This is a genomic window from Arthrobacter sp. YA7-1, from assembly GCF_025960325.1.
Lineage (GTDB): Bacteria > Actinomycetota > Actinomycetes > Actinomycetales > Micrococcaceae > Arthrobacter > Arthrobacter bambusae_A.
In genome coordinates, this window is record NZ_CP110115.1 from 1 (window position 1) to 57,671 (window position 57,671).

Here is a 57,671-nt window from a genome sequence, read left to right on the forward strand (position 1 = left end):
ATGGGTACTGCACCAACCGAGGTCCTGGCCTTTCCAAACATCAGGGCCATCGTCCGCGACAACGGGACCGCCGAGGTCGTCGTCGCGGGTAACTCCCGCGTCGTGCCTCCCGGGGACTCCGTACAGGATCTTCGCAACAATGCCCTGGCCCTGGTCGTGGGCGAGGCGCAGACGCTGCAGCGCCCCGTCCGGGTCCAGATCGAGGATCCCGAAGGACACGGTGAACTCATCGTGCACCCGGACAACAAGATCGAATCCGTCTCCTACGAACCGCGCCCGGCACGCCGCCGGGCAGAGGCCCCGGAAACCACCCCCGAGACCATCGCTCCGACCGTCATTGATACGGTCCCTGTTGCTACTCCTGAACCATCAGCCGCCCCCGCACAGCCCACCGCTGCGGCAGCGGTGAAACGACAGCCGTGGCCGCCCAACCCCGTCGAGACCGAGCCGGCAACCGAGACACCTGAGCTTGCCCATACGGAGGCCCAGCCGTCGGCCGCCGCAGAAGAACCGCAGACCACCGCAACCGTCACGGAAGCGCCACTGACCCGGCGCAGCCTGAAGGAAACCTCGTTCCTGGTCAGCGCCCCGGTCTTGGAACCGGCCACACAGGGCTGGCGCGGAACGCTCACGCGACTCGGATACCGGATGGACCCATCCGCCGAAGAACTCTCCGAGCGGGAGGACATTCGCACGGTCAGCCAGCACTGGCCCGGCCCGCGCACCATCGCGGTGGTGAACCGCAAGGGAGGGGCAAACAAGACACCCACGGTCGTCATGCTCTCGGCCATCCTCGCCCGCTACAGCGGGGCCGCCACCGTCGCCTGGGACAACAACGAATCCCAAGGCACCCTGGGCTGGCGGACGGAAAAGGGTTCCCATGCCCGGAGCGTTCTGGACCTGATCGATTCATCGACCGAACTTCTCTCCCCGGCCACGAACGCGGCCGAAATCGCCAAGTTCGTCCATCACCAGACCGCTGACAAGTTCGACGTTCTGCGCTCGGATGAGAACGAGGAAGGCGATCACGAAGTCACCGCTGAGGAAGTCGATATCGCCCACCAGGTCCTCACCCGCTATTACCGGCTGGTCGTCATGGATTCGGGCAACACAGCCCGGGCAGCGAACTGGCGGCGGATGATCGATCACACCGACCAGCTCGTCGTCCCCGTGACGGCCATCGAGGACCGCGCCGAAGCTGCGCGGCTGACGCTGCAGACGCTGGAATCCCGTGGTGGCCACGACGCGGAACTGGCACGCAACGCCGTCGTGATCGTCTCCGAATCCACCGACGCCAAGCGGAGCATGACCGGGGACGCCCTGAAGCGGGCCAAGGACGAGGCGCAGCGGATCGCGGACGGCTTCGAGCCGTTCGTCCGGGCCGTCGTCCGGATCCCGTACGACCCGGCCCTGGTCAACGGCCCAATCCGCTATGAAGCGCTCCAGCCCGCCACCCGGCGGGCATGGCTGGCCGCAGCGGCCGCCGTCGCCGCCGGCTTCTAAACCACCCACCAACGGACTTTGAAAGGAGGAACCATGCAACAATCCCTGAATCCCTGGATCACCAGCCCCGCCAGCGACAGCGCGGACGAGGAAGCACCGGAGGCGCACCTGCCGCCATCGGCAGTGATCAGTGCGCCCCTGAAGGGAATGGTCGTACCGGACACGGCAGACCGCCTGGCCCGCCGCACCGTCTCTGGCTCTGCAGCGCTGTGGATCACCGGCGCCCACGGGGGAGCCGGTGAAAGCCGAATCGCTGACCTCCTGCCCGGGGCGCGCGTCACCGATCACTGCTGGCCCGTCCTGCAGGACGAAAGCACACCACGGGTGCTGCTGGTCTGCCGGGCAGACATGCGCGGCCTGACCGCTGCCAGGAGCGCACTGACCCAATGGGCATCAGGGGCGGCACCGACACTGGATCTGCTCGGCCTCGCCGTCCTTGCAGACGCGCCGGGGAAGACTCCCAAACCCTTGCGGGACTTCGCCGCCATCGTCGGCGGGGGAGCGCCCCGGCTCTGGACCCTGCCCTGGGTAGAGGCCTGGCGGCACGGGGGTTCCACAACACCGCCGCTACCTCGCGAGTACCACCGATTCATCACCGACGTGGCCGTCCTGGCTACCGGCACCGCACCAGCCACCACCAACTGAAAGGTCTCACCATGAACTCCTTCGTCGTATTTGACGGGAACGTCATCCCGAACCCCACCCCGGTCGTCCCGGCACAGGCCGGCGGGCTGCTCACGATCCTGAACTGGGCCTCCGGTATCGGTCTGGTCCTGGGCGTCCTTGGCGTCATCATCGTCGGTATCGGCATGGTCATCCAGCTCCAGCGCGGCGAGGGCGCACAAGCCATCGGCAAGCTCGGCTGGGTTCTCCTGGGCTGCATCATCATCACCGGTGCCTCCGGCATCGTCCGCGCCTTCGTCTAAACCAGCACCAACAACGGGAGGTTCGCCATGAGCCAGTCAACGAGCACCACCGAAAGCAATCCGTTCACCAAACCCGGTTTCATCATCGCTGCCGCGCTGGTGGTCGCGCTGATAGCAGCAACCGTCGTCATCTTCCTGCTCCCCAAAGGACAGGGCAACGCCCAGGCGGCCCCGTCCCCTGCGGAGTCCGGTAGCTCGGCCACATCCAGTCCCGGCGCCTCGGCTGTGGCTGGGAAGAGCGTCTGCGGACTGCCTGGTAGCAAGGAAACCGCGCTTGGAGCCGCGCCTAAATCCAAGTGGGAGCTGCTCGGATCCACGGCTGTCCCGACGGAGCCGTCAACGGTAGGTCCCGGAACGGTGGGCACGGATGGTCTGAGGTCATGCTTTGCCCAGTCGCCGACGGGAGCTCTCTATGCGACGGCAAACATCTGGGCTTCCTCGTTCAATGGCTATGCAAAACAGGTTTACCTGAGGCTTGCCGCTGACAGCCCCACGCGGGACAAGGCTGTACAAGCCATACAGGAAGGCAAGGACGTCGGCGGGACCTCGCCGAAGGTTCAATTCGCTGGCTTCATCATCCATTCGTACACGCCCACAGCAGCAGTTGTGGAGCTGGCTTTCAAGAGCGCCGATGGCGGATACGGTGCCATCTCAACGTCACTGCTTTGGGAGGGCGGCGACTGGAAACTGGACATGCCAGCCGCAGGCGGGGGCGCAGTGCGACCGATCAGTGACCTGAGCTCGTTCATTCCTTGGGCCGGCGTCTGACATGGCTGATAAAGCATGTGAAGTCTGGGATGTGGCCTGTTGGACCGCACAAGGTGCAAGCAATGTGGCGGCGGGGATCGCAGACGACGCAATCAACAATCTTGCAAAAGCCATCATGGAGGGCATGAGCCAGATGGTGACAACACTGTCTACCTTCTGGGTCTCCATGCCCACCGTGAATCTGGCCAGCCAGGACGGCACCACACCAAGTCCCGTTGTTTCTGCGGTCAATAGCGAATTGCTGCCCTGGACGCTGACGCTGGCGGTCCTCGCCGTGATTCTCGGAGGCATCCGGATGATCTGGGAACAACGCGGAGCACCGCTGAAGGATCTACTGCGTTCCTTGGTCACGCTCACCCTGGTCACTGGCTTGGGTCTGGGTGTCATCTCGATTCTGGTAATCGCGGCCGACGCCTTTTCTGTCGCCGTCATCCAGCGCTCCACGGACGGAAAGGGATTCGCAGAGTCGATGAAAATCCTCGTCATGACCAACCAGACCGGGGTTGGCGTGTTCATCCTCATCGTCCTGGGACTCATCGGATTGATTGCCTCCCTCGTCCAGATCGTCCTCATGGTGGTGCGCAGCGGCATGTTGGTGATCCTTGCGGGCATCCTGCCCACCACGGCCGCGTTCACGAACACGGAGATGGGCAAGCAGTGGTTCCAGAAAGCTGTCGGCTGGACCATTGCCTTCATCCTCTACAAACCCGCCGCGGCCATTGTCTACTCGGTCGCGTTCCTCCTCATGGGAAACAACACCGGGAAGAACGCCTTGACCGGATCCATCACCGGCTTCACGTTGATGGTCGTTGCCCTGTTCGCGTTGCCGGCACTCATGCGGTTCGTAACCCCGATGGTCGGGGCCGTCGCCTCCGGCGGGGGAGCCGGGGCAGGCGCGGCAGTGGGTGCCCTGGCTACAGGTGCCGTGTCCCTTGGCCGGGGCGGCAGCGGCAGAGGCAATGCCGCACCAACGCCGGCGAGCACGCAACCCAACCAGCCAGGCACGCCTCCGAAAGGCAGCAACGGAACACCTGGCCCGAAGGGAAACCGCGGCCAGCCAACGCCAGCCTCGACAAGTCCAGGTGGCCCTGGCGGAGCCACAACAACCGCGGGCACTGCAGGGGCGGCCACGGGAGCGGGCAAGGGAGCAGCAGCTGGTCCCGTAGGAGTCGCCGTCCTTGCAGGAACACAGATAGCCGGCCAGGTTTCACAGGCCGCACAGCAGACCGCGCAGGATTCAACCGGGCATGATTCACCCCAGGAGGGCCCCAGTGGCAGCAATTAATACCGAGTACAAGGAACCGTCCTACGGCAACTGGCGGGTACCGCGCTCAGCCGGTCTGGGGAACCTCGGCGCTATCGGCACCGGAATTGTCATGGCGGGGTTGTTGCTGGGCATCATCAGCTTCGCCATTTGGGGTCTATTCCCGGGCCTGGCTGTCCTGGCCGTGGCCGGGGTCAGCGCCCTGCTGCTCACGGTCAAGGACAAGCACGGCCAGTCCTTTGTGGACCGCTTCGCCACACGGGTCAGCTTCCGGATCTCCAGGTCCTCCGGGACGAATCTCTACCGGTCCGGCCCCCTGGGCGTGACACAGTGGGGCATGTACCAGCTGCCCGGGCTTGCCGCGAAGTCCACCCTGTACGAGTTCACGGACTCCTACAAGCGCCCGTTCGCGCTGCTGCATGTGCCGGCAACCAGCCACTTCACCGTGATCTTCTCCACCGAACCTGACGGCGCCTCACTGGTGGACCCTGAGCAGGTTGATGCGTGGGTGGCGAACTGGGGCGGCTGGCTCGCCGGGCTGGCGGATGAGGCCGGCCTGGACGCCGCGGCCGTGACGGTGGAGACCGCCCCGGATTCCGGGTACCGGCTCCGGAACGAAGTCATGATGAACATCGACCCGGACGCGCCGGCATTTGCCAAGGACATGCTGAGTGAAGTTGTGGATACCTACCCGGAAGGATCGGCCACGGTCCGCGCCTGGGTGTCCCTGACGTTCAACGCCTCCCTCCGTGCGGGATCGAAGAAGCGCACACCGGAAGATGTTGCCCGTGACCTCGCCTCGCGGATCCCGGGGCTCTCGGCCCGGCTGCAATCCACCGGCGCCGGTATCGCCCGGCCGATGTCCGCGCAGGAACTCTGCGAAGTTGTCCGGATCGCCTACGACCCGCCCGCCGCGTTGATCATTGATGAAGCCCATGCCGCCGGCTCTCCGGTGTCCCTGTCATGGGGCGAGGTCGGTCCGACCGCGACCCAGGCAAGCTGGGATACCTACCGGCACGATAGCGCCTTCTCGGCCTCCTGGACCATGACCGGCGCACCCCGAGGGTCCGTGAACTCCTCGGTCCTGTCCAGGCTGCTGGCCCCGCACGGCGACATCGACCGGAAGAGGATTTCACTGCTGTACCGCCCGATGGATTCTGCCCGGGCAGCTGCCGTGGTCGAGCGGGATCAGAACAACGCCAACGTCCGCATCACCTCCGGGACCCGGCCATCCGCGCGTGCCCTGGTTGATGCCCGCTCCGCTGTGCAGACCGCTCAGGAGGAAGCCCAGGGCGCCGGGCTGGTGAACTTCGGGATGGTCGTCACTGCCACCGTGACCGAACGGGAACGACTCGATGATGCCGTCGCCGCTGTGGAGCAGACCTCCGGTACCGCCCGGGTGTTGTTGCGCCGGGCCTACGGCGCGCAGGACACCGCGTTCGCGGCCTCCCTGCCGCTGGGCCTGGTCCTGCCCAAGCACATCCTGCTGCCTTCCGAGATCAGGGAGGCACTCTAATGGCCCGAACGAAAGGCAACTTCGCAGATTGGGCTGCTACGCTGCGCAAGCCGGTGACGGTCAAGCAGTCGGCCGTCGCCCGCGTACGGGGCGCCAGGATCCGCGAGCTGGCTCCCGGCTCGCGTGGGTGGGGCGGCCGCGGGGGAGGGGCCGCGGCACTGGTCCCGTCCGTGACGGAGTACCGGGGAACAACGGTTCAGGTCTGCGGGCTGTGGCCGTTCTCTTCCGGTGCGTCCTCGCCCATGATCGGCGTCCCGCTCGGACGCCACGAGGAAACCCAGGCCACGGTCTGCTGTGACCCGATCAGCTGGTTCCAGCGGGCACAGCTCATTTCCAACCCCTCGGCGTTCATTCTGGGCAAGCCCGGTCTGGGGAAGTCCACCCTGGTCCGGCGCATGTTCCTGGGGCTCTCCGCCCAGGGCGTCTACCCCCTGGTCCTGGGGGACCTGAAGGGCGAACACATCAAGGCCGTCAAGGCTCTCGGCGGGCAGATCATTTCCCTGGGCCGCGGCGTGGGCTACCTGAACATTCTTGATCCCGGCCAGGCCGTCGAGGTCGCCCAGCTCCTTCAGGCCAACGGCCACCACGAAGCCGCCACCCGGGTCCGGGCCGACGCCCACGGCCGGCGCCTGAACATGGTCGTCTCCCTGATCACGATCAGCCGGAACAACCCGCCCACGGACCAGGAGCAGACGATCCTGGACCGGGCACTGCGGGTCCTCGATGACCGGTTCGAGGGCGTCCCGGTCCTGAAGGACCTTCTGGACGTGATCATCTCCGCTCCGGATGAGCTGCGCCAGGTCGCCCTGGACCGCGGTGACATGACCGTCTACCTGCAGGAAACCCGGGCGCTGGAGGCAACCCTGCTGGGCCTGACCGGGGGAGGGAAGCTGGGGGAAATCTTCTCCCGGCAGACCACCAACCCCATGAAACGTGACCGGGCCGTGGTCTTCGACGTCTCCAGCATCGACGAGACAGAGACGGACCTGCAGGCCGCCGTGCTGCTCGCGTGTTGGTCCTACGGCTTCGGCACGGTCAACGTCGCCAACGCCCTGGCAGACGCCGGGCTGGAGCCGCGCCGGAACTACTTCGTGGTCCTGGATGAGCTGTGGCGGGCGCTGCGCGCGGGTAAGGGCATAGTGGACCGGGTGGACGCCCTGACCCGTTTGAACCGCTCTGTGGGCGTCGGGCAGATCATGATTTCCCACACCATGTCCGACCTGCTGGCGCTGCCGGCGGAAGAGGACCGGATGAAGGCCCGCGGCTTCGTGGAGCGTTCTGGCATGGTGATCTGCGGCGGTCTGCCCGCTTCGGAGATGCCGCTGCTGACCTCCGCCATTCCGTTGTCCCGGCAGGAGCAGCAGAAACTCATCGGGTGGCAGGACCCGCCCGCATGGGACTCACGCGGGGTCGACGTCGAACCCCCGGGCCGGGGGAAGTTCCTGATCAAGGTCGGCGGCCGCCCGGGAATCCCCGTCCGGATCGGGCTCACCTCGATCGAGCAGGACGAGGGATTGAACGACACCAACACCCGATGGAGCAAACCCGCCGAGTCGCTCATGGAGGCCGCCTCTCCGCAGCTGCCCGTGGACGGGGGGACACCGTGAGTGCACCGAACCGCAAAGGAATGGGCCTCGGAGATGCGCTGCTGGTCTGGTTGGCCATCGGCTTGATCGTCGTCTTTGGCGGCGGGACCTACGCCGCCGTGCATCTGGGCTCCTGGATGGCCGGCATCGCCGCACCCCCGGCCCAGCCCATTGATCTGATCGCCGGGCTCATCAAGGGCCGGGTGCCCTGGCCCGTCCAGTCCACCGTTGCCGCCGCCCTCATGGCCGGCATGGTCCTGGTCCTGGCCATCGTCGTGCTGCTGGCCTGGAAGAAGGGCGCGTCCAAGCGTGCCCGGGTCGATAAGGCCGCCCGGTACCTGGGGCGAGGGAAATCCCTGGCCGCGTTCTCCGAGAAAGGCGCCCAAGCCACGGCCGAGCGCCTCGGCGTGAAAGACGCCCCGGGCATCGTGGTCGGCAAGGTGGTCTCCACCGGCCAGCCGTTCATCCAGTCCTGGGAAGACCTCAGCATCGACATCTGGGGGCCACGGACAGGTAAGTCGACCTCACGGGTCATGCCCGCGATCCTGGACGCACCCGGCGCTGTGGTCTCGACCTCGAACAAACGCGACGTCGTGGACGGCACCCGCGGCGTCCGGATCCTGACCGCTCCGGTGTGGGTGTTCGATCCTCAGAAGATCGCCCAGGAAGAACCGGACTGGTGGTGGAACCCGCTCTCCTACGTTACGGACGAAGAGAAGGCCTACAAACTCACCCAGCACTTCGCCGCCGGCTCCCGGCTCCCCGGATCCAAACCGGATGCCTACTTCGACCCCAAAGCCGAAGACATCCTCTCCTCGTACTTCCTCGCGGCCGCGCTGGGGGAGCTGCCGATCACCCAGGTGTATCTGTGGGTGACGGAGCAGGTCAGCCAGGAACCCATCGAAATCCTCAAAGACCACGACTACGAGCTGCAATACAAGGGCCTGGAGTCCACCCTGAAGCTGGCCGACAAGCAGCGCGACGGGATCTTCGGCACCGCCGAAAAGATGATCCAATGCCTCAAGAGCAGGAACACGCTGCGCTGGGTCGCCCCCGCCCGCGGCGCGACGGTGGCCACGGATCCCCGCCGCCGGTTCAACCCGCACGCCTTCGCCGCCTCCCGGGAGACGATCTACATCCTCTCCAAGGAAGGGCCCGGCTCGGCCGCGCCACTGACCACGGCCCTGACCGTGGCCATCGCCGAGGCCATGGAGGAACGGGCCGAACGCAGCGGCGGCCGCCTGCCCAAACCTGCACTGTTCGCCCTCGATGAGCTGGCCAACGTCGTCCGCTGGGCCGGGCTGCCGGACCAGTTCAGCCACTACGGCTCCAAGGGCCTGATCGTCATGGCCATCCTGCAGTCCTGGTCCCAGGGCGTCGAACTCTGGGGGGAGGCGAACATGCGTAAAATCTTCTCAGCCGCGAACGTCAAGGTCTACGGCGGGGGAGTGGCCGAAGAAGGCTTCCTCCGGGCACTCTCGGACCTGATCGGGGACTACAGCTACACCAATGTCTCCGTCTCCTCCGGCAAGTCCGGGTCCAGCCGCTCCCGCCAAGAGGGCAAGGAACGCATTTTCGATGTCTCCAACCTCGCGGAGCTGGACCGCGGCCGCGCCGTCGTCCTCGCCTCCGGTGCGCCGGCCACGCTGGTCCGGACCATGCCCTGGTACACCGGCCGGCACAAAGACGCCGTCGAGGCGTCCATCAAGAAGCACAGCCCCCGACCCGAAGAAGAGGATGTCCCGGTTTCTGCTGCGCCGGTCGCTAATCCCTGGGTCACGGGATAGGAGGTTCTGAGATGACTACCGACATCGGCCGCTTCAGCTCAAGCGACACAGAAACACGTGTGGAGACCCCGGCAGGAGAGCAGAAGCCAGCTGAACTGGTCTACGGCTCAGCCGAAGAGTTCCTGCACGAGCAGTTACTGCCAACGTACGTCCGCGACGTCGACGGCCGCGCCGCGAAATGGTGCATCGAGTGGTACTTCCACCCCGAAGCCGTCTCCCGCGTAGAGGCACTGTGGCGGGCCTGGGAACACCTCAGACTGGACGGAGCGACCGGCATCAGCGTCTGGTTCAAGGACCACGCGGACCACCACATGAGCGTGATGCTCGACCCGCGCGGCCCGTTCTACAAATGCGATATGCAAAAACACCGCGACCCCGAACACCTCGAACCCAAGAAGGCGCCGGAGGGCTGGTTCCCCAACGTGCGGACGCAGGGAACCTAGCGAAACCACCTCGCACGGGATGAGAGCGGGGAAACGCAATGGTCCCGGTTCTCCATAGCCCGGACGTACTTCGTCAAGGGGACGGGGCTGTGCAGGGCTTTAATGGCAGTTGTGGCTTTGAGTACGATGCTGCCCTTCTTTTCTCAGCTTTAGAGCATGTCGAATTCTGAGACGAGCTCCGCCCGGCCCTCTTCGAGCCGATACGCGACGCCGATCACGGCTGTGGAGGAATTGTCCACGGCGGTGGAGATCACTTGTGAACTTTCCAGGAGCCGGGCCGCGGTCTGTCTGGCGTGTTCAACGACCATGTCGTTGATGTCCGTCTTGTCCTCGCGCAGCGAGGTCAGCACCGAAGGGGTGATCCGTTCGACGAGGTCGCGGATGAAACCCGGGGGCATCTGCCCGGTTTCCACCGCATTTTTGGTGGCCGTGACGGCACCGCAGTTGTCATGTCCGAGGACGACGATCAACGGGACGTTCAGCACCGATACGCCGTATTCGAGCGATCCCAGAACGGCGTCGTCGATCACATGCCCGGCTGTGCGCACCACGAAGGCGTCGCCGAGGCCGAGGTCGAAAATGATCTCCGCAGCCAGCCGGGAGTCCGAGCATCCGAAGATGACCGCAAAGGGGTTTTGTGAGTTCACCAACGCGCTGCGCCGGGAGGCGTCCTGGTTCGGGTGCAGCGTCTCTCCGGAGACGAAACGGTTGTTGCCGGCGAGCAGACGCTGCCATGCTTCGGCTGGGCTGATTTGGTTGGTCACCTCCCTTACTTTACCGGGGCGTCCCGGTTTCATGGCCTGGCGGGGTACTTTGGTGGCCGGCTCGACGGCCACGCCGTCCGGGCCGGACATGGACTCGCGCTGTCTTCTCGTGACCGAAGCCCGAACGAGGCAATCAATAATGTGGGGCCGTTTCCGTCAAGTCGGCCTTTTGGGCAGGGGAGGTAGACCTTGCCGCCGGTTTCGCGGAATTCGGCGGATTTAGTGTTCATTCCTGCGATGGCTTCCTGCTCGGACATGCCTCCGAGCTGGTCGCGGATGTCCTGGAGAGCCGCATGGAGCAGAACTTGGGTCCGCACATGGAGGAGAAGTGTGCCGTCTTGGCCGGTTCTGCCGGCAGGGTCTCGTCGTGGAAAGCCTCGGCCGTTTGCGGGTCCAGGGAGAGGGCGAACTGGTCCCGCCAGCGGAATTCGAACCGGGCCTTGGACAGGGCGTCGTCGCGTTCGTGCGCGCCGGAGTGGCCTTTGGCGAGGTCGGCGGCGTGGGCGGCGATCTTGTAGGTGATGACTCCGGTTTTGACGTCGTCTTTGTTCGGCAGCCCGAGGTGTTCTTTGGGCGTGACGTAGCAGAGCATCGCGGTGCCGTACCGGGCGATCTCGGTGGCGCCGATGGCTGAGGTGATGTGGTCATAGCCCGATGCGATGTCTGTGACCAGCGGGCCGAGGGTGTAGAAGGGGGCGCCGTCGCAGAGTTCCTGCTGGCGTTCGTTTTCCCGGACGAGGTGGAAGGGGATGGGGTGGCTTGCGAAAAAGTGAAATATCCAACGCTAGTGCCCCGTAGTGCGCGGTTGGGTGGATATGGGTCTAGAGGCGGAGTGTTATTTCGGGGGTGGAGGCGCGTGAGCAGCACAGGGCGATGCTTGTGTTTGATGCTTTTTCTGCTGGGGTCTGGAAGTCGTCTCTGTGGTCGGGGGTGCCGGCCAGGACGGGGGTGAGGCAGGTCCCGCATAGTCCTTGGTTGCAGGAGAGTTCGATGGGTACGCCGTGCTCGAGAAGGGTTTCGGCGATGGTTTTTCCGCCCGGGACGGGGTAGAGCTTTCCGGTGCTGCTGAGCCGTACGGCGAAGGTTTGCCCGGGTGGGCCGGGAAGCGGGTTCGGTTCCGGGGTGAACCGCTCGGAATGGAGCCGTTGGGGGTCGATCCCTGTTGTTGCGGCGTGTTTCCTGGTGGTGTCGATGAATCCGTCTGGTCCGCAGATGTAGAAGCGGGTGCCCGCCGGGTGGCCGGTGATGACGTCAGGGATGGCTGCCCGGGCGGTGCGTTCCGGGTGGGGAAGATGAAACGTTGTGAATTCGGCGGCCGGCCGCGTTTTGATGTAATCGGCCAGCACCATCCGTTCCGCGCTTGAGGCGAAGCAGTGCAGCTCGAAGTCCTGTCCTTGGCTTGAGAGTGTTTCGGCCATGGCCAGAAGCGGTGTCACTCCGATTCCACCGGCCAATAGAAGGGTCTTGGGGGCCGGTTCAAGGGGGAAATGGTTGCGGGGGGTCGAGATCTGGACGTTGTCACCGGCTTGCAGGGTGTTGTGGATGTGTGTTGAGCCGCCGCGGCCTTCGGGGGCGGCCTGCACGCAGATGAGGTAGCGGTGGGTTTCCCCGGGCGGGTTGCAGAGCGAATATTGCCGGATGTATCCGCCCAGGTGCAGGTCGATGTGGGCTCCGGCCTGTGCTGCGGGGAGCCCGGCCTCGGCCGCCGGCCCCTTGGCCCACCATCTTCGGGTCGGTGCCGGCGGGCGTAGTTCGATGAGCACGGCGTTCTCCGAGGCGGCACTGATCGCGTGCACGCGGGCTGTGAGGGTGTTCCGTGGTCTGTGCAGTGTGGTCATTGGGCTGTTTCTATCCAAAATTGACCAGGGGAAGGAAGAGCGCCGCCATGCCTGTTGCCATCAGAAGGTTCCATGCTGCATCGGCGGTGGCGCGGAGCCCGGGCCCGGTTCGACGGTGCGGTGATGTTGCACCGGCCAGGGTTGAGCCGAGGTAGAACAACGCGGCAATGCCGAACCCGGCGGCGCAGGCGGCGGACAGGACGGAGGCCCATAACGGAGTAGCCATGGCAGAGGCCATGGAGTGGGCCGGCATGTCCATCCCCGGCATGGACGCCATGGGGCCCGTGCCGGGTGTGTTCCCGGTTCCGGAAGTGGCGGCACGCATGGCCGCGGCCATGGCGACCATCGCCGCCATCATTGCGCCGTGGAACGCCAGCGTTCCCCTGCCCCCGTGGTGGCTGTCGAGGGCCCTGTCGGACCGCTGCCGGGTGGGGTGGGCGGCAAAGAGGTAGATGAACCAGAGCGCGGCCAGGGAAAAGACTGCCATCTGGGGTACCAGGAGCAGGCTCATGCCCCATGGCCAGATCATCGCTGCCATGGCGGCCGCCATGAGGGCATGTGCGCCGTGACTGATGCGTTCGTGCACGGCTGATGGTTTCACGGTCCGGAACAGGGAATACGCGCCCGTGAGGATGAAGATTGCACAGAGCAGCCATTGGGCAACGGGGTTGGTGATCATCGGAGGCTCCAAGGGTGGGAGGGTGTGGCAGCCGGTCCGGCTGCCACACCGGGCTAGTTGGTGTTGAGAAGGCGGCGCAGGGCCGGGACCCGCCGGATGACCAGTGCGTCGATCAGGAGGATGATGACCAGGGAGATGCCGAAGACGGGCAGTGCGACCGCGAGCACTGCCAGCACTGCAGCGAGTCCCCAGGAGGAGTAAACGGGCATGCGTCCCTTGGGCGCGGCGATGCCTGTCTGGCCTTTCCTGCGCCGCCACCACATGACGGGGGCGGAAGCGCACAGAAAGAGCACCGCGAGGCAGAAGGCTGTTGACGCGGTCGAGCTCAGGGCGCCGAAACGGCGGCCTTCATGGATCGCGATACCTTGGGAGACGGCCTGCGCGACGGGGCTGTAGTCGTTGTAGGCGTAGGTGGTGATCACCTTGCCGGTGTATTGGTCCACATGGGCTGCGGCTTCCTTGGATACGTCCGTGTAGGCGGGGTTTGCGCTGTCATGCCATTGGTCGCCCAACACGCTGTAGACCCCCGTTGGCCCCTCCGGGAACGCGATGAAGTATGGCTGGGGGATCCCCGCGGCCGCGGCGGCGGTGACCGCAGCATCGACGCCGACCTTGCCGTCGGCGCCCACGGCGGTCTTCGGAACGGTGTCCTGGCTGATGGCCCAGCCGGGGGCGTTGGTTGTTCCGTCGCTCTTGGCCAGGGTCTTCCCGAGGGTCGATGTGGCGCCGGGGTCATTGCCCCACAGGCTCAGGCCGTGTCCGGCTGCCCACGATTGGACGCTCGAGCCCCATACCTGTGTCCAGGGCAGGCCGGAGACGACCAGGAAGAGGATTCCCAGCCCGGCCAGGGCCCCGGCCCAGGCGTGCGTGGTGGAGAGCCGGGCACCCCGCGCTTTACGGAGCACCCGTTGGCGGCGTGCCTTCCAACCCTTGAAGAACAGGTAGTAGCCGCTGACGGCCATGACGATCGCCCAGCACGCGGCCAGTTCCATGGCGATGCCGCCGAAGGCGGTCGAGGTGAAGTTCTTGTGCCAGGCGCTGGCATAGTTCGAGGGCAGGTCCAGCGGGGCCAGGTCACCGGTGACCTGGCCGGTGTAGGGGTTGACGTAGACGTTCCGGAGCCCGCCGCCGACGGTGGTCGCGAAAATCGTCGCGGTGCCCTCCGTCCCGTCGGTGAGTGAGGCGATGGTCCGGGTGGGGAACGCGGCTTCGACGGCGGCTTCCTGCTGCGAGAGCGGAAGGCGGTGCGCCCCGGGCGGGACGTCCACGACGATGACGCCCGGATGGAAAATCGGGTCAATCTGGGCCTTGTAAAGCATCACCAGCCCCGAGAGAGACAGGACGAACAGGGCCGGAATCACCAGCAGGGACGCGTAGAAATGCCAGCGCCAGAAAGCGGCGAACCAGTTGCGGTTGCGTGTTCCGGGCAGACGTGTGGCCGGAACAGCCGCATCCGCCTGGACCGGTGGATGCGGATCAGTGACGAGGGAAGGCAAAGGATCTCCTGGAAGGCGGGCAATGATTCACGTAGACTCTACAAGATGTAGAGCATGAACTCTACAAGTTGTAGAGTTCATGTTCCGGTTGCCGGCTGCCGCGGGCTCCTGGGGGGCCGGTGGGCGGTGGTGGCCAACGGTAGAATCTTGCGTGGAGGTATGGATGTCTGAACGACGGATGCGGGGTGAACTTGAGGCCTCGGTGATGCGCATTTTGTGGGATTCGGCGGTGCCGCTGAGCGTCCGCGATATACAGGGTGGCTTTGGTGCCGGCCCGGGACCGGCGGTGACGACCTTGTTGACGGTTTTGGAACGGCTGCGGCTCAAGGGGCAGGTCAGGCGCGGGGAGGCAGTGGGGGGCGTGCGGTACTACAGCGCCGCCGAGTCGGAGTCCGGGATTGTCTCCCGGGCGATGCTCAATGCGCTGACGGAGAGCAGTGACCGGGCCGCGGCACTGCTGAATTTTGCCGGCGATCTGGGCGAGGACGACGTGGACCTGCTTCGCAGGGCGCTGGGCAGGCGGGGCCGGGCAGAGGGGAACCGCGGCGAATGATCGGCGTGCTGGGCCTGCTGTGCTATTGCGCGGCGACAGTGCTGCTGGCGCCGGTGGTGCTGATGGCCGGTGCCTGGCAGGTCCGTCGCCCCAGGCTGGCGCTGGGGCTGTGGCATGGCGTGTTCGCCAGCGGTCTGGTAGCGGCAGGCGCGAGTTTGGCCTGGTCTGTCCTGGAGGGAGTGCGCGTCAATTTCAGCACGCCCGCGGCCGGCACGCCCTGGATCTTGCCGACCGTGCTCGTGCTCACGGGCTGGATCAGCCTGGGTGTTGTCGGCGCCGTTGCTGCCTTGGTGCTCCAACGGGCGGAATCGATTCTGATCGTGGACAGGCAGTCCCATGGCACGGTGGCGGCGTTGCTGGAGCTTGCCGCCGTCCGGACCACCCTGGTGGGCCGGACCCGGGTGAGCTTTGTCAGCGTTGAGGAGCCCGTGGCGTTCGCGGCCCCGGGGCTGAACACGATCATCATCTCGACTGTTCTCGAAGAGGTCCTGGACCCGGCGGAGCTGAGGGCGGTCATCGAACACGAACGCACCCATTTGCTCCAGCGCCACGGGCTGGTCAAACGCCTGGCCCGGCTCAACAGTGCCTGTCTTCCGGGAGTTCTGTGTGCGCGCCGTTTCGAGCGGGCCACCAATACGCTCCTTGAATTGATTGCCGATGACCGGGCGGCCCGTGTTTGCGGGCACCGGGCCGTGTCTGCGGCGCTGGCCAAGCTTGCCGTGATCCGTGAGCGTGAATCCATGCTCCTGCGCGCAGAGCGCCTCGCGGCCCGCAGCGGCCTGGGCTCCGGGCGCCGCGGTGTGGCTGCGGCCGGCCTCACCACCCGCAGCGACGGGATCATCCGCACGGACTGACCGGGGTATCCCCGCCCCGCCCGGCGGAGCTTCCTGCTAGCCCGTGCGGGTTTGCTCGCGGACGGGCTCAAAATTGCGCAGGCGCAGGCTGTTGGAAATGACCAGCATCGAGGACAGGGCCATAGCCGCCGCCGCGATCAACGGGTTGAGCAGGCCGCACGCGGCGATGGGGATGGCTGCGACGTTGTAGCCGAAGGCCCAGATCAGGTTGATCCGGATGGTCCGCAGGGTCCTGCGCGAGAGCAGCACCGCGTCGGTGACGGTCTGAAGGTCGTCCCGGACCAGGATAATATCGGCGGATTTCATGGCAATGTCCGTGCCCCGCACCATGGCCATGCCCAGGTTCGCGGTGGCCAGGGCCGCGGCGTCGTTGACGCCGTCGCCCACCATGGCCACCCGGCGGCCCTGGGCCTGCAGCCGTGCAATCGCGGCGCTCTTTTGAGCCGGAAGAACCTCTGCATACACTTCATCGACCCCGATCCGGCGGGCTACCGCGGACGCCGGGCCATGGGCATCGCCGCTAAGAAGCACCGTGCGCAGGCCGAGCTGCTTCAGCGAACGAATCGTCGCGGCCGCCGAGGTCTTCACCGTGTCCGAGCACGCAAAGATTCCGGCCGGCCGGCCATCAACGGCGACAAGGACCACCGTTGCCCCCTCTGAGTGAAGGACCGCTATCCGGGAATCAACGGCGCCGGGCACCTCGATGCCGCGGGCATGGAGGAGATTGGGGCTTCCGACGAGGACCGCGGCCCCGTTGATCAGGGCGCCGGCGCCAAGCCCCGGCATGGTTTCAAAACTGCTGACCGGTGGCAGCACCGCGCCTTCCAGCGTGGCCGCCTCGGTGATGGCCCGGCCCAGGGCGTGTTCGGACCCGGATTCCACAGCCGCGGCCAGGGCGAGCAGTTCCCGGCGGGAATAGCCGTCCAGTGGCTCCACGGCCGTGACCTGAATCGTTCCGGTGGTCACGGTGCCGGTCTTGTCAAAGACGACGGTATCGATGACTCCGCTTGCCTCCAGGGCATCCTGGCCTTTGATCAGGATACCCAGCTGCCCGCCACGGCCCACCCCGACCATCAGCGCCGTGGGTGTGGCCAGGCCCAGCGAGCAGGGGCACGCGATGATCAGCACCGCTATCCCGGCGCCGAACGCGTCACGCGGTTCGGCGCCGCTCAGGAACCAGACCAGCATCACGGCCGCGGCAATGCCGATGACGAGTGGAATGAAGATCCCCGCGACCTTGTCCGCCAGCGCCTGGACCGAGGCTTTGCGGTGCTGGGCCTGTTCGGCGATCGCCGCCATTTGCGCCAGCTGGGTGTGGGTTCCGACGGATTCGGCGAGCACCTCGATCCTGCCGCCGATGTTCACGGTGCCGCCGATGACCTGATCGCCGGGACCGGCCTGGGCCGGAAGCGATTCGCCCGTCATCGAGCTGGTGTCGATCGACGTCGTGCCTGCGCTGATGCTGCCGTCCGCGGCGATCCGCTCGCCCGGCAGGACCACAAACGTGTCCCCGGCCCGGAGCTGGCCGATCGGAAGCAAAACCTCGGCCCCGGCACGGCGCACGCGCACCTCTTTGGTGGAGAGACGGCCCAGGGCGTTCAGCACATCCCCGGCCCGTCGGCGCGAGCGTGCCTCGAAATAGCGGCCGCCGAGCTGGAACGTGATCATCCCGGCGGCCACGTCCAGGTAGATCGAGTCCGCGCCCTGGGGTGTCACGCCGAACCCGAGCCAGTACCCGGGGCCGGCGGAGGAGCCGAAGATCAGGGTGAACACTGCCCAGCCAAAGGACGCGATGCTGCCCAAGGAGACCAGGGTGTCCATGCTCAGACTGGCCTGCCTGAACCCCCGCACGGTGGCTTGGTGGAACGGCAAGGCAGCCCAGGTCACGATCGGCACGGCCAGCAAAACGCACAACAGCTGCCAGTGCGGAAACCTCCACCCCGGGACCAGGGCCAGCATGATCGTCAGGTCGCACAACGGAACGCTCAGGATGGCCGAGACTGCCAGGCGGCGCCGGAGCGAGGAGATCCGGATGGCGGTCGCGCGCGCCGTCCACTCGTCATCGTCCGGCACCCGGACCCTGGCCGTGTAGCCGGCGTGCTTCACCGCCAGGACCGCGGCGTCGGCAACGCCGGGGGCGTCGCTGTGGACGATGGCGCGTTCGGTCGCGTAGTTCACGGTCGCCGCGATACCGTCGACCTTGTTGAGTTTGCGCTCGATCCGTGCCGCGCACGCCGCGCAACTCATGCCCCCGATCTCCAGCTCGACCCAGTTTTCCTCGCCGGGTGTCAACGTTTCAACGCTCATCGGGCAGCCTCCCTGGGCCGTGGTGGAAGTTTTGACGCTCGGAAAGGGATGCGAGCATGTCGTTGTACGCGGAAAAACTTTCATCCATTCCTGCATCCAGATGCCGGTCGATCCGGCGGGAACGGCGTTTGTCCTGGGCGGACCACTGGCCCAGCAACGCCAGCACCACCACCAAAAGCGGGATCTCCCCCGCGGCCCAGGCGATCCCGCCGCCGAGGTACTGGTCCGCATGCAGGTCCGTTAGCCAGGGCCGGCCCAGGTAGAGGTAGAACTGCTCGGCGATGATGGCGTTGCTGCTCATGACGGCGACGCCAAAGAAGGCATGGAACGGCATCGCGGCCAGCACCATGCCCAGTTTCGCGATGTGCGGCAGGGGCCGGGGCGGCATGTCCACGCCGATGACAAGGCTGTAGAACAGGTAACCGACCACCAGAAGATGGAGGTTGAACAGCTGGTGCGCCCAGTGGTAGCGCATCGCCTGTTCGAACAACGGGGTGAAATACAGGACGTAGTAGGAACTGACAAACTCGATGAAAACCCACAACGGGTTGTACAGGTGGCGGAAGAGCGGCCAATGCAGGAACGCATTGATCCACTCATGGGCGCCCGCCGGGCCGGAGCCCCTGCTTGCCCTGGTGGCCCGAAGAGCCAGGGTCACCGGGCCGCCCATGACCAGCAGCACCGGGCACAACATGTTCAGGCTCATGTGCAGGATCATGTGCAGGCTAAAGGCGGCATCCGCGTACTGGCCCAGACCCGAAGACGTGGTGCATACCACGGCGAACCAGCCAAGTACCCAGCTCACGGTCCGCCCCCACGCCCACTTATCACCGCGGCGGCGCAGACGGATCACCCCCGCCAGGTACACGGCAACGGCCGCGGCGGAAATCACCGCGAAAAGAGTGTTCAGGCGCCAGTCAAAGGCAAGCACCGCGAGGGCAGGAGCGGCCGAGACGTCATAGCCGAAGAACAGCTCCATGATGGAGGAAGGCACGAAAAACTGGGGCGGGGGGATCCTTGTCATCGCCACGTTGACCCCGACGAAAAGGGCCATCAGCAGAGCTGCCCTGAGCACATAGCGGCCAAGCCCCGGCCCGGGGCGGGTCCGGGCGCGACCGGGCCTGCTCCACGCCAAAAGGTTCAGCCCCAGCGCCGCCAGCAAGCCCGCTTCCGCCAGGAAACACCAGCCCGTCGGAGTCGAAAGCGGCGCGGTTCCGTCAAGTTCGAACCAGGCAACAACCAGCACCGCGCCCAGGCTGACCGGCCAGCAGACCGCGCAGACACGCCGATACCGCCTCACGGTGGCAGCAGAAGGCCTGTGACCGCCCAACAAACGAAACAACAGGACCGCCGTCGTTCCAAAAAACACCGCCGTCGCCGGCACACCGAACATGGTTGCGTCCCCGCCGAAATCGTGGTTCGGCCCCACCAGCACCTGGGTGACCAGAAACGGTGCCAGCAGGGCCGCGAACCCCAGGCCCAGGCTGAACACCGCGACCGCCCACGACCGCGAAAAGTTCGACGTGATGACGATGACGGCGACCAAAACGGCCGAGACAATCCACGCACCCGGCAGATACGAGGCCTGGACCAGGTAACCCAAGGCGCCCGGTGCCAGGGCTTGCAGGAGCGGGTATCCGTTGGCATCAGCGCCGTCCACGGCAATGAGGAGAACCGAGGCCAGCAGCCACACCGTCGAGCTGACCCGCACCATCCGCAACTCGCTCCACGGGTCCAACAGGAGCCGCTCAGAGCCCGCCCGGACCCGGAGGAACGCGGCGTGGAAGAGCGCTCCCACACACACCGTGGCCGCCAACTGGACCACCACCCATAAACCCGTACTCGCGACCGCCGTCAGGACGCCGGGATAGTCCCGGGACAGCTCGGCATACCCGCGCCGGCCCATGCCGACCGCCGTGCCCACCGCAACCCCCGACGCAATGAGTCCAAGGAGCCACGGAACCGCGCGCCCGGACAGCTTGCCGGAGGAAAAAGGGACCGAAGGGGAAGGCAAAACGGTCTCCGGCAATCGCGTGCTCACACAGGTCTCCACTTCACTATCCGGCCGTTGCAACCCCCATTGAACGTTTGCGGCGGGGACCCGCCCGACACAAAAAGATATTCTACATCAAGTAGAGCACGTGGGCTTGGCCCAGAGCCCCGCAGGGATTCCTCCCGGCGCCCCCCGGCACTGTTGCCGACGGCGAACCAGTGTCACGTGGTGGTTTAGAGAAGCCCGACCTGGGTCATCAGCTCGGTGACTTTCTCGCTGTTGAGCTTGGCCGGGTCTACCGAAGGAGCTTGGAGATCCTTCAGGGGTACGAGCTTGGGGTTGGCCGGCACGTCGGAGCCAACGGTGTATTCAAAGGAGACGCCGTTCTGGAGGACCTGCTGGCCCACTTTGCCCGTAATGAACTTTAGGAACTGCTGGGCCTGGGCCTGCTTTTTGCTGGACGCCAGGACGGCGCCTCCGGAGACGCTGACGAACGCGCCCGGGTCCTGGTTTTTGAAGTAGTGGAGCTCGACGTTCTTGCTGTTTTCGCCGGTCTTGGCCTGGTCCACGAAGGAGTAGTAGTGGTACAGCACGCCTGCGTCGACTTCGCCGGAGTTCACGGCCGCGAGCACCGGGGTGTCGTCCTTGTAGGACTTGAAGTTGCTTTTGGCCGCTTCCAGCCACTTCTGGGTTGCGTCTTCTCCCTTGAGGGCAAGCATGGCGCTGACGATGGCCTGGAAATCCGCGCCGCCAGTGGACGCGCCGATGCGTCCCTTCCATGACGGGTCCGCGAGGTCCATCAAGGACTTGGGGAGCTGGTCGGTGGTGAGCTTGTTCTTGTTGTAGGCAAGCACAGTAGAGCGGGCCGCGACGCCGGTCCAGTCTCCGGTGGAGGGCCGGTACTGGGCCGGAACCTGCGCCAGGGTTGCCTGGTCGACCGGGGCGAGCAAGCCTGCACCTGCCACACGGACCATGGCCGGGGAGTTTTCCGTGAGGAAGACGTCCGCGGGCGAGTTCTTGCCTTCCTCACTGAGCTGGTTGCTCATTTCAAGGTCGTCACCGTTGCGGATCCTGACCTTGATTCCCGTTTCCTTCGTGAAGGCGTCCACCCATGCGCCGGTGAGGTTCTCGTGCTGGGCGTTGTAGACGACGATGCCGTCGTCGCCGGATGCCGCACCGGAGCCGCCGGTGGCGGTTCCGGTGGGTGAGCCGGTGCACGCCGAAAGTGCCAGCAGCGTGGCCGTCGCGGCGGCGAGGGCCGTTGCGGGTTTGATGCCGAATTTCATGGGGGCCTTTCGAAAGGCTCCGGTCTCGGACCGGAGTGGTGGGGGTGGATGTCCGGGGATGATCCGGCGCTTCGGGGGTGTGCAGGACCCGGGCTCGCGCGTTTTTTAGGTGAACAGGCCCTGTCCGAGGAAGCCGTTGTTGTCTTTGACGCCGGGCAGGCCGATGAAGTAGCCGCCGCCGAAAGGCTGGATGTAGTCCGTCATGGGTTCGTTGATCAGCCGGGTCTGGGCGGCTTCGAACTGGGTTTGGATGTTCTGCTGGTAGCTGGCGAAGATGAGCCCGGCCTGCATGTTGCCGTTCAGGTCAATGCCGAGGTCGTAGTTGTAGCCGCGGCGCAGGAACCGTGAGCTGTCCGTGTCCGGGGTGCGGGGGTTGGCCAGACGGATGTGGGCATCCAGCGGGATGGTTTCGCCCTTGGGGTCGTTGGCGTAATCGGGCTTGTCGTTTTCGTTCACCGCGCCCAGCGGGGCCCCGCTGGCGCGGTGCCGGCCGATCATGGTGTCCTGTTCGTCCAGGCCGACGCGGTCCCAGAACTCGACAAGCATCCTGATCAGGCGCACCACGATGAAGGTTCCACCCAGTGCCCAGTCCGGTTGGCCGGAGTCATTGCCGATCCAGACCAGCGGTTCCTGCGGTGCCGGGTTGACGATGCCGTCCTTGTAGCCGAACAGGTTCCTGGGCGCGCCGGAGGGCCTGGGTGCTGATTGGAATCCGTTGATCTTCCATTGCAGCTGCATGGCCCCGCGGGTGGCCTTGGTGATGTCCCGCAGCGCGTAGTGGATCATGTCCGTCGAGTCCGCGCAGAGCTGAAGGAGCAGGTCCCCGCCCATCCAGGCCTGATCCGGGGCATCGTTGGGGAAGATTTTCATCTCCGTGAGCCCTTTGGGTTTCTTGCCGGCCAGCCCGTAGGCGGCATTGTCGAAGACGCTCGATGCCAGGCCGACGGTCATGGTGAAGGAACACGGCGGAACATCCTCTCCGAGGATTCCTGAATTCACGGGCGGGCCTCCGCTCACAGGGGGCAGCTCCGTGGAGAGCACCGGCGCATCCGCACGCTGTCCGGCGGCCAGGTGCGTTCCCTTCGTGGAGAGGGTCTGCAGCAGGGCCTTGAGTTCTTCCCGGTCCTTGGCCAGGACCCGGAACGCTGCGAAGCAGGCGTGCTGCTGCTGGGAGGCGGGCCGGTAGATGCCCGCCTGGTTGATGCCATGAAAATCAACAGCTGTCTCTTCCGGAGCCGGAACGGGATCCGCGGGGCCGGTCCGGGACGCCGTGGACACGGCCACGGCCGTCAGGGCGGCGGCCGCCGTTCCTGTTCCGGCGCCAAGAAGGAAGGACCGCCGTCGCAAACCGGAGTGGGGCCCGGTGGCGGTCTCCGGCGTCGTTGTCCCGGTCTGGGGCAGGTTTTGCTTGTTTTTTCTCATTGTTTCTCAGTCTTCGGTGGCGAACATGGCAGGGACGTAGGCCAGGGTTTCCAGGGCGCGGCCGATGGCGCCGTTAACGGGCTGGCGCAAGGACAGCGGCACCGTCCTGTAATCGGGCCAGCGGCCGTTCGTCCTGGTGGCGTTCAAGGCGGCGTCCAGGGAGTCCAGTTCCGCCGCAATGGTGGCGGTGTATCCGCGCTTTTGCCCGTCGATGAGCGTGCTCAGCAGTGTCAGCACCACCCGCGTGCCCGAGACATCGGCCGAGGTCAGGGCCAGGGACATCCCGGAGCCTTGATCGTTGTTTCCGCTCAGGTTGTCCCTGAGCGAGTCCTCCAGGATTTCGTGGCAGCGAAGGGGCATGTCCGACGGCGCGACAGTGAGCTCCGGCAACTTCGCAACCAGCTTGCCGACATTCGTGCCGAGTTCCCCCAGCACGGGCATCAACTCCGCCGGCCCCTGCCCGTGGTACAGGCCGTATTCCACCCGGTGCAGACCCGTGAACCCGGGATCGGACGGCCCCGCGGCAAACCCGGACGGCAGAGCATTGATGGCCGCTCCGAGGTCACCGAAGCTTCCGTAGGCGGCGCCGACTTCCTGCCACGTCAGCTGGGCGGCCAGCCATTGCTCCCGCGCCGCCTCCAGGTCATTGTTACCGACGGAGGCCTTCAGGGTCAGGATCTGGGTTCCCAGGTCGGCAAGTTTGGCGCCGACATAGGCCTGGTAGGAGGCCAGGGCTTCATCCATGGTCCCGGCAGGAACAGGCGGGGAGAGCGTAGCGGTCGCGGGCATAAGGGGTCCTTCGGCAGAACAAGACTGGGATAGGTAAGGCGAACCTAAGAATAATAACAGCACGTCGATGTTGCTTAATTGGGAAGCCCCGGAGACGGACTGTTACGACACGTGCCCACCGCCCACGGCCGCCACGCCGGTCCGTGGTTGCTCACGCCCCGACCCCACGACCCACTACGTGCCCGCACAGATGGCCATGGCAAAAGAGGAAACGCTTGCCCCGGAATACCTCAAAAACACCGGCTCGGGCCTGTTCGCGTTTCCCCCGGGAACCAGCGAGGGTGGCCTTATCGGCGATGGGCTCTTCGCGTGAAAACCCCCGTCACCGAACCAGGTGGCGGCAGCGCATTCGACAGTGCTGTCGTGACTGAACCCAACGGCACGAAACTCGGTGAGGACGGCAAAAAGCGGGCCTGGCCAACCGGCCTGCCCCGCTGAAGATGGTGCTTCTTGGACTACTGTGCTCGACGGTGTGGCTATCCTCAGTGCTGATCGGCGGCTTCCTCGACTGCGGGACAGACATCCACCGTATCGCCCTCGCGGCCCATATCCTCGCACTCGTGCTGTCTTTCGGAGCCGTGCTGATGCTCGACTGGGTGGGCCTGCTGTGGCTCCTTGGCCGCCGGGACGTCTACGAGACCCGGCGCCTCGAATCCGCCGCGCAACCGCTGATCTGGGGCGGACTGGCCCTCCTGCTCGTCTCCGGGGCGATGATGCGCCCGGATCTGTCCAGCCCGCTGTCACAGATCAAACTTCTGTGCGTTCAGCGGCCTGGCTCTGGCGCAAACCATGAAACAACTGCATCAACTGCCGCCGGGAACACTGTTCACGAAGATGGCCGCACGGCTGCGTGCACGGCTGATCATCGCGTTCTGCATCTCCCAAACCTGCTGGTGGACCAGTGTCCTGGTGGGGTTGCTCAACAGCACCCTTCGGCGCTGGGGAGACGAATAAAACAACCCAGAATGGATTGCTGCATCATTCAAATCGTGGTTGCAACACCTGCTGCCAGTCAGCGGCGAGTTGCCTGCAGAAGGCCCGCCAGGAATCGGCAGGGCCTTCTGTCCTCATGGGAGCGCCCAGTCCATGGTTGCCTGAAATCGGGAATCGCGGGAGTCGTTCGAAGTCACGAAGGGCGCAGGGCAAGCAGGACCTACCAAAGGACAACGGGCCCGCTTTGTTCAGAAGTTTCAGGCCTATCTGTGTGCGTAGGTGAGGCAGTCCGCGTTATCGGCACCGGGACCGACGTGCACTTCAGTTGCCTGGCACATCAGGTGGTCGTTATGGGTGCATTCGGAACGCTGGCACGCCCCGACGTCGGCCAGGACCTTGGGCAGGCCGCCATGGATGCCGGTGTCGATGAAAGTGGCGCAGGAGGCATGGTCTTCAGTTCCTCCGACGGTGATTGCGGCGGCATTGCAGGCGGAGTGGTCATTGAAGGAGCAGTTGCTAACGCTGCAGTCCGCGACGTGCGTTGTCATAGGAAGATCCTCCGTGCTTCGGCTGCCCTGGTCGGGCGGCTTCCTGTGCCCCACGTTAAGCCGGTCCGGCGCAATCAAAAAGACCCAATTGTGTGACCTAATCTCCCTGTTCTTGCGGGGCGCAGCCTCCTCACAGTGCGTCCGTGGCGAACGACTGGAGGTTGGAGGGGCAAGCCCGTCGGAATGGCAGGCATGACCAAACATGATGGGCCCTCAGGATCAGGTGCAGAATGGGGGCCGCCGTCATGAAATCGGCGCAGATGACTTCGGAGCACGACACGACATCCGGGAAGGCCCCCTGGAGTGTCTTGAGAACGATCGTTCGCAAGACACTTCAAGGCGTCTTCGCAGAGTGGCGGAATCACGCGGCCAGTTTTGTAACGCTTCCCGCGTACGCGCCTACGTAACGTCCAACCCGGTTGGTGATACGTTTCGGGGATGCGAATCGGATACGGGCGTGTCTCAACACGCGATCAGCACCCCGAAGCCCAACACGACGCCCTGCGTGCGGCCGGCTGCGAGCAGATCTTCCTCGACACGGCATCCGGGAAGCTCGCACGCAGGCCCGAACTCGACAAAGCGCTGCTCTCGGCCAACCGGGCCGGTGATCAGCTTGTCGTCACCAAACTCGACCGGCTCGGGCGATCGCTGGAACACCTCATCGAGCTCTCCAACACGCTGCAGGAGCGCGGCGTTGACCTGGTGGTCCTTGACCAGGGCATCGACACGTCCACCGCCATCGGCCGGATGTTCTTTCAGATCCTCGGCTCGATCGCCGAATTTGAACACGCACTGATGTCCGAACGGACCCGCGACGGCCTCGCTGCCGCCCGCGCCCGGGGCCGGGCCGGCGGTCAGAAACCAAAACTCGGCCCCCGACAGGTCAAGCTTGCCCGCGAAATGTATGAAGAAAAAGGCCCCGACGGGAAACGTGCTCACACGGTTGAACACATCGCCCGTGAATTTGGCGTCACCCGGCCCACCATCTACCGGCACCTCGCGAAACCATGAACGGTGGGCGTTGCTCGCCAAAGCAGAACGACGGCATGTCCGGCAGGCACGGCCGTTGAGTAGATAAGGACTTCTGAAATGGCTCTACGTTCCTTGCTCACGCCTGCGGAGCGTGACCAGATCCTGGCAATGCCCACTGGAACAGAGGACCTTGCAGCCCGTTACACGCTCAGTGACTCGGATATGTCGTTGATCCGGCAACGACGCGGAGAAGCGAACAGACTGGGCTTTGCCGTCCAGATGTCTCTGCTGCGACACCCGGGAATCGCGCTGGCCGAAGACACCCAAGTGCCCCCGGAAGTCGTTTCCTGGCTGGCATCCCATCTGGCCGTTTCGCCCGAGGCCTGGGGCGAGTATGGAACACGTGAGGAAACGCGGCAGGAACACGGAAGGGAGATCCGCGCGTACCTGGGCATGTCAGCGTTCGGAATTGCAGACTTCCGCCAGCTCATCGAGCACGTGAGCGACGTCGCTGCACAAACAGACAACGGCCTGCTCCTGGTCGAAAGCGCGAGAGATTTCCTGCAGGCAAAGAAGATCGCTCTGCCTGGGGTCAGGATCATTGAAAGAGCCTGCGCACAGGCCCTGACGCGGGCGAACCGGCGAATCTACGCCACGCTCTCCAGCCACCTCTCGGTAGAGCACCGGAAACGCCTGGATGGGTTGTTGCTCCGCCGCCCCGATAGTTCATTGACCGAAATCGGGTGGCTGCGGCAGGCGCCGCTGCGCCCGAACGCGCGTGCGATGCGCGAGCACATCGACCGGCTCACTACCTGGCGGGCCCTGGATCTTCCGTGGGCAGCGGCCCGGTTGGTTCACCGGAACAGGCTGCTAAAGCTTGCCCGTGAGGGTTCTTCCATGACCGCCGCCGATCTGTCCAAGTTTGAACCCGCGCGCCGGTGCGCGACTCTCTTTGCCATGGCCACCGAAAGCATGGCAACGGTCACCGACGAAATCATCGATCTGCACGACCGCATCATCGGCCGGCTCATCCGGACCGCGCAGAACAAGCAAAACCAGCACACCCTGGCGTCCCGCTCCACCGTGGCAGCCATGATGCGCATTCACTCCAGGCTCGGTGATGCCCTCTTCGCGGCCAAGGAAAATGGTGAAGATCCCTTCGCCGCGATTGAAACAGCTATCGGCTGGGAATCCCTGGCCGAAAGCGTCGCTCAGGCCAAGGAAATGACCCGGCCGGCCTTCGACGATCACCTCGCACTCGTCAGCGCCCACTTCACCACGCTGCGCCGCTACACGCCGGCGTTTCTTGCCGTTCTTGATCTCCACGCCGCGCCCGCAGCGCAGGACCTGCTGGCCGCGATCAACGTCATCCGCGCCCTGAACACCTCTGGCGCCAGAAGGATCCCCGACGATGCGCCGGTCTCGTTCATCCGGCCCCGGTGGAAGCCGCTGGTCTCCACCGAGGCCGGCCTGGACCGGGGCTTCTACGAGTTCTGTGCCCTCACGGAACTCAGGAATGCGCTGCGGTCCGGAGACATGTGGGTCACCGGATCACGTCAGTTCCGCGATTTCGATGACTACCTTCTTGCCAGGGCTGACTTCACCGGTATGAAGGACGCCGGGAAGCTGCCGCTGGTTACGACCAATGGAAGCGCCCGATACCTCCAGGACCGGCTTGCCCTCCTTCAGGAGCGGCTGAAGGAAGTCAACGATCTCGCCGCCCGCGATGAACTCCCCGGGGTACTGGTCACCGATAAAGGGGTGAAAATCACCCCGCTCGAGACGATCGTCCCAGCGCATGCGCAACCACTGATCGACCAGGCCAGCGCCATGTTCCCGCGGATCCGGATCACCGACCTGCTGATGGAAGTGGATACATGGACCGGATTCACCCGCCACTTCACCAGCCTGAAATCCGGCCAGCCTTCCAAGGACAGGCAACTCCTGCTCACCGCTGTCCTTGCTGACGGAATCAACCTGGGACTGACCAAGATGGCCGAGTCGTGCACCGGCGTCACCTACGCCCAGCTGGACCGCCACCAGGCAGCGTACATCCGGGATGAAACATACAGCGCCGCGCTGGCGGAACTGGTGAACACCCAGCACCGTCACCCCTTCGCCGCGCAATGGGGCGACGGGACCACCTCGTCTTCTGACGGGCAGCGATTCCGGGCCGGCAGCAAAGCCGAATCCACCGGGCATGTGAACCCCAAATACGGTGCCGAGCCGGGCCGGCTGATCTACACGCACGTCTCGGACCAGTACTCGCCCTTCCACAGTAAACTCGTCAACGTTGGTGACCGGGACGCGACCTACGTCCTGGACGGGCTGCTCTATCACGAGTCCGACCTGGCGATCCAGGAGCACTACACCGACACGGCCGGATTCACCGACCATCTCTTCGCCCTCATGCACCTGCTCGGCTACCGGTTCGCGCCACGGATCCGCAACATCGGCGACACCCGCCTCTACACACCCACCAACGATCCAGGACTCTCTGGCTTGGCGCCGCTGATCGGCGGGACGATCAACACGACAACGATTGGCCTGCACTGGGACGAGATCCTACGCCTTGCAACGTCCATCAAAACCGGCACCGTGACTGCCTCTTTGATGATGCGAAAGCTCGGCGCCTACCCCCGCCAGAACGGGCTCGCCCTCGCCCTACGGGAACTGGGCAGAATGGAACGGACCCTCTTCCTTCTGGACTGGCTCCAGGACCCCAGCCTGCGCCGCAAAGTCACCGCCGGCCTGAACAAGGGCGAGGCCCGGAACACCCTCGCCCGGGCCGTGTTTTTCAACCGGCTCGGCGAAATCCGTGACCGCTCCTTCGAGCAGCAGCGCTACCGCGCCAGCGGGCTGAACCTTCTCACCGCAGCCATCGTTCTCTGGAACACCGTCTACCTCGACCGCACCGTCTCCACCCTGACCAGCAACGGCAGTGACATCGACCCGGACCTCCTGCGGTTCCTCTCACCCCTGGGCTGGGAACACATCAACCTCACCGGCAACTACACCTGGCCGCGCGCCAACCACATCAAACCCGGCAAATACAGGCCACTACGTCGCTCGGCAAAACCTTAGCGTCGGATATTTCACTTTTTCACAAGCCTCCCCGGGATGTGCCCGGGTCCTTCGACCATGACCTGCACGTCGTAAGTCCAGGCCCGTTTGGTCAGTTCGGCAAGGGTGTCTCGTCGAAGTGAGTGTAGCGGAAGCTCTCCTGGTGGTGCGCGAGGCACCAGCCTGCCATGATGGACCCGCCGCGGAAGATGATGCCGGTGACCCGGTTTGCGGGCAGCGGCACGTCAGCGCACCACCGTGCGGTGGCCGGCATCCAGGCGCCGGGTCCAGCCGCGTGAGTCGAGATATTCGAGCAGCGGTACCGCGACCCGTCGTGTTGTGCCGAGGGCCTGGCGTGCCTGACTGGTGGTGAAGGGCTGCTCCAAGCGGGCCAGCTCACGCATGGCCATAGCGGGCGCTGTCGGCAGTAGCACCACCCCGCCGCCCAACCGCAGCAAGCGCCCTGTGCGCTCTGCGGCAGCCAGCTCCCGGACTCCCAAGCCCAGCGCTGCCATCTCGTCGGCTTCCGGGGCATGAAACGCGTCTGCGGTAAACCGGCGCTCCAGCTCGGCCACCGCCGTCCCGACGGCGCCAATCATGCCCTGGCTGCCTGGCAGACGGACGTGTCCGCCGTCAGCTTCCAGCTGTGCGCCGTCGATGACGTGGCGCAGCAACCTTTCATCGGGCAGGGCGAGCAGGCCTGCGGCCGCCCCCATCGACAGCCCGGGAGCCAGCGGGTCCCGCTGCTGCAGCTCCTCGACGGCGGCACGCAAACGCTGCTGCCAGGCCTCGAGGACGGGAGCGTGCACCCACCATTCACCCAGCACCCGGAGGCCCGGCAGCGGGTCCGGGTCCTGGCCGGACAGCAGCCCGAGCCGGTTCAGATGGTCGGCCTGGACCGCCCCGCGGGCTGCCACTTCTCCCAGCAGATCACCGGCGGGATCCATACCAGCGAGCCGATGCGCCCAGTTGGCGCCGTCGCCGCGCCGCAGGAGCGGTGGCGGGTCGGCGTCGAGGATGCGGGCGCCGCCCAGCACGGAGTGCCGCCCCGGGTCACGCAGCACCAGGCGGTCGCCGAGGACCAAAGGCAGGCGCCTGTCGAGGACCAGCCGGGCGTGGTCCGCGCCGAATGGCCGAAGCCTGGCCGGCACCGAAGCGGTTCCCACATGCACCATGAGTTGCTCCGGCACGTCCGTATAGGCCACGCCTGAGCTGCGGTGAATGCCGAGGACGCCGGTGGAAGGCCACGCGTCCGGGGTCACCAGGGCATCACCCCGGCGGATCTCGGCGGCGGGGACGTCCCGAAGGTTCAACGCCACCCGGCTGACCGGCTCCACCGAGTCGCGGGCTGTGTCGCAGCTCTGCAGGCCGCGGATAACCACCGGCCGGGAATTGTCGTGGCCGATAAGCTCCATCCGGTCTCCCCGGGCGAGCGTTCCGGCCGCCAGCGTCCCGGTGACCACCGTTCCCGACCCTGTGATGGTGAAGGACCGGTCCACCCACAACCGGACGCGCCCGGTGGTGATGGGTGCAGGGACCCGGGCCAGGACGTCGTCGAGGGCGGCGCGCAGCTCGGGCAGGCCGGTTCCGTCGATGGCCGACACGGCGACGGCCGGAGCGGCCCGCAGCCCCGTTCCGGCCAGCTCTGCGCGGGTTCTGGCGAGTACGTCCGCGAGCCGCTGCTCCGAGGCCCGGTCCGCCCGGCTCAACACGACCACACCGTGCTCGATGCCGAGGGCGAGGACGGCGTCGCGGTGATCGCTGGACTGCGCCTGCCACCCCTCGTCCGCGGCGACGACGAAGCAGACGACGGGCGCCGGACCGATTCCCGCCAGCATGTTGCCGAGGAAGCGTTCGTGGCCGGGGACGTCAACGAAAGCTACGTCCTGTCCGGAGGGCAAGGTAGTCCAGGCATAGCCGAGGTCGATGGTCAAGCCGCGGCGCCGTTCCTCCTCCCACCGGTCCGGCTCCATGCCGGTCAGGGCGCGGACCAGGGTGCTTTTGCCGGAATCGACGTGCCCGGCTGTGGCGATGACGTGCACTGTTCAGCCCGCCCTGCCCGCATCGGCAACCGTCAGGGCTGCCCGGGCCTGCCGTACAGCGTGGAGAATCCGTTCATCGTCCGCAGCGGGCACGCAGCGCAAGTCGATGAGGCAGGCACCGTCGTGGACGCGCGGCAGCACGGCCGGATCGCCCGTGCGCAAAGGGCGGGCGAGGCGTTCCGGGAGCCGCAGTGCCCACCCTGGCAAAGGAACTCCGGGGGCGCCGCCGCCACCCACCCGGCCGTCATGGGCCACCACGGGCACGTAGAGGGCCTCGGCAAGCGTGTCGGTGCGCCGCCGCAATTCGTCGGCGTCGGCGTGCAGGGTCTGGAGGACCGGAGGTGGTCCCCCGGCAAGCGTCGCCTCCAGTGCGGCGAGGGCAAGTTTGTCGGCGCGGACCGCACGTGCCAGCGGGTGGCGGGCCAACCGCGCGATTATTTCCTTGCTGCCCAGCAACAAGCCCGCCTGGGGGCCGCCCAGCAGCTTGTCACCGCTGGCGATGACGACGTCGGCCCCGCCTACCAGCGCGGAGGTTACATCCGGTTCGTCAGGCAGGAGGGGGTCCGGTGCCAGCAGCCCGCTGCCGAGGTCGGCCACGAGCGGGACGCCGTGGGACACGGTCAGGGGGCTCAGTTCGTGCAGCGGCACGGCCGACGTGAAGCCGTCGACCCGGAAGTTGCTCGGGTGGACCTTGAGCACACACCCGGTTTGCGGTCCCAACGCGCCAGCGTAGTCGTGCAGGTGGGTGCGGTTGGTCGTGCCGACCTCGCGGAGCGTCGCGCCGGTCGATTCGATCAGGTCGGTCAACCGGAAGCCGGCACCGATCTCGACCAGTTCGCCGCGGCTGATGACTACCTCCCGGCCGGAGGCTAAGGCGGTCGTGGCCAGGACCAGTGCGGCCGCGCCGTTGTTGACCACCAGCGCGTCCTCGGCGGCGGGGCAGGCGGCGAGCAGTGCGGCCCGGGCGCCGGCTCCCCTGCGTGAGCGGGTCCCGTCGACGAGGTCCAGCTCCAAGTCGACGTAGCCGCTGGCGGTGACAAGGGCGTCCACCGCGGCATCGGAGAGCGGAGCCCGCCCAAGGTTGGTATGGACAACGACGCCGGTGGCGTTCAGGACCGCGTGCAGCGTTGTGGCCCGCCGTGCGGACAGGGCAGCCGCCAGTGCCTGCTCGACCAGCCCGGGCGGAAGCTCACCGCGCCGCGCCCGCTCCTGCGCCTGCCTGACGAGGTCGCGGATGACCCGCTCACTGAGCCGGGTCCTGGACTCGCGGACGGCTGGCAGCGCCAGGAGATCATTGGTCCGGGGAATCAAGCGCCGGGGGTCAAAGTGGTCCACAGCCCTCCTCCGGTGCCGGCGGTCATGCTTGAAGTTGGCGGTGGCGGACGGGAATCGAACCCGCCAGGCCGAGATGCTCGGCCGCACCGGTTTTGAAGACCGGGGGGCCCACCAGGACCCGGACGCCACCGCGCATCAATATAGCAGGGTTGCCTTGGGAGGTACGCTAGGCGGGTGAATGAGGCTCAGACGTCAGTCCGGCAGCTCAGAGACGGCAGCGACGGGACATTTAGGCTTACCGACTTTGCCCACGGCGGGGGGTGCGCCTGCAAGATTCCTCCCGGCGAACTCGAAGATGCCGTCAGGGGCCTCATCGGCCAGCCCGGCCCGGAGGTGCTCGTGGGCCTTGACAGCGGCGACGACGCAGCCGCCGTTTTGGTGCGCGATGATCTGGCTGTCCTCACCACCGCCGACTTCTTCACTCCCGTCGTCAACGATGCGTTTGACTGGGGCCGCATTGCGGCGGCCAACGCCCTCTCGGACATCTACGCCATGGGCGGCCGGCCCGTCACGGCCATCAACCTTGTCGGCTGGCCGCGGGGGGTCCTGCCGATGGAGCTCATGACGGAGGTGCTCCGCGGCGGGCTGAGCGTGGCAACCCAGGCCGGGTGCCCGGTGCTGGGCGGCCACTCCATTGACGACCCGGAACCGAAGTACGGCATGGCGGTCACCGGCGTCGCCCCTCCGGACCGGCTGCTGCGCAACGACGCCGCCCGGCCCGGTCTGCCCATCACGCTGACCAAGCCGATCGGCGTCGGGCTCCTCAACAACCGCCACAAACAGACCGGCGAAGTCTTCGCCGAGGCGGTCGAGACGATGGCCAGCCTCAACCGCGACGCCTCCGACGCCGCGGTGGCCGCCGGCGTCAAGGCGGCAACCGACGTGACCGGCTTCGGCCTTCTGGGGCACCTTTTCAAGATGGTCCGCGCCTCGGAAGTGGGCGCCGTCATCGACTTCAGCGCGGTCCCCCTGGTCGACGGCGCCCGGGAGGCGCTGCGCGATGGCTTCGTCTCCGGCGGGACCCGGCGCAACCTCGACTGGGTCCGGCCCCACCTCAGCGCCACCGCCGGCATTACCGAGGACAATCTCTTGCTGCTGGCTGACGCCCAGACCTCCGGCGGCCTGCTGGTGGTCGGCGAGCTGCCCGGCTATCCCGTTATTGGCCACACCACGGCCGGCCGGGGCATCCAGATCCGCTAGGGCGGGGACGGCCGGTCAGCTGCCGGTAGTGATCGCGTCGCCGGTGATGCCGGCGGCACGGCGGGCCGCGAGCCGGTTCTTTTGCGGTTCGATGGTGTACCGGGGGTCCTTGGCCGAGGCGAGGCCGGCCTCGAACACCCCAAAGCGGGTCAGGGCCGACGCCGCCAACAAGGCCACCCCCGAAGCCGCCGCCACCACGCGGTTGCGTCCTGCCAGGAGTGTCCCCAGTCCCCCGGCCAGGGCAAGCCGCTCGCTCCATTTCAGCATGGCGCCGGCTTTGCCCTGATGCAGGGGCTCCGCTGCCACCGGATCCATCCGACGCTCCATCACCTTCATCGCAACCACATCGCCCACGACGCCGAGTACCGCGAGTTTCCGCGCGGGGGCGGCTTCGCGCACCGGTGTGGTGATCATGGCGAGACCGCCGGACGCGAGGCTGGCGGAGCTCACGAACACGAACGGCAGTTCCTCGTGGGCAGCGTGCCACGTCGGGGTCGCGGTGTCGCCGAGGAGCACTGCCGTGTAGGCCGCCAGCGGTCCGGCGAACAGCGCGGCCTCGAAGCCGGCCGGACCCTCGACCGCCCGCAGCACGGTCCGCAACGGACCCAGCGGCAACCGGTCACCGGTCATCCGGTCGATCTCCGCCACCGCGGCGACCCCGGTCCCGGCGCTGAAAGCGCTGAGAATCCATGACCCGACGCTCATCGGCGAGGTCACCTTGAACGTCCGCAGCATGTTCAGGAAACGTTCCGGCCTGCCGAGATCCTTTACCAGGGCAACCGCGCCGAGGCCCACCGCGGCCAGGGCACTCAACCGGGCATTCCGGCGCAGCACCGGCCGCCCCGTCAACTGGCCGCCGAGACCGAGCAGAGCCGACCCGCCCGCGACCCCGCCCAGGAACAGGTAGATGGCGACGTCGTCGCCCCAGGGAGCCGGTTTGACGACCGGACGGCCGTAGTACGAAGTGAACTCCGGCTCAGGCACCATCGGCATTTCCCGCGAGCCATCACTATTGTCACGGCGGCGGCCGGTGCCGCGTTTGCCGCCCGGCCGACGGCGCCGGGCGGGCTCTGCCGGCCGGAAACTATCGAACTCTGAAAGTGTCACTCCCGCCCTCCCAGGAAAGCCACCGCTGCGGCAACGGCCATGCCCGCTACCGCCAGGCCGGCCCGCTGGTACATCCTGGGCAGGTCGGCGGTGGGGACCCGCGGATCCGGTGGGAGTCCGTAAACCTCGGGCTCATCGAGCAGGAGGAAGACCGAGCCGGTTCCGCCGACGCCGTCGTTTTCGTTGGCACCGTAAAGCCGCGCCTCGGTCATGCCCTGCGCATGCAGGTCGGCGACGCGTTCCCGGGCCGCCTCCACCATGTCATCGTGGTCGCCGAACTTGATGGACGTCGTCGGGCAGGCCTTGGCGCAGGCGGGCGTCTCGTCGGCCACCAGACGGTCGTAGCAGAGGGTGCACTTCTGGGCGACGCCCGCGTTGGGAACGGCGGGGTGACCGGCGTGCTGGTCCTCCCGGCTGGTGGCGACCTTCACCGTGCCGTTGCTGCGCCGCTCGATCACGCCGAAGGGGCACCCGGCCACACAGGTTCCGCAGCCGTTGCAGACGTCGTCCTGGACCACCACGGTGCCGAACTCGGTGCGGAACAGCGCTCCGGTGGGGCAGACGTCGAGGCATCCGGCGTGGGTGCAGTGCTTGCAGACATCGGAGGACATCAGCCAGCGGAAGTCCGCCGTGTCCGGCGGGGTGGTATCCGCCCCCGCAAGGTCCGTCCCAGCAGCCCCTGCCGGGGCGGGAGGGCCGATGCGCGGCATGCCAAGGCTCACCAGCGCGCGGCCGGACTCCCGCGCCTCAACAATCCGCTCCTGGCCCTGTTCGATGAACGCTACATGCCGCCAGGTGCTGGCACCCAGTGCTCCGGTGTTGTCGTAGGAGGATCCGAGGAGTTCCAGGTTTCCGTCCTGCGGGTTGTGGTTCCACTCCTTGCAGGCGACCTCGCAGGCCTTGCAGCCGATGCAGATGGAAGTGTCGGTAAAAAACCCCTTGCGCGGATGGCTGTGCTCCCAGTGGGCATCGGCGGTGGGGTCGGTCGGTCCGGCCAGCTGGCCCATCTAGTCCTCCAACGTCGGGTCGGTGTCCGGAAAGCCGCCATCAGGCGCCGGCTGTCCGGGCGGGGCAAAGTGTGCCGCGGTCGGCGCAGCAGCGGTCACGGCGCCTCCCCGTCGGGGCGCGCATCCCTGCCCGAGCCGGGGTCGACTCCTTCCGCCTCAGGATCGGTCACCGCGCGGTTCCCGGTCTCGGGCGTCAGCTCGGCGCGCACCTGGTACTCCGCGACCAGGGCAAGCAACTCCGGACCGCGCGGCCGGCGGCCCGGGCGGATGTCACAGGAGGCGACTTTCGATTCCTGGATCTGGACGTTGGGGTCAAGGGTCACGCCCAGCAGGTCGTTGGCCGCGTCGCCGCTAACGACGGCGCTGCTCCCGACGCCCCAGTGGTAGGGCAGCCCGATCTGGTGCACGGTGTGGCCGCCGACTTTCAGCGGTGTCATCCGTTCCGTGACCAAGACCTTCGCCTCGATGGCGGAGCGGGCCGAAATGATGGTCGCCCACCCGTAGGGCTCCAGTCCGCGCTCGGCGGCCAGTTCAGGCGAGACCTCGCAGAACATTTCCGGCTGCAGCTCCGACAGGTACGGCAGCCAGCGGCTCATACCGCCCGCCGTATGGTGCTCGGTGAGCCGGTACGTGGTGAAAACGAACGGGTAGACGTCCGCTCCGGGGGTGCCGGCGCTTGGCGCGCTGAGATTGTCTTTCCGGGGATACGTCAGTCGGGCGGGATTCTGCTGCTGTGGGTAGAGCCCGTTGGCGACGGGTGATTCCTGGGCCTCGTAGTGGGTGGGCAAGGGCCCGTCCGTGAGTCCCTTGGGCGCGAACAGCCAGCCCTTGCCGTCGGCCTGCATGATGAACGGGTCGTCTCCGCTAAGGGCTGCCGGACCACCGAGCGAGGGGTCAGGCCTAGTGCCAGGCGCGAGGTTGAGCGGGAAGTCGGGCACGTCGTCGCCGATCCATTTGCCTTGTTCCTCATCCCACCAGATGTACTTCTTCCGCTCGCTCCACGGCTTGCCGGCCGGGTCGGCCGACGCCCGGTTGTAGAGGATCCGACGGTTGGCAGGCCAGGCCCAGCCCCATTCCGGGGCCGCGGGTCCCTGCGCATGGCCCGGTTTTCGGTTGGCGGCATGGTTGATGCCGTCGGCGTACACACCGGTGTAGATCCAGCAGCCCGCCGATGTGGAACCGTCGGCGCGCAGCTCGGTATACGCGGAGAGGGGCTTGCCGGCATCCGGGCCCGCTAGGTGGCGGCCGTTGATCTCCGCAAGCACCGCCTCGGGATCCGGATCGCCGTGTTCGTCGGTGGGATAGTCCCACGTCAGATCCAGCAGCGGACGGTCGCGCTCATCCTCGGAACCGGCCAGCTTCTCCCGGATCCTCTGGCCCAGTTCGAAGAAGAACTGCAGCTCGCTTTGGCACTCCCCGGGCGGTGCCACCGCCTGGTGCCGCCACTGCAGGAGCCGCTGCGTCTGCGTGAACGACCCGGCCTTCTCCACGTGGGTTGCTGCAGGCAGGAAGAACACCTCCGTCTCAATGTCCTCCGTGCGCAGTTCCCCGGACTCGATCTCCGGGCCGTCCTTCCACCAAGTGGCCGATTCGATCATGTTCAGGTCACGCACCACTAGCCACTTCAGATGCGACATGCCAAGCCGTTGCATCCGGCCGTTGGACGAGCCCACGGCAGGATTCTGCCCGAGCAGGAAGTATCCCTCCACCTCGTCCTCGAGCATGCTCATCACCGTCTCGTAGGTGCCGTGCGCTCCGGTCAGCCTCGGGAGGTAGTTATAGGCCCAGTCGTTCTCCGCGTTCGCGGCGTCACCCCACCACGCCTTCAGCAGGCTGATGGTGTAAGAATCGGCATCCGCCCAAAAGCCCTTCTGCTTCTTCGACGCGTTGGCGTCCAGGTACTCCTGCAGCGTGTCGTGGCGGCCGGCACTTGGCATTGGCAGGTAGCCGGGCAGCAGGTTGAACAGGGTCGGAATGTCCGTGGACCCCTGGATGCTGGCATGGCCGCGCAGGGCCATGATGCCGCCGCCGGGACGTCCCACGTTCCCCAGCAGCAGCTGCAGGATGGCCGCAGCCCGAATAAACTGCGCCCCCAGGGAATGCTGGGTCCAGCCAACGGCGTAGGCGAAACAGGTGGTCCGGTCGCGTCCGGAGTTTTCCGTGATGGTCTTGGCCAGGTATTCGAAGTCGGCGACGCTGATGCCGCACATGTCCCGGACCATTTCCCGGGTGTACCGCGCGTAGTGCCGCTTCACGATCTGGAAGACGGTCCGGGGGTCCTGAAGCGTGTCGTCCCGCTGCACTTCCGCATGCTCCAGGGGCGGACCGCCGCTGCCGAAGAGGTCGCCGGCAGCGCGGGCGCCGGCATCGGCGCCGTGTTCCGGTCCCGCAGGTTCACCAATGGTGCCGCCCTCTTCTTCCGCGTAGGACCACGACGACGGGTCGTAGGCGCCCGTTTTCGGGTCAAACCCGGAGAACAGGCCGCCCAGGTCCTCGGCGTCCCGGTAGTCCGCGTGCACCAGTGTGGCGGCGTTTGTGTACGCGCTGACGTACTCCTTGAACCAGAGGTCGTTGCCGATGACGTAGTTGATGAGGGCACCCAGCAGCACGACATCGGAACCGGCCCGCACGGGAATGTGCTTGTCAGCTACCGCCGAGGTCCGCGTAAACCTGGGGTCGATGTGGATGACCTTCGCACCGCGCGCCTTGGCCTCCGCCACCCACTGGTATCCCACGGGGTGGCATTCGGCCATGTTGGAACCCTGGATAACGATGCAGTCGGCGTTGGCCATGTCCTGCAGTGATTGCGTTGCACCACCGCGTCCAAACGAGGCTCCCAAACTGGGAACCGTAGAAGAGTGTCAAATACGGGCCTGGTTCTCGATCTGCACAGCCCCGGCTGCCGTGAAGAGCTTCTTGATCAGGTAGTTCTCTTCGTTGTCCAGGGTCGCCCCGCCCAAGGAAGCGATGCCCATGGTGCGCCGCAACAGGCGCCCCTTGTCGTCTTCCTGCTGCCAGGTCCGGCGGCGGGTCTCGATGAACCGGTCCGCCACCATGTCCACGGCGGTCGCCAGGTCCAGACGCTGCCACTCGGTGGAGCGCGGGGCACGGTACAAGACCTTCGTCTGCCGGCCCGGAGAATTGACCAGCTGCTCACTGGCGGAGCCCTTCGGGCACAACCGGCCGCGAGAGATGGGCGAATCAGGATCGCCTTCGATCTGGACGACTTTCTCGTCTTTGACGTAGACCCGCTGACCACACCCGACGGCGCAGTACGGGCACACACTCTGCACTACGCGGTCCGCGGTCGCCGTCCTCGGGACGATGGCCTGGGTCTTGGCCGAGGTGACCGACGGACCACGGCCCAGCAGGTCGCCCGTACTGAACTGCCGGACGACCGGCCACTGAAGAAAACTGCGCCGCGCCATGGCAGGAGCATATCCCAAACGAAGGACCCAGCGGCAGAGAACGCGAGAAACCTCCGCGGAGGCTGCAATGGCGATTTCTCCCCGCAGCGGCAGCATGGCTGTATCTTCAACTATTTCAGTCGAAGTAACAGGGCATCCCCGCAGGCACCAGCCACCGCCGGATCACCTCATCTTTTCGGACTACACAGACCCACTTTCCCCGAAAAGACAGGGATTCCCGGTTTAAACGGCCGACAGCACCCCGATCAGCATCAGTGGATCAAGGCTCAGCGGTACCCCGGTCGACGGCCGGCATCCTGAAATTCATCCGATTCTTCGGCCGTGGAACCGACGAGGGAATCGACACGTCAAGAGACCACGCCGCCAAGCTTCGGCCGGACAAAACGCCAGGTCCAGGGGGACGATAGGGCTGCGGAGGATCCCCGCCAGGGTCCCAATCACGCGGTGGATACCGCGGAGGATACGGCTTTTCCTGTTCGTTGCCGCAAGAGGGACGGCTGCCCCGGCCATCGTCCAGTTGGCGTGTCCGGCGCCGCCGAGAACACCCAGCGCGCCGGCAATGCCCACAGCGATAAGGTAGCGGACCGCGTGCACCCGCACGGCCCGGGCACTATCCGCCGTCATCGCCTCCGGCGCCGGGGCGGAGGACCAAATCCGGTTACGAACCCATCCTGAAACCCCGACCACGCCGGAAAAAGCTGCAGAGGCAGCGCAAATGCCTACCGCCAGCCAGAACGGGATCGTTGTCGGCACCGACGCGCACGCGCCGAGAGCGAAGATCGCATAGAACGGTCCGGAAAATAAGATTTGTGCTTGGCCGATAGTCGGCCCGCGCCGGACTAAGCCGATCTTCGACCAAGGGAACGAGTGCATCGAGGTGAACGTTTCGGTGTCGTCAGAGTGACGAGCTTCAACGACCGTAAGGAATGAGAACCACCAAGTGGCAACCGACTATGACGAAGTCCGTTCCGACGTCAGGGAATCCCAAGACCGTTCCCTGGAGGCTCTGCAGTCCGCCGCCGCCCCGGATGCCCGCAGCGTCGTCAGCGAACTCGACGAAGCTGATGCCCTCGATGAGGGCCTCACGCCAGGCGGAGAATTTATCTCCGAAGAGCTGGTCGTCCAAGTAGTTCCTCAAGCGGAAGACGAGTTCACCTGCTACTCCTGTTTCCTGGTTCGGCACCGGTCCCAACTCGCTCGTGAAAGCGACGGACACGCATACTGCATCGAGTGCGAGGGCGAAGACAGTCCCCTTTAAGGCCTGCGCGTGGTTGTGCTTGGGGGCACGCTCAGCTTTCCCAGCAAACCTCAAGGCGGCCCGGGGAAGATCTTCGTGGAGCTTCGGTCAACCGCTATTTGACCGGGGCTTCGCCCGTTCCGGGAGCCGGACGCTGGCGAAATACCGTCTTTCGTGGGTGCTTTCCCAATTTGCTCACTGTCGTGTCGGTAGTCCAGAGCGCTTTTGACCACGGGAGTATCCTTGCGGACTCAGGAGGCGGGGTTCTTGCGGAGGTACTCTCGCAGCCCAGGAATGGCGTAATTAACCTTTCCGTGCCCGGTTGATTCGATGAGTCCTGCATCGATGAGGCGGTTCCTGTATTTCGCAACCAGGGTTGGTCGGGAGCCGGTTCGGTGAATGATGTCCGCGGTCGTCGACGGCCCGTCATCGGTGGACATTGCATGGAGGAATTCGCGGTCCTTGGCTGAGGCGGTTGCGAGGGCTGCTTCGATGACGACGCGTTCGTTGCGCCGGATGCCGGCGGCGATCGCTCTGTCGACTGCGTCGGGGGAGAGCGGGCCGTTTTCCTTCTCAGCTTCACGCCAGAGGAAGTAGCCGATGAGTTGGATCAGGAAGGGGTAGCCGCCCGTGGCAGCTGCTGCCTTCTGGATCTGTTCTGGCGGGATACTGATGTCAGCGGCGGCGAACGTGCCGGTGTAGGACTTCTCGACGTCGCGCACGGCCGGGGCATGCAAGTCGATTTTGTCGGCCCTTCGAAGGAATGTCGCTACACCTTCGTTCAGCAGGTCTGATACCGCTGAGGGCAATCCCGCGAAGATCAACGCGATGGGCAGCCGATCCTGGATGAAGTGCTGAACGTTGGCAGCAAGCTGGGCAAGCTCGGCGCGGTCAGCTGCGTGAATCTCATCCACCGTGATCAGCAGGCCCGTGCCATGTTCGTTCAGGAGCGCCAGCAGAGCTTCTCCCAGTTCCCGCCAGTCGACCTGGCGTTCGGGTGTCAGCTGCGAGGTGATGCTGAAGCCGGCGATCGATAATCCTGTGATGCGGCGGCGCGATTCGGGCTGGTCGGACAGTTCCTGAGCCAATCTGCGCATCTTCTCCCCAATGCGGCCCATGAACGCAGTGGTGGCAGTCTCGGCGATGACGGCCCATCCGTGTTCGCGGGCAACGTCGTGGGCTGCGCCGAGCATTACGGTCTTGCCGATGCCTCGGGCGCCGGTGAAGATGGACAGCAAGCCTGGCGCGCCCGAGCCAAGTTCCAACCCGTACTCGAATTCGTCTAGGAGCCCGGAACGGCCGATGACTTCGGGTGGTGTGGCGCCGGCTGTGGGTCGAAACGGGTTGTCCGTGGTGGGCACGCTATTTCCTCCAAGAAACAAGTGAGCCGAGGTGAATTTGGTTAATTTGGGTACCAGGGTGAATTGGGTGAATAACCAACATACTAACCCACCTGTTTTTCTTTGGGTGTTGATGCGCGACACATTCGATCCGTTCCTCGGCGCAGAGAATCGCCATACCGGTTGTCCCCCGTGCACACCGCAGGAGGGATGTAGCGCTTGAGCCGCTGCCCGACGTCAGCAGAACCGCCCAGCGGCCAACCAGCTTGGAGGTGGTCAAATACTTGGCGTCAGGCATCCAGGGAGTAATTCGTCCCGCTCTCAGGGGTTCGAAAACGCTCGCCTCACGCGCCCGGGCACTGTGACCGTCTAAGACTGGGAACCGCCCCAGATCGAGGCTCAGGAACAAGTCAGTAGCACCGAGTGTCCGGTCTCAATTTAGTTGGCCACGCTGACATGGGAAAAGGCCAGATAAATTGAGACAGACCGGGTCGGATTCGTCTCAATTTAGTTGGCCATTCCGTATAGAACGCCGGCCACCTTGTCCCACAGGGGTGAGTTCCGGGGCGGCGGTATTGAGGCCCAGCGCCGCTGAGCGGCGTGCCGTGGCCGGCTGGCCATCTCCCGACCTCAGCGCACCAGCAGGATCCATGGTGGCCACATTAACTGAGACAAACCCCAGAAACCCGTACGTGGCCAAGTAAGTTGCGAAACTGGCCAACTAAATTGAGACAGGACACCGAGGCCTGGATCCTTAGGTGGCCAGATCGACTGAGATTCCGGTTTTAGTTGAAGATTCAACCAATATACTTTACATAAGGCAGGTTATCGGCTAAAAAGTAGGACGAGTTCAAACAGATGAGAGAACCCGTCCATATGCGTATTGCCTTGTTTTCGCAGGTCAGGCTTATCTTTGCAATGGGCACGTACGTAACGTGTTGTGCCGTGGCTTGTCCGTAGTCATGCGGACTAGCGGCGTAATCTCTCATTAGATGAGAGATTCTTGCGTAGAGTTTGGTCCGTGAATATTGAAGCCGGACGGATTCCGGCCTTTCTGACCAACGCGAATGTCGGGCTGCTGCGTGCTGAGGATCGCGTCTTTGAAGCGATGTTGGATGGCTGGCGTGCCCAACTGCTGGCCCGTGGCCTCTCGACGTCGTACATCAAGAGCTCATGCGGGACCGTTCAGCGCTTTCAGGAGCACGCGAACCAATATCCGTGGACCTGGTCGGCCCATCATGTGGATGAGTTCCTGGCCGACCGTCGCAGCTCCGACAAAGGTCTGGCGCTGTCGACGCTGCGTGCCAATTCCGGGGCCATCAGGGCGTTCTGCTCGTATCTGACCGACGGCCGCTACGGGTGGGCAGCCTTCTGCGAACGGGTGTTTGCGGACATCCCGGTGCAGGTCGTGTTCGAGTGGAACTCACCGCGCCACACCACCGACGATGCCATGCCTGCACGCCGCCGGGCGTTCACCAAGGCCGAACTCCAGACGTTCTTCGATGCCGCCGATGACCTGGTCGACACCGAATTCGCCAAGGGTTCAAAGCGCTGGCTTCCTGCGCTGCGAGACTCGACGGCGTTCAAGGTCGCCTATGCCTACGGGCTGAGGCGGCGCGAGCTGGCGATGCTCGAGTATGTCGATTTCGGGCCCAACCCTCACGTTGAGGCGTTCGGCCGGTTCGGAGCGGTCCAGGTGCGCTGGGCCAAGGGAACCAAGGGCTCAGGGCCCCGTCGCAGGACAGTACTGACGGTCCCCGAGTTCGACTGGGTGGTAGGGCTCCTGGAGTACTGGCTCTCCCCTGACGGCCGTAAACGTTTCCCAACGGCTGACCGGTCCGCCAGCCTGTGGCCCTCTGAACGCTCGGGTTCCACGGTTTACCGCAACTTCGACCGCTCCTTTCAACGCTTGCGGAAAAACGCCGGGCTCCCGGAGGAACTGACCCTGCACACGCTGCGGCACTCATACGTAACGCATCTGATCGAGGCCGGCTACGACCCTCTGTTCGTCCAGCAACAGGTCGGGCACAGCTACTCCTCCACCACAGCCCTCTATACTTCCGTGTCGGCGGACTTCAAACAGAAGACCATCCAAAAAATGATCGCCCAGCGGCTACGCGGTGGCGGCACTGACGAGGGGAACGGCCATGGCTGAACAGCGACGGATCGGCTACCGCTGGAACCTTCGGCAACTGATGGCCCACAGAAATCTCTGGAAAACCACGGAGCTTCTCCCCCTACTCAAAGCGCGTGGAATCAACCTCTCCAACGCCCAGGTCCACCGGCTCGTCACCGGAACACCCGAACGCATCCCTGCCCAGACCTTCGCGGCCCTCTGCGACATCCTGGAATGCACACCCAACGACCTGTTCGAACCCTACGTGCAGATGCGCGCCGCCAAGACCGCCAATGCACCCAAGAAGCCGGAAGACCTGGGGATCCATCCCGGTGCGCCGATTGCACGCCGGATCCGCCTCCTGCCACCGGAAGAAGATGCCTAAACCACGAAAAGCCAGCGACCCCGCAACATGGCCCGAAGCATGCGGGCGCTGCGCCGAACACCATCAAATCGCGGTCCGCTGGCCAGACGGCGGAATCTGCGTCTATTGCTACCAGCAGGCCAAAAGAACGCGCGGCACTTGTGCCTGCGGCCACGAGGGCGTCCTGCCTGGCCGCGTCGAAACTATGCCGGCGTGCCGAAAGTGCTCCGGGGTCAGTCTCAACGTTGACTGCATCGGGTGCGGCAACGAAGACGAGCTTCACTCCGGCAACCGGTGCTGGGCATGCATTCTCTCGATCACTGTCGACCGGCTCCTCAGCCCACCAGACAACCAGGCGCCCTCCCCCGCTCTCCAGGCAATCGCCATGGCCCTGAAGTCTATGAAGCGGGCCAACAGCGGCCTGACCTGGATCCGGCAACCGCACGTCACCGCGTTCCTCCAACAACTGGCGTCCGCGCCTGTGATCACACACGCTCGCCTCGACGAACTCCCGGCATCCCGCACCCGCGAATACGTCCGCGGCCTCCTCGTCGAACACAATGCATTGCCACGCCGCGATGAACTCAGCGCGAGGTTTAGCGATTGGTCCGAGCAGGCACTCGAGCGGATCACCACCCAGAACCATCGCGACATCACCCGGCGCTACATCCGCTGGCATCACCAGCGCCGTATGAACCAGATGGACGAAGTCACTCAAGGCACGTTCCTCCGGGCCAAGCAATCGGTCACCGTCGCCATCGACCTGCTGAACTGGCTCACCGAGCACGACACTGAACTCGAGTACGTGAATCAAGCGCACTTAGACCGGTGGCAGGCGGAAGGCCCAACGACGCGAGGCATCGCCTCACGCTTCCTCGACTGGGCAACCAAAACCAGCCTCATCGACCCTTCATTGAAGTTGCAGCCTCACCGCCGCGGCACGAGCCCCCGGCTCGACGCCGCGAGGCAATCAGAAATCGTGCACAGCCTGAGCCACACGACCGACATGAACCCCCGGGATCGCGCAGCAGCCATCCTCGTCATGGTCTTCGGCCAGCAGGTCTCCGACATCGTCGAACTGACGTGGGACAACGTCACCGTGACAGCGGAACTCGTTACCATCACCTTCGGAACCGTCGAGATCGCTCTCACCTCGCCGCTCGATGAGCCGTGGCGCGAACTGGCGGCCACCCCGACCCATGATCAAACAGCAGCTCACCCCAACAGCAACTGGGTGTTCCGCGGCGGCGTCCCCGGCCGGCACATTCAGGCCTCGACCCTCACCCAGCGACTCAGCACCGTTTTCAGCAGTCGGGCGGCCCGGCTCGGAACACTGCACGAACTCACCAAACTCGCCCCCGTAGCCATCATCGCCGAAGCTCTTGGCTACGCACCGGCCACGATTGATCGCCATGCTCTGGCATCGTCGGCCAACTACATGGAGTACATGTCGGCCCTTTCGTCGCACGCGTCAAGCTAGCCAGCCTGACAAGCAAGCCAGACCTGGGAATTCCACCAGCATTTGCTTAGCGACTGACCCTCGCTTATGGACAGACAACAAGTGATAACGCACAGTTGGATAACCATCGACCTGCGGACATGCCTACTTGGGGGACAACAATGAGTCATGAGGATTCGGAAGCCGAGGCCGGGTGGGCGAAAGCCGAGAAAATAGCCACAGGCATTACCGACCACGGGATGGCGAGAGCATTGAGGACCTACTACTTGGTCTTGTTCCCCGTAGGAGCCTTGCTCCTGATCGGCCTTGGCTTCATCGTGTCTGCACTTGCACTTCAAATCGGCTTCGACGATTGGATTGGACCTCTTGGTGTTGGCGTTTCCGCCGCGTCGCTGGGAGCTTTCATAGGTGGGTTCGTCTATGCCAGGAAAAGAGTAAACCCGCTGGTGCAGCCCCAGCGACAAAGTGCAGCGATTTGGTTGGAAAAGCCTGAACGCAAGAACGTGAGTGATCAGATATTCGGGAAAGTTCCTCCCAGGCCTGAGCACCTACCCGCCGTTCGAGGAATCGCTGCACAGACCAGACAGGCTCTTGCCCTGCAGCTTCTGCTGGCGCCTGGATACATACTCATGTGCGCAGCGCAGTTGCTGCTCAACGTCCGCCAAGGCCTCGAGGGTATTTCGTGGATCTGGCCCGTCCTGACCGCACTCTTCGCGGCGCTCTTCACTTTTTCCATCTGGCAGTTCAAAAGATCCGGGCACTTCCTGGACATCACATCAGCGCAGAACCAGCCGAAGAGCCCAAGCTAACTCCCGGAAGAACCTCGAGCGTTTCAACTCGTCCCACATCAACACGTCCCGCTGCCAGTCGTCGGGCTAGTTGGTGGCCTGATATCAGGCTATAATTCCAGTATGAGAACGGTACCGCTCAGCGAAGCCAAGGACAAGCTGTCCGCCCTCGTGGAGGAAGCAGACACGACGCACGAGATCATCCAGATCACCCGGCACGGGCACCCGTCAGCGGTGCTGATGTCCGCCGATGACCTGGAATCCCTGCAGGAAACCATCCACTGGCTCTCACAGCCCGGCATCCGCGAAGACCTCGACCAGGCGAGGCGCGACATTGTCGACGGTAAGACGACCAGTGGCGCAGACCTCCGCCGTGAGTTCGGGCTGCCGCCGCGGTGACCGGCGCGGAATCCACCGGGCCATCGCCATGGAACGTTGAGGTCACCAGCCCGGCGCTGAGGGGCTTCCGGCGACTGCCTGAGAAGGCCGCGGCAGCGATCGTCGAATTCGTGACGGGCGCACTGGCCAGGAACCCCCACCGGCTGAGCAAGCCCCTCACGAACGGACTCCTCGGACTCCGCACCGCACGGCGCGGCGACTACAGGGTGCTGTTCACCCTGGACATCGAAGAACACATCCTGTACGTCCACCGCATCGAACATCGCTCCGACGTCTACAAGCCGCGTTAGCCGAACTCCACAGGGGAAAGATGCGCCATGGGGGGGGCCTCTCCCCCAAGCTCAGGCCCACGAAACGTCCAAAAGTGGACCGAAGGAGCGCCATGGGATGTTCCTGTGCGCCGGGTGCGGCACATCATGTGGCAGCGGCACTTCCTCGAAAGTGGGGTAGCCGCTCCGCCACCGCTTGTTGAGGACGGCAATGTCATCACCGTACTGTTCTCTGAGAACCCCAGGCCAAAGAGCGCGGTGCTCATCCGTAGCGAAGGCATCCCCCCAAGGATTGTCCGGAGGATTCATGGCTCGTTCCAAATGATCCATTGGCCGAGAGCAGGATGCCTGGAGTAACGCTCGACGCACGCCGAGATGTAGTCCTCCATCGCACCGCGGAAAGCCGGGTCCAGCGTCAACGTCTGGGAGTGAAGGGCCGACCCCGTACCGAGCCACCACGGGCCTGAATTCGCTGTAAGAGTTGCCTTGATTTTGATCCCGTGCCCGGCTGCGGCATCAAAGACGTTGTCAAAGAGCTCAAAGTCCCAATGGTCCGGCGACTGACTCTGGATCCAGGGCCACATCAGGAACACGCGAAGTTGGCCGAATCCGACTTCGGCGGCCCGGTCCACAAGTGTCAGGACCTCGTCCCTTGGGAGGTCGCGTTCGAGCCAAAAGGAACCCGCCCCATGACCTAACCCGCAAGACCGGTCAGGCGTCGACCACCCAGCGCATCCAGGCGCCTGACCATGGTCAAAAATACTTGCCGCCACCGGTCAGCCCATTGCAGCGAATGGTCAAAGCAACCTGCAGCCAGTGGTCAGTTTCAAGTTGCAGTTGACAAGGGTCCGAAACCCGTTTCCTGGACGCCCTCGGCGCCACTCTTAGATGCCAATCTGACGAGGGTTTTCCCTCTGGCGGATGCACAGTTGGGGTGAAGCATGATGGATCTTGTGAATCCCGGCGGGTTTCGTTTCCCGCGGGACTTGTTGTTTCCGCTCGATGAATCACGTCGCGCCAGTATTCGACCGGGCCTGAACGGGCAGTTTATTTCTTGGGTTTCGTGCGCCTCTTTTGTACCGGGGGGACGTCCAGGTGCGGGACGGCTCGCAGCATGAACCGGTCAAAGTGTGGCACCGTGAAGCCCGCGTAGCCGTGGGCGGGCGTATAGAGCAGGCCCATGTTGATGAGTTCGGATCGTGTCGGGGCCAGCTGGGTGGACTCGCGTCCCATGACGGCGGCGACGTCGGCGGCCTTTTGGGAGTCGGGGCCCAGCTGTGCCATGGCGCGCATGTAGGCAATCTGCAGCTGGGTGGCCCTGTCGAGCCGGACGCGGAAGAACGAGGAATCAAGTTTTGCCTCGTAGGCGTCCTTTGCATCCTCAACATCTTCCAAGGTGATGGAGACGCCGTCCGCGACTGCCCACACCTGGTAGCCGAGTTCCTGCACGAAGTATGGATAGCCTTCCGTGAGGTCGAACGCGCGGACAAGTGCATCGTCCTCGAAGTGCACATGTTCGATGTGCGCCGGCTCGGCCAGTGCTTTCTTGGCATCTTCAAAATCCAGGGATCCGAGTTTCGGGAACTTGAAGAGCCGCTCGGCGTAGGATTTTGCGTCCCCGGCAAGCTCGGCGATCTGGGGCAGCCCCGCACCGACAAAGGTCACCGGGAGTTTTCTCTGCACCGATTTGTGGATCGCCTGGATGACGGCTTCGAGTTGTGTTTGGCTCAGGAACTGGACCTCGTCGAACAGCAGCACCAGGCCGGTCCCGTGTTCCCTGGCGGCTTCGCCTATCGAAACCAGGACGTCCGTCAGGTCCAGGGTAAGACTGCCGTGATCGGCAAATCCTTCGGCGGCGTCGACATCGAGTGACAGGGTCGGGATACCCGAGGAAGGATCGATGGAGAGGCTGAAGGACTGCAGGACCTGGGCAGCCTTCCGTGCTTTGTCTCCCCACTTGGCCCGTGGTGAAATCTGGTAGAGCGCGGCCCGCAGCTGAGAGTAGATAGTCCTGCGGAAGTGGTCGTCATCGTGTTTGCTGGCCTCGAGCTCCAGCACCTTCCATTTGAACTCTTCTGCTATCTGACGGAACTCCCCCAGCAACACGGTTTTGCCCACGCCGCGAAGGCCGGTGACGATCATGGATTGATTGGTGCGGCCCTTGTCGAGCCTGCGCAGGAGGATCCGGAAGTCCTCAAGGAGATCGTCACGGCCGATGACAATCTCCGGCGTCGCACCCGCGTTCGGGGTGTAGGGGTTGTTCACTGGGTCCATGTCACGAAGCTTACAAGATTTATTTCACTTTATTGGTCTCTAATAAAGGGTGTATTTTGCAATAAAGTAGTCCGGGGACGGGCCCGAAGCTCACCCGATGCTGCGCGGCGTGACTTCACTGCGTCCCCGGAGTCCCGACAGAACTCGTTCGTCGTTCAACGCGGATCGAAGCTGCTTTTCGCACCCCACTCCCGATGGGATACGCCGACCCTGCCGGTGTTGCATGGATCACATTTGGTCTATGGTTGTCCGGGTGCCACAGCGTCGTGGCCCCCGACATGGAGCGGAGAAAATTTTCGTGACAGACAAGCTTCGGGTGCTGGTCGGGGTGGACCTTGACTGCGCAAAGGCCCAGATTGCCGCGCAGGGTCACGTGACATCCAAAAGCGTCCACAGCCTGTACGCAGTGATGAAGCGCGCCAACTCGCTCACCCAAGGCATGACCCTGGAGCTTGATATGACCCGGGCCCGGATCGAACCCGACGCGTGGGAAGAACTCCGGGCTGTTCGAGGTCCCACCATCTGCCGGCCCGCCTCGATCCGTCCCAGTCCGACTACAGGCTGAGCATCCTCGCCCCTGAGGCCGCGGCCCCGGCAGCGACGGCTGCCCAGGCAGACTGACCGGCACCAACCAACTCCCAGCATCAGGGCAAAAAATCCGCGATGGACCGCCGGCTACTGCGCCTTAAGGAAATGGATGCCCTACCCTTCGCATTCGCTGCAGTACGAGTGGCCGTTGCTTTCGCGTGCGAGTTGGGACCGGTGCCGGACAAGGAAACAGGAATAGCAGGTGAACTCGTCCGCGGCCTGGGGAATGACCTGAACGATGAGCTCCTCGGCGACGATCTCTCCCCCGGGTGTCAGCCCCTCATCGAGGGCATCCGCTTCGTCCAGTTCAGTGACAACGCTGCGGGCATCGGGGGCATTCGCAGACTGCAGGGCCTCCAGGGAGCGGTCCTGTGATTCCTTGACGTCGGAACGGACTTCGTCGTAATCGGTTGCCACTTTGGGTGCTTCTCATTTCTGACGTTTTTGCGGTGTTCTTTCTGACGAAACAGCAACGTACACCAATGCACCGTTGTTCCCATGTCAACGGACCAGAGGACCTCGGGCGGGACTATTCAGCGCACCAGGCCGGTACATTCCCCCCGTTACCCAGTGCCAGAGCAATACGCCGCCAGCTAGATAGTGCAACTCCCCCACAGGAGCTGCCTGATGGCAGCCCCCCGTTACACGGTTGCGCTGTGCCTACCGGCTGAGGCCGTTCTTACCTCGTTCAGCCCCTACTGCTGCCCCGGTGCGGGACTTCCGGGCTTTGGCTGCGCCCTTGCCCATGGTCACCGCGGCGCTGGGGTGTGTGCCCTCACTGCGGGCCGCGGCGAGGCGGCCCCGAATCTGAGTTTCGCTGGCGCCGGTATTTGTCAGGGTCTCGGCAAACTTTTCGTGGTGTTCGGCCGAGCCGTAGCCCGCGGCCGACGTGCTCTCCGCTTTCAGGCCCTGGTCTTTGAGCCGGCTGCTGTCGTTGCCGGTGACGCGGTTTTCGATCTCTCGCCCGCCGCCTTCCATGCGGGCAAAGAGCTCTTTCTCGGCACGTTCGTACCGCTGTTCCACGGTCATCCATGGGGAGCCTTGGAATCCGCCTTCGGCCAGAAGCTTTGCTTCGTGCATGTCCTTGGCTGCTTTCACGAACTCGGGGTCCTTGAAATGGGAGTCGCCGGCACCGTTGACGTTCGTCGTGGTCTCTTTCCGCAGTTGGTCAAGGTCGGGGCCATTGACGCCGTCGTTGCCGATGAGAAACAGGCGCTCCCTGATTTCAGCGTCGGCCGCCGCAGTTGCCTTGGGGGTTTTAGCGTTGTGAGCCCGCTGCAATGCCTGTGCCAGTTCGGGGTTGGCGAGGTACTCGACGGGAACCTGGTGGCGTTCCATTTCCGGTGCCAGCTTCCCGGCCTGGGCGCGGAGTTCTTCCGCCCGGGCAGCCACGAGAAGGCCCATGGCCTTCTCCTGGTCGGCGGCCGCCTTGCGCTGGGCCTCCTGACTGCGGGCCATCGCATCCAACCGCGCCTTCCAGGTCGCGATGGTCTCGATCCCTGACTCCAGATACGCGGCTTCAGAGCCGACGTCATTTGTGTCGATGCCATACCGAGCCAGAACCTCGGCGCGGATTTTTTCCGACGCTGCCAGGGCTGTCGGGTCGTGGTCCTTCCAACCCTCGGCTACGGCGTGCGCGGTGGCGATATCGCCCGGCTGTGCCTTGTCCCACCATTGCTCTTTTTCTACGGGTGCCAGCGCCGCGCGGGCTGCACTGCGTTCGGCGGCGAGGCGTGCCCGGGCTTCGTGCGCTGCCTGGGTGTCCTGGTGTTCCTGTTGCCGCTGGGATTCCTGGCGTCGGCGTGCCAGTGTCTCGGCAATGCGTGAGGCGATCATCAGCGACTGCCGCAGACCGCCGTCCAGGACGTCATCCATTCCATCTGATTCACTCATGCTGTCCCCCTTGCAGTTGGTGTTAGTGGTGGTGGTTATCGGTCGAAGGCCGGGCCGGAGTCGCGTCGGACGGTCTGGGAGGTTTTCGCCGGTGTCGCCGGCGTGGGCGTCGTCGGCACCGCTGACCCGGGGCGGATGGGTGTCATTCCTCGGCGGGCGATATCGATCGCCCGGGGCGCCACTGCCGCGTCCCGGGACGGCTGCTGTTCCGCACCCACCAGAACGGGCTTGGGCATGGTCGCGGTGAACGGGGCCAGCTGCTCCTCGACCACGGACCGGATGCGCTGGGCCTCCCGGGTCCGCCCGGACTGGGCGTGCATTTCATACACGGCGAAGGCGGTGTTGATCAGCTGCACCATGAGGGCCGTTTGCGCGGCCGTCTTGTTCTTGCTCGACGCGGCCATGAACAACATCGCAGTACCCGCGATCGATGGGAGAGCGACAGGCTTGCCGTGCTGGCGGGGTGCGCGCAGCTGAGCGGTGCGGGACAGTTCAGCGGCGGTGGCCGCCAGCGGACCAGGCGTCGGTTCCAGACGGTACGACCATGCCGCGAACGCCCCTGATACTTCCCTCGCTGCTTTCGCCCAGGTCGCGTGATCATCCCGCGGAATGGTCCGCAGCTGGTCAGCCAGGGCGGTCGCGTTGCGGGTGTATTCCACCCATACTTCGCCCGGTGGTGTTGCGTTCTCAGGGCCGGTCCTGGACACCGTGCGCCTGTTGCGGGCAGCTGCGTTCCATTCCGCGGCCGCTTCCGTGGCCAGGTGCGGGGTGTCGGGCCATTCATCCCGGAGAGCACCGAGCTTCAGATCGGAGGCCAGGGTCCCGCCTCCGAACCAGATCGGACGTTCACCCCGGGCGGGGCGTTCGGCGACGGAGTAGCCGACGATGACGTCGGTGGTGTTCTTCGCGTAGCGCGGTCGCACCAAGAGGCCGGTGTCGCGGGCCCGGCGGACGAACTCACCTTCTGTTGCAGAGGCGCTGGCGCTGGCGCGGACTTTCCGTGCCAAGGAGGAGCGGTGCATTTCGCGTTCGTCCCGGACGGCCGTGGCTTTCTCTGCCCGGTCGTAGCCACGGGTGGCGTGCACCGTGGAGAGCTGTTCGAGGCCGTACTTGACCTCCAGCTCACGGCACGATTCCTGCGCCTTCTTGTAGTCGCCGTGCGTGGATGCCTTGGTTCCGTCTTCGCGGACCAGGGAAACGGCGACGTGGATGTGGTGGTTGCCGTTCTCGGACGTGCCGTGGTTGATCGCAACCCACCGGCAGCGGGCCTTTCCGCTGGTTTCGGTGAAGCCCATGGCATCCACGAAGTCGTTGGCAATATCGCCCCACTGCTGATCCGTCAGCGCGCCCTCTTCTGCGCGCAGGCTCAACGAGCAGTGCCACACGCTGGCGTCCTTGTAACCGACGTGCACGCGCTCCTTCTTGGCCGCGTCCCACTGCATGTCCTTGATCTGCACCGAGACGTCATATGCCCTGCGCGGCTGGTCCAGATGCTTGGCAATCGCCAGCGCATCGTCACGGTCCAGAACACCGTCGTCGTACCACGCCATGATCGCAGCATCGCCTGCTACCAGGTGCGGATCGCTGTGTACGTTCTTCGTCTTGTTGGCGTCCGTCGAGGCCAGGTAAACCATGAGCCCGCCCATGCGCGAACCGCGGGTGATGTTCGGGATCATTCCTACATCAGCCCCTCAATGGTGCGGTCAATGCGCATCGCAACTGACCGGAGATGCTTCAGTGCTTCGCGTGCCTCAGCGGGGAACTCGCTCGTGGCGTTCGCCTGCCGTGCGAGCTGGTTGATGTTGTTCGAGGAACGGGCCAGCAGATTGTGCAGAGACATCAGTTCAGCGATGGCGGCACGCCGTTCCGTTGTCGTCTCCTGGGTCTCGGACAATGCCGACGTGATCAGCAGGTTCGGGACGGTGACCTTCTCCCGCTCAGCCCTCGCGACAAGCGCGGCTTCCTCTTCAACAGTGACCCACAGGTCACGGCGCTTCTTGGTGCCGGCGGGAGTGTTCTCCCGGCGTCGGCGCGCCAGATTGAAACGGTGAGCGTTCCCCTCATCCGACATCCCAATCCCCCACTTCCAAGGCCCAGCGCAGCGACCCCAAACGGGGACCCACAAGCAAGTGTGCCAAACCGCGACGCAGGAGCCGGGCAGGACACGCCATTTACACCCGTGTAAATGTATAGCTTGCTCCGAACGGCTGGGTTTGAGCGTTTTTTGAACCGGGGTGCGACCCACCGAAAACCCCTCCCGGCCTGAATGTAGCGGAACGGTTAGAGTCGGTGCATGGACATCAACGACATCGCCGCCAAAGCCGCCGCAAAAATCGACGCCGCCCGCGACGTCAAAGTCAACGCAGTGAAAACCGCCGCCGCCAGCGGCGTCGAACTCGCCGAAGCAGCCCAGCTGCTGGCAGCCGCCGAACAAAAGTACGCCAAGGACTACCAGGCCGCCCTTCGCGCCGACTGGACCGACTCCGACCTGCGCAGCTTCGGCCTGGACGCCCCGACAAAGAAAGCCGGCGGCCGCCCCCGCACCCGGAAAGCCGCCCAGGAACCGGCCTCCGTGACCGGCGCTTCGCAGTAGCAAACCGTCGTCCACAGGGGCACGGCAAAAGCTACTTCCTCCGGGCTTTTCCCGTTCACCTGACGCTCCTATAGTTCTCAAACCTGAGACGTTCGTCCGTGGCAGCTCTGTTTCCGCTGCCCACAACCGGGGACAATTCCTCATGGGTTATCCACAGCTACCGCTGCCGAGGGAGCTACCCGAACGGCTCCCAAAATTTCAGCCGTGGATAACCCGAATTGACCCCAGCCATGGACAGCTCAAAGGCACCTTGAGCGCCGAAAAGTTAAGTACACACCACTCGTGCGCGGGGCAGCGGAACGAGATTAACTCGTGACAAGAACATGGTTTTGGGCGGACCGGCCGGAACTGGTGTCCGGCTGTCAGACGGGACCAGCGGCGGGAGAGAATCCCGGTTCCTGGCAAGGACTCTCCACTACCCCCAGACGCCGCTGGTCCCCTAGGGACCGAGGCCGGGTCTGGAATAGCTCCCATTTTTCAGCGAGGGATAACCTATATCGTCCCCAGGCGGGGTTGTGACCAACTGCAATAGCTGGAATCGTGGGTGGTGTCTCGGGCAGTTGGGCGTCGCCCTAACACGGCGAGCCGCCACTAATGAGCACGCAATGAAAGATCCCAGACTAGTCGCCCGGACCATGACGGCGCAGGACCCCAGCCGGCTTGGGGACCTATGGCTGCAGTACTGGGCCAACGGCGGAAACGCTGATCAATTCGAGTTCGACGCCTACCTGCACGGCCTAAGTGAGTGGGATACTCTCGAACTCATTATCCTCTCCTGGGCCATCGAGGACCTCCGGCGTCGCCTTCCTATGCAGTAGCCGGCCGCGCTTGTTCTTCCAGCCATCGCCGGTACTCAGCGATGACGCGCACTTCTTCGATATCCGGCAGGCTTTCCCTGACGAGTTGAGAATCACGTGACCCAGACGGGCAGACAACACGGTAAGGGGATCATGCTCAAGCTCCTGACTTATCAGGACCGCCCAGGCCAACCCGAAAGGACTTGAACCAGCGGACACGACATGTGCAGGACAGCACCCCGACGAACGCGCCAAATGGACGACGAGTCACACCGGTTCAAGACCAACCCCGTCATTACCGTGGTCGACGGGACCCACCTGACCGGTTACACACAACCGCCAGGGCACCAATGGCCGGCCCGGCACCAACGGGACCGGCAGACATGCACAACCTCCGACCATCGACCTCACCCAAACAGGAACTAGTTCCTGTTTCACTACCCAATGGACCGGTACCCGAGGCCCGCACCGACGAGGTGCGGGCCTCGGTCTTTGTCCCCGTCCGACACACTCCTTCGGTCCTCGAAACAGGACCACTGGGCTGCTCTGGAGATTTCGGACACGGTACCCCATGAAATGATGGGGATTACCGGAATGAGGAATCACCAGAATGTCATCAACCCGTCGCAGGTTCAGTCAGGAATTCAAGGATGAACTGTGCCGCGAAGTCATCGACTCGTCCAAACCGATCAAGACGGTCGCCACCGAATACGGCGTGGGTGCCGAGACGCTGCGTAATTGGCTGAAGAAGTACAAGGAAACGTATGGCGGAACCGAAACGGAGCCGGAGCTGAACGTTTCCGAACGTGCCCGGCTCAAGGAACTGGAACGTGAAAACCAGGAACTGAAAGCGGAAGCCGCGTTCCTAAAAAAAGCGGCCGCATACTTCGCAAGGGAGCCACGGTAGTGGCGAAGTATGAATTCATCGACTCCTACGCGGCAACGCCGAAAGCGCCGGCAGTGCTGAAAATGTGCCAGTGGCTGGAGGTCTCCCGCTCGGGGTTCTACCACTGGCGATCCCGCCCGGTCTCGGCCACCGCGGCCCGCAGACAGGCACTGGCCGCCCGTGTGCGGCATTTCTTCAACGAATCGGACGGAACCTACGGATACCGCCGGATCCACGCGGACCTGGCCGGTGAGGGCATCGAGTGTTCCCCGGAACTGGTGCGCCAGATCATGCGGCAAGAGGCCCTGATACCGTGCCAGCCACGGCCCTTCAGGACTACAACGGTCGCCGACGCCGAAGCGGCCGGGGCCATGCCGGATCTGGTGAAGCGCGATTTCACCGCTGCTCGTCCCGGCATCAAGTTCGTCGGGGACATCACGTATGTGCACACGTGGCAGGGGTTCATCTACCTGGCTACCGTCATCGACTGCTATTCGAAGAAGGTCGTCGGATGGGCGATCGAGGACCACATGCGCTCCGAGCTCGTAGAACGGGCCCTGTCCAATGCCGCCGCAACGACACGAATCGAGCCCAACGCGATCTGGCATTCGGACCGCGGAAGTGTTTATACCTCGGCCTCTTTCCGGGCCCTGGTCACCGGGCTGGGCATGCGTTCATCCATGGGGAAAACCGGGATCTGCTGGGACAACAGCCAGGCCGAGACTTTCTTCTCGGCTCTGAAAAACGAGCGGGTGTACCGCACGACGTACGCCACGAAGGAACGCGCCCGCAAGGACATAATCCGCTACATCGAGGGCTTCTACAACAGCCGCAGACGCCACTCAGCGCTCAACTACCAGCGGCCGAATGAAGTCCACTATAGTTACCAGCAGCCGGCCACGGCAGCGTAGAAAAACCACTAATCCGCTGTCCGAAAACTCCTAAGCAGCCCACACAGTAGGAGCAATCCCCTACGGGACTGATGCCGTCCGGGGTGCCTTCCTCCGTCCTCCAGCGCTTGATCGCCGATGCCCCGACTCCAGCGTCTCTTGCGAAAGGCCCGTCGGCGAAATGGGCGCATAGAGCAAAGCGTGAAGACATTCAATCCTTGCGTCATATATTCCCGGCTGCGGTGAGTATGTCAACCTGATTCAGGGCCACAGAGACGCCCCGAACCAAGACCATCCAGGACGTTTTAGAGGGAAGCAGTCGACAGTGCTTATCATGTGCGTTCCAATTGTTCGGGGAAACACATACGC

48 protein-coding genes, 1 tRNA gene and 2 pseudogenes are annotated in these 57,671 nt (G+C 64.8%); 27 read left to right on the plus strand and 24 right to left on the minus strand.

The window, feature by feature from the left end; genetic code table 11:
- From OIT41_RS19830 to OIT41_RS19870, 9 genes are read left to right on the plus strand one after another with little or no spacing between them, the layout of a single operon-like run.
- On the plus strand, positions 1–1,503 hold the full coding sequence (locus OIT41_RS19830) for a chromosome partitioning protein ParA (protein ID WP_264638046.1): 1,503 nt from the start codon (positions 1–3) through the stop codon (positions 1,501–1,503).
- Positions 1,504–1,536: 33 nt separating this feature from the next.
- The gene (locus tag OIT41_RS19835) at positions 1,537–2,148 is read left to right on the plus strand and encodes a DUF6668 family protein (RefSeq protein WP_264638047.1); all 612 of its coding nucleotides are present in this window, start codon (positions 1,537–1,539) and stop codon (positions 2,146–2,148) included.
- An 11-nt stretch (positions 2,149–2,159) separates the two neighbouring features.
- Positions 2,160–2,429, plus strand: coding sequence for a hypothetical protein (locus tag OIT41_RS19840; protein ID WP_264638048.1), 270 nt, complete (start codon positions 2,160–2,162; stop codon positions 2,427–2,429).
- A 27-nt stretch (positions 2,430–2,456) separates the two neighbouring features.
- A complete protein-coding gene (locus OIT41_RS19845) occupies positions 2,457–3,197 on the plus strand; it encodes a hypothetical protein (RefSeq protein WP_264638049.1) in 741 nt (246 codons plus the stop codon).
- 1 nt (position 3,198) lies between these two features.
- Complete coding sequence (locus OIT41_RS19850; RefSeq protein ID WP_264638050.1) at positions 3,199–4,482, plus strand: type IV secretion system protein; 1,284 nt, start codon at positions 3,199–3,201, stop codon at positions 4,480–4,482.
- The gene (locus OIT41_RS19855) at positions 4,469–5,977 is read left to right on the plus strand and encodes an SCO6880 family protein (protein ID WP_264638051.1); all 1,509 of its coding nucleotides are present in this window, start codon (positions 4,469–4,471) and stop codon (positions 5,975–5,977) included. The genes OIT41_RS19850 and OIT41_RS19855 overlap by 14 nt, the downstream gene beginning before the upstream one ends.
- Entirely contained in the window at positions 5,977–7,584 is a 1,608-nt protein-coding gene (locus OIT41_RS19860) for an ATP-binding protein (RefSeq protein WP_264638052.1), read from the plus strand. The genes OIT41_RS19855 and OIT41_RS19860 overlap by 1 nt, the downstream gene beginning before the upstream one ends.
- Complete coding sequence (locus OIT41_RS19865; RefSeq protein ID WP_264638053.1) at positions 7,581–9,350, plus strand: type IV secretory system conjugative DNA transfer family protein; 1,770 nt, start codon at positions 7,581–7,583, stop codon at positions 9,348–9,350. The genes OIT41_RS19860 and OIT41_RS19865 overlap by 4 nt, the downstream gene beginning before the upstream one ends.
- An 11-nt stretch (positions 9,351–9,361) precedes the next feature.
- Positions 9,362–9,793 carry a DUF4913 domain-containing protein gene (locus OIT41_RS19870; RefSeq protein WP_264638054.1) on the plus strand — a complete coding sequence of 144 codons (432 nt, stop codon included), beginning with the start codon at positions 9,362–9,364 and terminating at the stop codon, positions 9,791–9,793.
- A 149-nt stretch (positions 9,794–9,942) separates the two neighbouring features.
- On the opposite strand, the gene OIT41_RS19875 is transcribed toward OIT41_RS19870, so the two are convergent.
- The 5 genes and pseudogenes from OIT41_RS19875 to OIT41_RS19895 all read right to left on the minus strand — a co-directional run bounded on the left by OIT41_RS19875 (position 9,943) and on the right by OIT41_RS19895 (position 14,570).
- Entirely contained in the window at positions 9,943–10,590 is a 648-nt protein-coding gene (locus tag OIT41_RS19875; RefSeq protein WP_413542341.1) for a carbonic anhydrase, read from the minus strand.
- 137 nt (positions 10,591–10,727) lie between these two features.
- Positions 10,728–11,308, minus strand: a pseudogene (locus OIT41_RS19880) (phosphomethylpyrimidine synthase ThiC); the annotation flags it as partial.
- Positions 11,309–11,378: 70 nt separating this feature from the next.
- The gene (locus OIT41_RS19885; RefSeq protein WP_264638056.1) at positions 11,379–12,395 is read right to left on the minus strand and encodes a PDR/VanB family oxidoreductase; all 1,017 of its coding nucleotides are present in this window, start codon (positions 12,393–12,395) and stop codon (positions 11,379–11,381) included.
- Between the two features lie 10 nt (positions 12,396–12,405).
- Complete coding sequence (locus OIT41_RS19890) at positions 12,406–13,074, minus strand: DUF5134 domain-containing protein (RefSeq protein WP_264638057.1); 669 nt, start codon at positions 13,072–13,074, stop codon at positions 12,406–12,408.
- A 53-nt stretch (positions 13,075–13,127) separates the two neighbouring features.
- Positions 13,128–14,570 carry a PepSY-associated TM helix domain-containing protein gene (locus OIT41_RS19895; RefSeq protein WP_264638058.1) on the minus strand — a complete coding sequence of 481 codons (1,443 nt, stop codon included), beginning with the start codon at positions 14,568–14,570 and terminating at the stop codon, positions 13,128–13,130.
- Between the two features lie 163 nt (positions 14,571–14,733).
- Here OIT41_RS19895 and OIT41_RS19900 point away from each other — a divergent pair, with 163 nt between their 5' ends.
- Positions 14,734–15,123: a BlaI/MecI/CopY family transcriptional regulator gene (locus tag OIT41_RS19900; RefSeq protein WP_264638059.1), complete on the plus strand. Its 390-nt coding sequence runs from the start codon at positions 14,734–14,736 to the stop codon at positions 15,121–15,123.
- Complete coding sequence (locus tag OIT41_RS19905; RefSeq protein WP_264638060.1) at positions 15,120–15,977, plus strand: M56 family metallopeptidase; 858 nt, start codon at positions 15,120–15,122, stop codon at positions 15,975–15,977. Before OIT41_RS19900 ends, OIT41_RS19905 begins: the two co-directional genes overlap by 4 nt.
- A gap of 36 nt (positions 15,978–16,013) precedes the next feature.
- On the opposite strand, the gene OIT41_RS19910 is transcribed toward OIT41_RS19905, so the two are convergent.
- The 5 genes from OIT41_RS19910 to OIT41_RS19930 all read right to left on the minus strand — a co-directional run bounded on the left by OIT41_RS19910 (position 16,014) and on the right by OIT41_RS19930 (position 23,774).
- Positions 16,014–18,284, minus strand: a complete 2,271-nt coding sequence (locus OIT41_RS19910) for a heavy metal translocating P-type ATPase (RefSeq protein WP_264638061.1) — start codon at positions 18,282–18,284, stop codon at positions 16,014–16,016.
- Positions 18,274–20,325, minus strand: a complete 2,052-nt coding sequence (locus tag OIT41_RS19915; RefSeq protein WP_264638062.1) for a cytochrome c oxidase assembly protein — start codon at positions 20,323–20,325, stop codon at positions 18,274–18,276. Before OIT41_RS19915 ends, OIT41_RS19910 begins: the two co-directional genes overlap by 11 nt.
- A gap of 185 nt (positions 20,326–20,510) precedes the next feature.
- Positions 20,511–21,563 (minus strand): iron ABC transporter substrate-binding protein, encoded by a 1,053-nt coding sequence (locus OIT41_RS19920; RefSeq protein ID WP_264638063.1) that lies wholly within the window; start codon positions 21,561–21,563, stop codon positions 20,511–20,513.
- A gap of 105 nt (positions 21,564–21,668) precedes the next feature.
- Complete coding sequence (locus OIT41_RS19925; RefSeq protein ID WP_264638064.1) at positions 21,669–22,985, minus strand: Dyp-type peroxidase; 1,317 nt, start codon at positions 22,983–22,985, stop codon at positions 21,669–21,671.
- Between the two features lie 6 nt (positions 22,986–22,991).
- The gene (locus tag OIT41_RS19930; RefSeq protein WP_264638065.1) at positions 22,992–23,774 is read right to left on the minus strand and encodes an EfeM/EfeO family lipoprotein; all 783 of its coding nucleotides are present in this window, start codon (positions 23,772–23,774) and stop codon (positions 22,992–22,994) included.
- Between the two features lie 178 nt (positions 23,775–23,952).
- On the opposite strand from OIT41_RS19930, the gene OIT41_RS19935 reads away from it, so the two are divergent.
- Positions 23,953–24,087 (plus strand): hypothetical protein, encoded by a 135-nt coding sequence (locus OIT41_RS19935; RefSeq protein WP_264638066.1) that lies wholly within the window; start codon positions 23,953–23,955, stop codon positions 24,085–24,087.
- Between the two features lie 476 nt (positions 24,088–24,563).
- Positions 24,564–24,728: a hypothetical protein gene (locus OIT41_RS19940; RefSeq protein ID WP_264638067.1), complete on the plus strand. Its 165-nt coding sequence runs from the start codon at positions 24,564–24,566 to the stop codon at positions 24,726–24,728.
- A 242-nt stretch (positions 24,729–24,970) separates the two neighbouring features.
- Here the strand turns inward: OIT41_RS19940 and OIT41_RS19945 are convergent, their stop codons facing one another.
- Complete coding sequence (locus OIT41_RS19945) at positions 24,971–25,255, minus strand: DUF1540 domain-containing protein (protein WP_264638068.1); 285 nt, start codon at positions 25,253–25,255, stop codon at positions 24,971–24,973.
- A 438-nt stretch (positions 25,256–25,693) separates the two neighbouring features.
- Between OIT41_RS19945 and OIT41_RS19950 the strand changes: the two genes are divergently transcribed.
- Together OIT41_RS19950 and OIT41_RS19955 are read left to right on the plus strand one after the other, a co-directional pair.
- Positions 25,694–26,266, plus strand: coding sequence for a recombinase family protein (locus OIT41_RS19950; protein ID WP_264638069.1), 573 nt, complete (start codon positions 25,694–25,696; stop codon positions 26,264–26,266).
- A gap of 78 nt (positions 26,267–26,344) precedes the next feature.
- Positions 26,345–29,311 carry a Tn3 family transposase gene (locus OIT41_RS19955; protein ID WP_264638070.1) on the plus strand — a complete coding sequence of 989 codons (2,967 nt, stop codon included), beginning with the start codon at positions 26,345–26,347 and terminating at the stop codon, positions 29,309–29,311.
- A gap of 14 nt (positions 29,312–29,325) precedes the next feature.
- On the opposite strand, the pseudogene OIT41_RS19960 reads toward OIT41_RS19955, so the two are convergent.
- The 4 genes and pseudogenes from OIT41_RS19960 to OIT41_RS19975 form a co-directional block, all read right to left on the minus strand.
- Positions 29,326–29,534, minus strand: a pseudogene (locus OIT41_RS19960) (phosphomethylpyrimidine synthase ThiC); the annotation flags it as partial.
- Position 29,535: 1 nt separating this feature from the next.
- On the minus strand, positions 29,536–31,332 hold the full coding sequence (gene selB / locus OIT41_RS19965) for a selenocysteine-specific translation elongation factor (protein ID WP_264638071.1): 1,797 nt from the start codon (positions 31,330–31,332) through the stop codon (positions 29,536–29,538).
- 3 nt (positions 31,333–31,335) lie between these two features.
- Positions 31,336–32,667 (minus strand): L-seryl-tRNA(Sec) selenium transferase, encoded by a 1,332-nt coding sequence (selA, locus tag OIT41_RS19970; RefSeq protein ID WP_264638072.1) that lies wholly within the window; start codon positions 32,665–32,667, stop codon positions 31,336–31,338.
- Between the two features lie 35 nt (positions 32,668–32,702).
- A tRNA-Sec gene (locus OIT41_RS19975) sits at positions 32,703–32,797 on the minus strand.
- Positions 32,798–32,841: 44 nt separating this feature from the next.
- On the opposite strand from OIT41_RS19975, the gene selD reads away from it, so the two are divergent.
- On the plus strand, positions 32,842–33,867 hold the full coding sequence (gene selD / locus OIT41_RS19980) for a selenide, water dikinase SelD (RefSeq protein ID WP_264638073.1): 1,026 nt from the start codon (positions 32,842–32,844) through the stop codon (positions 33,865–33,867).
- 15 nt (positions 33,868–33,882) lie between these two features.
- On the opposite strand, the gene nrfD is transcribed toward selD, so the two are convergent.
- From nrfD to fdh, 3 genes are all read right to left on the minus strand, one after another.
- Positions 33,883–34,974: an NrfD/PsrC family molybdoenzyme membrane anchor subunit gene (gene nrfD / locus OIT41_RS19985; RefSeq protein WP_264638074.1), complete on the minus strand. Its 1,092-nt coding sequence runs from the start codon at positions 34,972–34,974 to the stop codon at positions 33,883–33,885.
- A complete protein-coding gene (locus OIT41_RS19990) occupies positions 34,971–35,981 on the minus strand; it encodes a 4Fe-4S dicluster domain-containing protein (RefSeq protein ID WP_264638075.1) in 1,011 nt (336 codons plus the stop codon). Before OIT41_RS19990 ends, nrfD begins: the two co-directional genes overlap by 4 nt.
- Before the next feature lie 95 nt (positions 35,982–36,076).
- A complete protein-coding gene (gene fdh / locus OIT41_RS19995; protein ID WP_264638076.1) occupies positions 36,077–39,409 on the minus strand; it encodes a formate dehydrogenase in 3,333 nt (1,110 codons plus the stop codon).
- A gap of 940 nt (positions 39,410–40,349) precedes the next feature.
- Between fdh and OIT41_RS20000 the strand changes: the two genes are divergently transcribed.
- Positions 40,350–40,667: a DUF4193 domain-containing protein gene (locus tag OIT41_RS20000; RefSeq protein WP_264638077.1), complete on the plus strand. Its 318-nt coding sequence runs from the start codon at positions 40,350–40,352 to the stop codon at positions 40,665–40,667.
- Between the two features lie 230 nt (positions 40,668–40,897).
- On the opposite strand, the gene OIT41_RS20005 is transcribed toward OIT41_RS20000, so the two are convergent.
- The gene (locus tag OIT41_RS20005; RefSeq protein WP_264638078.1) at positions 40,898–42,007 is read right to left on the minus strand and encodes an ATP-binding protein; all 1,110 of its coding nucleotides are present in this window, start codon (positions 42,005–42,007) and stop codon (positions 40,898–40,900) included.
- A gap of 1,000 nt (positions 42,008–43,007) precedes the next feature.
- On the opposite strand from OIT41_RS20005, the gene OIT41_RS20010 reads away from it, so the two are divergent.
- The 6 genes from OIT41_RS20010 to OIT41_RS20035 all read left to right on the plus strand — a co-directional run bounded on the left by OIT41_RS20010 (position 43,008) and on the right by OIT41_RS20035 (position 47,402).
- Entirely contained in the window at positions 43,008–44,141 is a 1,134-nt protein-coding gene (locus tag OIT41_RS20010; RefSeq protein WP_264636462.1) for a tyrosine-type recombinase/integrase, read from the plus strand.
- Positions 44,134–44,487 carry a helix-turn-helix domain-containing protein gene (locus OIT41_RS20015; protein ID WP_264636463.1) on the plus strand — a complete coding sequence of 118 codons (354 nt, stop codon included), beginning with the start codon at positions 44,134–44,136 and terminating at the stop codon, positions 44,485–44,487. The genes OIT41_RS20010 and OIT41_RS20015 overlap by 8 nt, the downstream gene beginning before the upstream one ends.
- 364 nt (positions 44,488–44,851) lie before the next feature.
- Positions 44,852–45,946, plus strand: coding sequence for a Fis family transcriptional regulator (locus tag OIT41_RS20020; protein ID WP_264636464.1), 1,095 nt, complete (start codon positions 44,852–44,854; stop codon positions 45,944–45,946).
- 140 nt (positions 45,947–46,086) lie between these two features.
- Complete coding sequence (locus tag OIT41_RS20025) at positions 46,087–46,734, plus strand: hypothetical protein (RefSeq protein WP_264636465.1); 648 nt, start codon at positions 46,087–46,089, stop codon at positions 46,732–46,734.
- Between the two features lie 102 nt (positions 46,735–46,836).
- Positions 46,837–47,112, plus strand: coding sequence for a type II toxin-antitoxin system Phd/YefM family antitoxin (locus OIT41_RS20030; protein WP_241710795.1), 276 nt, complete (start codon positions 46,837–46,839; stop codon positions 47,110–47,112).
- Entirely contained in the window at positions 47,109–47,402 is a 294-nt protein-coding gene (locus OIT41_RS20035) for a type II toxin-antitoxin system RelE family toxin (RefSeq protein ID WP_264638080.1), read from the plus strand. Before OIT41_RS20030 ends, OIT41_RS20035 begins: the two co-directional genes overlap by 4 nt.
- A gap of 1,026 nt (positions 47,403–48,428) precedes the next feature.
- Here the strand turns inward: OIT41_RS20035 and OIT41_RS20040 are convergent.
- Complete coding sequence (locus OIT41_RS20040) at positions 48,429–49,655, minus strand: ATP-binding protein (RefSeq protein WP_241710794.1); 1,227 nt, start codon at positions 49,653–49,655, stop codon at positions 48,429–48,431.
- 298 nt (positions 49,656–49,953) lie between these two features.
- Here OIT41_RS20040 and OIT41_RS20045 point away from each other — a divergent pair, with 298 nt between their 5' ends.
- The gene (locus tag OIT41_RS20045) at positions 49,954–50,220 is read left to right on the plus strand and encodes a hypothetical protein (RefSeq protein WP_319801852.1); all 267 of its coding nucleotides are present in this window, start codon (positions 49,954–49,956) and stop codon (positions 50,218–50,220) included.
- A 137-nt stretch (positions 50,221–50,357) separates the two neighbouring features.
- Here the strand turns inward: OIT41_RS20045 and OIT41_RS20050 are convergent, their stop codons facing one another.
- From OIT41_RS20050 to mobC, 4 genes are all read right to left on the minus strand, one after another.
- A complete protein-coding gene (locus OIT41_RS20050; protein WP_241710793.1) occupies positions 50,358–50,660 on the minus strand; it encodes a DUF4193 domain-containing protein in 303 nt (100 codons plus the stop codon).
- 243 nt (positions 50,661–50,903) lie between these two features.
- Complete coding sequence (locus tag OIT41_RS20055) at positions 50,904–52,136, minus strand: hypothetical protein (protein WP_241710792.1); 1,233 nt, start codon at positions 52,134–52,136, stop codon at positions 50,904–50,906.
- Between the two features lie 35 nt (positions 52,137–52,171).
- Positions 52,172–53,812, minus strand: a complete 1,641-nt coding sequence (locus OIT41_RS20060) for a relaxase/mobilization nuclease domain-containing protein (protein ID WP_241710791.1) — start codon at positions 53,810–53,812, stop codon at positions 52,172–52,174.
- 2 nt (positions 53,813–53,814) lie between these two features.
- Complete coding sequence (mobC, locus tag OIT41_RS20065; protein WP_241710790.1) at positions 53,815–54,207, minus strand: plasmid mobilization relaxosome protein MobC; 393 nt, start codon at positions 54,205–54,207, stop codon at positions 53,815–53,817.
- 222 nt (positions 54,208–54,429) lie between these two features.
- On the opposite strand from mobC, the gene OIT41_RS20070 reads away from it, so the two are divergent.
- The 3 genes from OIT41_RS20070 (at position 54,430) to OIT41_RS20080 (ending at position 57,323) form a co-directional block, all read left to right on the plus strand.
- The gene (locus tag OIT41_RS20070; protein ID WP_241710789.1) at positions 54,430–54,729 is read left to right on the plus strand and encodes a hypothetical protein; all 300 of its coding nucleotides are present in this window, start codon (positions 54,430–54,432) and stop codon (positions 54,727–54,729) included.
- Between the two features lie 605 nt (positions 54,730–55,334).
- Entirely contained in the window at positions 55,335–55,547 is a 213-nt protein-coding gene (locus OIT41_RS20075) for a hypothetical protein (protein WP_241710788.1), read from the plus strand.
- Positions 55,548–56,136: 589 nt separating this feature from the next.
- Positions 56,137–57,323 (plus strand): IS3 family transposase gene (locus OIT41_RS20080; protein ID WP_264638081.1). Its coding sequence is split into 2 segments (ribosomal slippage): positions 56,137–56,392 and positions 56,392–57,323, totalling 1,188 coding nucleotides; the frame shifts between segments, so codons are not numbered across the junction.
- Positions 57,324–57,671: the final 348 nt, after the last annotated feature.

Excerpts from the sequence above, each read along its gene's own strand:
- OIT41_RS20015 (WP_264636463.1), top strand. The coding sequence starts at position 44,134 with ATGGCTGAACAGCGACGGATCGGCTACCGCTGGAACCTTCGGCAACTG.
- OIT41_RS19990 (WP_264638075.1), bottom strand. The coding sequence starts at position 35,981 with ATGGGCCAGCTGGCCGGACCGACCGACCCCACCGCCGATGCCCACTGG.
- OIT41_RS19945 (WP_264638068.1), bottom strand. The coding sequence starts at position 25,255 with ATGACAACGCACGTCGCGGACTGCAGCGTTAGCAACTGCTCCTTCAAT.
- mobC (WP_241710790.1), bottom strand. The coding sequence starts at position 54,207 with ATGTCGGATGAGGGGAACGCTCACCGTTTCAATCTGGCGCGCCGACGC.
- OIT41_RS19920 (WP_264638063.1), bottom strand. The coding sequence starts at position 21,563 with ATGAAATTCGGCATCAAACCCGCAACGGCCCTCGCCGCCGCGACGGCC.
- OIT41_RS20060 (WP_241710791.1), bottom strand. The coding sequence starts at position 53,812 with ATGATCCCGAACATCACCCGCGGTTCGCGCATGGGCGGGCTCATGGTT.
- OIT41_RS19950 (WP_264638069.1), top strand. The coding sequence starts at position 25,694 with ATGCGAATCGGATACGGGCGTGTCTCAACACGCGATCAGCACCCCGAA.
- OIT41_RS20055 (WP_241710792.1), bottom strand. The coding sequence starts at position 52,136 with ATGAGTGAATCAGATGGAATGGATGACGTCCTGGACGGCGGTCTGCGG.
- OIT41_RS20030 (WP_241710795.1), top strand. The coding sequence starts at position 46,837 with ATGAGAACGGTACCGCTCAGCGAAGCCAAGGACAAGCTGTCCGCCCTC.
- OIT41_RS19870 (WP_264638054.1), top strand. The coding sequence starts at position 9,362 with ATGACTACCGACATCGGCCGCTTCAGCTCAAGCGACACAGAAACACGT.
- OIT41_RS20025 (WP_264636465.1), top strand. The coding sequence starts at position 46,087 with ATGAGTCATGAGGATTCGGAAGCCGAGGCCGGGTGGGCGAAAGCCGAG.
- OIT41_RS19955 (WP_264638070.1), top strand. The coding sequence starts at position 26,345 with ATGGCTCTACGTTCCTTGCTCACGCCTGCGGAGCGTGACCAGATCCTG.
- OIT41_RS19830 (WP_264638046.1), top strand. The coding sequence starts at position 1 with ATGGGTACTGCACCAACCGAGGTCCTGGCCTTTCCAAACATCAGGGCC.
- OIT41_RS19900 (WP_264638059.1), top strand. The coding sequence starts at position 14,734 with ATGTCTGAACGACGGATGCGGGGTGAACTTGAGGCCTCGGTGATGCGC.
- OIT41_RS19835 (WP_264638047.1), top strand. The coding sequence starts at position 1,537 with ATGCAACAATCCCTGAATCCCTGGATCACCAGCCCCGCCAGCGACAGC.
- OIT41_RS19860 (WP_264638052.1), top strand. The coding sequence starts at position 5,977 with ATGGCCCGAACGAAAGGCAACTTCGCAGATTGGGCTGCTACGCTGCGC.
- OIT41_RS19890 (WP_264638057.1), bottom strand. The coding sequence starts at position 13,074 with ATGATCACCAACCCCGTTGCCCAATGGCTGCTCTGTGCAATCTTCATC.
- OIT41_RS19840 (WP_264638048.1), top strand. The coding sequence starts at position 2,160 with ATGAACTCCTTCGTCGTATTTGACGGGAACGTCATCCCGAACCCCACC.
- OIT41_RS19850 (WP_264638050.1), top strand. The coding sequence starts at position 3,199 with ATGGCTGATAAAGCATGTGAAGTCTGGGATGTGGCCTGTTGGACCGCA.
- OIT41_RS19885 (WP_264638056.1), bottom strand. The coding sequence starts at position 12,395 with ATGACCACACTGCACAGACCACGGAACACCCTCACAGCCCGCGTGCAC.
- OIT41_RS19930 (WP_264638065.1), bottom strand. The coding sequence starts at position 23,774 with ATGCCCGCGACCGCTACGCTCTCCCCGCCTGTTCCTGCCGGGACCATG.
- OIT41_RS19925 (WP_264638064.1), bottom strand. The coding sequence starts at position 22,985 with ATGAGAAAAAACAAGCAAAACCTGCCCCAGACCGGGACAACGACGCCG.
- OIT41_RS19910 (WP_264638061.1), bottom strand. The coding sequence starts at position 18,284 with ATGAGCGTTGAAACGTTGACACCCGGCGAGGAAAACTGGGTCGAGCTG.
- OIT41_RS20040 (WP_241710794.1), bottom strand. The coding sequence starts at position 49,655 with ATGGACCCAGTGAACAACCCCTACACCCCGAACGCGGGTGCGACGCCG.
- OIT41_RS19905 (WP_264638060.1), top strand. The coding sequence starts at position 15,120 with ATGATCGGCGTGCTGGGCCTGCTGTGCTATTGCGCGGCGACAGTGCTG.
- OIT41_RS20070 (WP_241710789.1), top strand. The coding sequence starts at position 54,430 with ATGGACATCAACGACATCGCCGCCAAAGCCGCCGCAAAAATCGACGCC.
- OIT41_RS19875 (WP_413542341.1), bottom strand. The coding sequence starts at position 10,590 with ATGAAACCGGGACGCCCCGGTAAAGTAAGGGAGGTGACCAACCAAATC.
- OIT41_RS20020 (WP_264636464.1), top strand. The coding sequence starts at position 44,852 with ATGGCCCTGAAGTCTATGAAGCGGGCCAACAGCGGCCTGACCTGGATC.
- OIT41_RS19845 (WP_264638049.1), top strand. The coding sequence starts at position 2,457 with ATGAGCCAGTCAACGAGCACCACCGAAAGCAATCCGTTCACCAAACCC.
- OIT41_RS19940 (WP_264638067.1), top strand. The coding sequence starts at position 24,564 with ATGAAACAACTGCATCAACTGCCGCCGGGAACACTGTTCACGAAGATG.
- OIT41_RS20075 (WP_241710788.1), top strand. The coding sequence starts at position 55,335 with ATGAAAGATCCCAGACTAGTCGCCCGGACCATGACGGCGCAGGACCCC.